The 40493-nt window shown below is 67.1% G+C and carries 14 protein-coding genes and 1 pseudogene; 9 read left to right on the plus strand and 6 right to left on the minus strand.

The genetic code is table 11. The features are described 5' to 3' along the window. Both OQ789_RS24820 and OQ789_RS24825 read left to right on the plus strand, forming a co-directional pair. Positions 1-8496 (plus strand): non-ribosomal peptide synthetase (locus OQ789_RS24820; protein WP_324688942.1); only part of this gene is annotated, 8496 nt, incomplete at its 5' end. Positions 8497-8739: 243 nt separating this feature from the next. Then, a complete protein-coding gene (locus tag OQ789_RS24825; protein ID WP_324688963.1) occupies positions 8740-9645 on the plus strand; it encodes a sulfotransferase family protein in 906 nt (301 codons plus the stop codon). 25 nt (positions 9646-9670) lie between these two features. Here OQ789_RS24825 and OQ789_RS24830 read toward each other — a convergent pair whose 3' ends face one another. Beyond that, entirely contained in the window at positions 9671-11326 is a 1656-nt protein-coding gene (locus OQ789_RS24830; RefSeq protein ID WP_324688944.1) for a GMC family oxidoreductase, read from the minus strand. A 314-nt stretch (positions 11327-11640) separates the two neighbouring features. On the opposite strand from OQ789_RS24830, the gene OQ789_RS24835 reads away from it, so the two are divergent. After that, complete coding sequence (locus OQ789_RS24835; protein WP_420716201.1) at positions 11641-21900, plus strand: amino acid adenylation domain-containing protein; 10260 nt, start codon at positions 11641-11643, stop codon at positions 21898-21900. On the opposite strand, the gene pks2 is transcribed toward OQ789_RS24835, so the two are convergent. After that, the gene (gene pks2 / locus OQ789_RS24840) at positions 21884-28276 is read right to left on the minus strand and encodes a sulfolipid-1 biosynthesis phthioceranic/hydroxyphthioceranic acid synthase (RefSeq protein WP_324688946.1); all 6393 of its coding nucleotides are present in this window, start codon (positions 28274-28276) and stop codon (positions 21884-21886) included. The genes OQ789_RS24835 and pks2 overlap by 17 nt on opposite strands. A gap of 421 nt (positions 28277-28697) precedes the next feature. Here pks2 and OQ789_RS24845 point away from each other — a divergent pair, with 421 nt between their 5' ends. Further along, positions 28698-28928, plus strand: coding sequence for an MbtH family protein (locus OQ789_RS24845; protein ID WP_324688949.1), 231 nt, complete (start codon positions 28698-28700; stop codon positions 28926-28928). Between the two features lie 155 nt (positions 28929-29083). Here OQ789_RS24845 and OQ789_RS24850 read toward each other — a convergent pair whose 3' ends face one another. Continuing rightward, on the minus strand, positions 29084-30493 hold the full coding sequence (locus OQ789_RS24850; RefSeq protein ID WP_324688951.1) for a hypothetical protein: 1410 nt from the start codon (positions 30491-30493) through the stop codon (positions 29084-29086). A 643-nt stretch (positions 30494-31136) separates the two neighbouring features. Between OQ789_RS24850 and OQ789_RS24855 the strand changes: the two genes are divergently transcribed. Further along, positions 31137-32105, plus strand: a complete 969-nt coding sequence (locus OQ789_RS24855) for a sulfotransferase family protein (protein WP_324688953.1) — start codon at positions 31137-31139, stop codon at positions 32103-32105. A gap of 67 nt (positions 32106-32172) precedes the next feature. Here the strand turns inward: OQ789_RS24855 and OQ789_RS24860 are convergent, their stop codons facing one another. Then, positions 32173-32949, minus strand: a complete 777-nt coding sequence (locus OQ789_RS24860) for a GAP family protein (RefSeq protein WP_324688965.1) — start codon at positions 32947-32949, stop codon at positions 32173-32175. Between the two features lie 233 nt (positions 32950-33182). Between OQ789_RS24860 and OQ789_RS24865 the strand changes: the two genes are divergently transcribed. Further along, complete coding sequence (locus OQ789_RS24865) at positions 33183-34451, plus strand: glycosyltransferase (protein ID WP_324688955.1); 1269 nt, start codon at positions 33183-33185, stop codon at positions 34449-34451. Positions 34452-34483: 32 nt separating this feature from the next. Here the strand turns inward: OQ789_RS24865 and OQ789_RS24870 are convergent, their stop codons facing one another. Continuing rightward, positions 34484-35284: a GAP family protein gene (locus tag OQ789_RS24870; RefSeq protein ID WP_324688957.1), complete on the minus strand. Its 801-nt coding sequence runs from the start codon at positions 35282-35284 to the stop codon at positions 34484-34486. Positions 35285-35412: 128 nt separating this feature from the next. Here OQ789_RS24870 and OQ789_RS24875 point away from each other — a divergent pair, with 128 nt between their 5' ends. The 3 genes from OQ789_RS24875 to OQ789_RS24885 all read left to right on the plus strand — a co-directional run bounded on the left by OQ789_RS24875 (position 35413) and on the right by OQ789_RS24885 (position 39768). Beyond that, a complete protein-coding gene (locus OQ789_RS24875) occupies positions 35413-36735 on the plus strand; it encodes a hypothetical protein (RefSeq protein WP_324688958.1) in 1323 nt (440 codons plus the stop codon). Positions 36736-37120: 385 nt separating this feature from the next. Continuing rightward, a complete protein-coding gene (locus tag OQ789_RS24880; RefSeq protein WP_324688959.1) occupies positions 37121-38446 on the plus strand; it encodes a hypothetical protein in 1326 nt (441 codons plus the stop codon). Positions 38447-38499: 53 nt separating this feature from the next. Further along, positions 38500-39768: a glycosyltransferase gene (locus OQ789_RS24885; protein ID WP_324688961.1), complete on the plus strand. Its 1269-nt coding sequence runs from the start codon at positions 38500-38502 to the stop codon at positions 39766-39768. A gap of 575 nt (positions 39769-40343) precedes the next feature. Here OQ789_RS24885 and OQ789_RS24890 read toward each other — a convergent pair. Beyond that, positions 40344-40493, minus strand: a pseudogene (locus tag OQ789_RS24890) (IS110 family transposase); the annotation flags it as partial.

Raw genomic sequence — 40493 nt, forward strand, 5'->3', positions numbered from 1 at the left:
GAGCGTCCGGCGGTGGTGCCGTTGTCGTTTGCGCAGAATCGGTTGTGGTTTATCGACCAGTTGCAGGGGCCCTCGGCGATTTACAACATGGCGGTGGCCTTGCGCTTGCAGGGCCACCTAGACGTCGAGGCGCTGGGCCAAGCATTGGCCGATGTGGTGGGCCGTCATGAGAGCCTGCGGACGCTGTTCCCCGCGATTGACGGAACGCCCCGGCAGTTGGTCGTGGCGGTCGAGCACGCAGAGCTGAATTGGAACGTCATGGATGCCGCAGACTGGGCCGAGCGGCAACTTGCTCAGGCGATCGACGCGGTGGTGCGTGATCCGTTTGACCTCGCGGCCGAGATTCCTTTGCGGGCACGGCTTTTCCGGGTCAGTGCCGATGAGCATGTGTTGGTGGCGGTGGTGCATCATATCGCCGCGGACGGGTGGTCGATCACGCCGTTGGTGCGGGATTTGGGGGTGGCCTATGCCGCCCGGTGTGCCGGGCGGGCTCCGGGGTGGGCGCCGTTGCCGGTGCAGTATGCCGATTACACGTTGTGGCAGCGTGCGCAGTTGGGGGATTTGGCGGATAGCGGCAGTGCGATTGCCGGGCAGGTGGCGTATTGGGAGCAGGCGCTGGCGGGGATGCCCGAGCGGGTGGCGTTGCCCACCGATCGGCCCTACCCGTTGGTGTCGGATCATCGCGGGGCCAAGGTGGCGGTGGACTGGCCGGCCGAGTTGCAGCAGCGGATCGCGCGGGTGGCAAGGGAACACAACGCGACCAGCTTCATGATGGTCCAGGCCGCGCTGGCGCTGTTGTTGGGCAAGATCAGCGCCGGCCGCGATGTGGCGGTGGGATTCTCGATCGCCGGGCGCGGTGACCCCGCACTCGATGACCTGGTGGGCTTTTTCGTGAACACGTTGGTGTTGCGGGTCGACCTGAGCGAAGACCCCAGCGTCGCCGAACTGCTGACCCAGGTGCGGGCCCGCAGCCTGGCCGCCTACGAACACCAGGACGTGCCCTTCGAAGTGCTGGTCGAGCGGCTCAACCCGGTCCGCAGCCTGACCCATCACCCGCTGATCCAAGTGATGCTGGCCTGGCAGAACTTCGCCGGCCAGGACAGTAGCCGGGCCACCGGCTTGGCTTTGGGTGATCTGGAGGTCACGCCGCTGGCGGCCGACACCCAGACGGCCCGCATGGACTTGGTGTTCGACCTCGCGGAGCGGTGGACCGAGGCGGGCGAGCCGGCCGGGATCGGTGGGGTGGTCGAGTTCCGCACCGACGTGTTCGACGCGACCACCATCGAGACCCTGATCGACCGTCTGCAGCGGATATTGCAGGCGATGACGGCGGATCCGGCCCGGGAACTGTCCTCGATCGATGTGCTCGACGATGCCGAGCACGCCCGGCTGGATCGGTGGGGGAACCGGGCGGTGGCGACCCACCCCGTGACCGGGGTGTCGATTCCCGCGGTGTTCGCCGAACAGGTCGCGCGCAATCCCGAGGCGATCGCGATCAGCTGCGATGGCCAGTCGATGACCTACCGGCAGCTCGATGAGACCGCGAACCGGTTGGCGCACCTGCTGATTGAACACGGGGTGCGGGCCGGGCAGCGGGTCGCGTTGGTGTTGCCGCGCTCGGCCGAGGCGATCGTGGCGATGTTGGGGGTGCTCAAGACTGGGGCCGCCTATGTCCCAATCGATCCCACGCAGCCCGATGCGCGGCTCGAGTTCGTGGTGAGCGATGCCGTTCCGGCGGCGGTGCTCACCAGCGCCCGGTTGCGTCCGCGGGTGGACGGGTGCGAGCTGCTGGTGCTCGATGTCGATGACCCGCGCCTGCTCGACTATCCGTGCACCCCGCTGCCGGCGCCCGGCGCCGAGGAGGTCGCATACCTGATTTACACCTCGGGCACGACGGGGGTGCCGAAGGGGGTGGCGGTTGCGCATGGGAATGTGACGCGGTTGTTGCGGGCGTTGGGTGCGCAGGTGCCGGCGGCGGGGGTGTGGGCGCAGTGTCATTCGTTGGCGTTTGATTTTTCGGTGTGGGAGGTGTTTGGGGCGCTGCTGGGTGGGGGCCGGTTGGTGGTGGTTCCCGACGCGGTGGTGCGTTCCCCCGAGGAGTTGCACGCGGTGTTGGTGGCCGAGCGGGTCACTGTGTTGAGTCAGACCCCGTCGGCGTTTGACGCTTTGGCGGCCGCGGACGCGCTGTCTGTCGCGCAGGGCGGGCAACTGCGGTTGGAGACGGTGGTGTTCGGCGGGGAGGCGCTGCAACCCCAGCGTCTGGGGGCGTGGCTGCAGCGGCATCCGGGATCGCCCCGGCTGCTCAATATGTATGGGATTACCGAGACCACGGTGCATGCCTCGGTACGCGAGATCCTCCCCGGCGATATCGACAGCCCGGTGAGCCCGATCGGGGTGCCGTTGGAGCATCTCGGGTTCTTCGTGCTCGATGGGTGGTTGTGCCCGGTGCCGGTCGGGGTGGTCGGCGAGTTGTATGTGGCCGGCAGTGCGTTGGCGTATGGGTATGTGGGCCGGGCCGGGCTGACGGCGTCGCGGTTTGTGGCGTGCCCGTTCGCCGGGACCGGGGCGCGGATGTATCGGACCGGGGACCTGGTGTCCTGGAACGGCGACGGGCAGCTGGTGTATGTGGGCCGCGCCGATGAGCAGGTCAAGATCCGCGGCTATCGCATCGAGTTGGGTGAGGTGCAGGCGGCGCTGGCCGGGCTCGAGGGTGTGCAGCAGGCGGTGGTGGTCGCCCGCGAGGACCGCCCCGGCGATAAGCGTCTGGTCGGCTACATCACCGGGACGGCCGATCCGGCGACGGTGCGCGGCGGACTGGCCGAGCGGTTGCCGGCCTATATGGTGCCCGCCGCGGTGGTGGTGGTGGATGCGCTGCCGTTGACGGTCAACGGCAAACTCGACACCCGCGCGCTGCCGGCCCCGGAGTACGGCGATGCCGGGAAGTATCGGGCCCCGGACGGCCTGATCGAGGAGGTGCTGGCCGGGATCTATGCCCAGGTGTTGGGTGTGGAGCGGGTCGGGGCCGATGACTCGTTCTTCGAACTGGGCGGGGACAGCATCCTGTCGATGCAGGTGGTCGCGCGGGCGCGGGCCGCGGGTTTGACGTGTCGGCCGCGCGACATTTTTGTGGAGCAGACGGTGGCCCGGCTGGCCCGGGTGGTCAAGGTGGCCGACGGCGACGCGGGTCCGGCCGATGACGGGGTCGGGGCGGTGGCGGCGACCCCGATCATGGGGTGGCTGCACGCCTTAGAGGGCCCGACCGATCAGTTCAACCAGACCATGGTGGTCCAGGCCCCGGCCGGGGTGGGCGGGCCCGAGGTGGCGGTGGTGCTGCAGGCGCTGCTGGATCGCCACGCCATGCTGCGGGCCCGCCTCAACGACGGGTCTAAGGGCTGGTCGTTGCACGTGCCCGAGCCGGGATCGGTGGACGCGCGCGAGTGCCTGTACAGCGTGGACGCCATGTCCGATGCGGCGCTGGTCGAAGCACGGGAGCGGCTCAACCCGGCGGCCGGGGTGATGGTCAGCGCGCTGTGGGTGAGCGGCAGCGCCCAGTTGGTGTTGATCATCCACCACCTGGCCGTGGATGGGGTGTCGTGGCGAATCCTGTTGGAAGACCTCAACATCGCCTGGGCCCAGCATCGCCACGGGCAGCCGATCGCGCTGCCGGCGCCGGGGACGTCGTTTGCCCGCTGGTCGGGGCTGCTGGCCGAACACGCGCGCCGCCCCGAGGTGACAGAGCAGGCCGAAACCTGGCGGCAGGTCGCGGCGACCCCACCCGCTGTGCCGGCACCGCAAGCCCGAGTGGATACCGCTGTCAGCGCGGGGCATGTGTCGATGGCGTTGGAGGTCGAGACGACCCGGACGCTGCTCGGTGCGGTGCCCGCGGCGTTTCACGCCGGGATCCACGACATTATGGTGATCGCGTTCGGGATGGCGGTGGCGGAGTTCGTGGCCGCCGGGGACACCCCGGTCGCTATTGATGTGGAGGGCCACGGCCGTGAGGAGGAGCTGGCCGCCGGGCTGGATTTGACCCGCACGGTGGGCTGGTTCACCGCGAAATACCCGGTGGCGCTGGCCCTGAGCGGGCTGGACTGGGCGCAGGTGCGCGCAGGCGCCCCGGCGCTGGGCGCGATTATCAAGGACGCCAAGGAGCAACTGCGGGCCCTGCCCGACCCGTTCACTTATGGGTTGCTGCGCTATCTGAACCCCGATGTCGAGCTGGGCGGGTCGGATCCGGTGCTCGGGTTCAACTACCTGGGCCGGCTGGGCGCGGCGGCCACCGAACTCTCCGAGGATTTGTGGCAGCTCAGCCCGGAGGGGCTGGAGTTGACCGGGGCGACCGCGGCGATCCCGATGCCGTTGGCGCACACCGTGGAACTCAACGCGGCCACCGCCGACACCAATGAGGGCCCGGTGCTGCACGCCAACTGGACGTGGGCACCCTCGGTGCTCGGCCGCGCCGACGTCGAGCGGTTGGGCCGGTTGTGGTTTGAGGCGCTGGCCGGGATCTGCGCGCACGTCAACACAGGTGGGGGCGGATTGACCCCGTCCGACGTTGCCCCGGCCCGGCTCACCCAGGCTCAGCTCGACGACCTGTCCGCGCAGTACGACATCGCCGATGTGTTGCCGCTGACCCCGTTGCAGCAAGGGCTGCTCTTCCACGCCAACACCTCCCAGGGTGTCGGCACCGACGTGTATGCGGTGCAGCTGGACTTCACCATCACCGGGCCCCTCGAGGCGGACCGGCTGCGCGAGGCGGTGCGCACCGTGGTGGCGCGGCATCCGCACCTGGCGGCGCGGTTCAGCGCCCGGTTCGACGAACCGGTCCAGGTCATCCCGGCCGACCCGGTAGCACCCTGGCGCTATGTCGACCTCGCCGACGACACCGACATCGAGGAGCAGATCCAGCGGGTGCGCGCGGCCGAACGCGCCGCGGTCTGCGACCTCGCCCACCAGTCGGCGTTGCGGGCCGCCGTCATCCGCACCGGCGCAGACCGATACCGGTTTGTGCTCACCAACCACCACATCGTGCTCGACGGCTGGTCGACGCCGATCCTGCTGGGTGAGATCTTTGCCGGCTACTACGGCCACCAGCTGCCCGCGCCCGCGCCGTATCGCGGATTCATCGACTGGCTGGCCACGCGAGACCATGCAGCCGCAGCCGCGGCCTGGGGTGAGGTGCTGGCCGGTTTCGACACCCCCACCCTGATCGGCCCCCCGCAACGGTTGGGGCTTGGTCCGCAAGGCGTCGCGTCGCTGGCGGTCTCCGCGCAGACCACCCGGGCGCTGACGGAATTGGCCCGCGCGCACCACACCACGATCAACATCGTGCTGCAGGCCGCCTTCGCCCAGCTGCTGTGCGCGATCACCGGCCATCACGACGTGGCTTTCGGCACCGCGGTCTCCGGGCGGCCCGCTGAGGTCGTCGGCGCCGACTCGATGGTGGGCCTGCTGATCAACACCGTGCCGGTGCGGGCCCGAATCAGCCCGAACGCCACCACCACCGAGCTGCTCGACCAGCTGCAGCGCACCCACAACCACACCCTCGAGCACCACCACCTCGCGCTCAGCGAGATCCACCGCGTCGCCGGTCACGACCAGCTCTTCGACACCCTGTTCGTCTACGAGAACTATCCGGTCGACACCACCGCCCTGGCCGCCGAGCACGACGTGGCCATCACCGAATTCACCGTGCACCAATCGACCCACTACCCGCTCGTGGTGGTGGCCGGGCCCGGCGAGGAGCTGAGCCTGCGGGTGGAATACGACACCGACGTGTTCGGCGCGGGCGACATCGCGGTGTTGATGGCGCGGCTGCAAACGGTGCTGGTGGCCATGACCGCCGGTCCCAACCGGCCGGCGTCGTCCGTCGATGTGCTCGACGCCGCCGAGCACGCCAGCCTGCAACGCTGGGGCAATCGGGCCGTATTGTCAAGGCCCGCAATCATTTCCGCGTCCATCCCGGCGTTGTTCGCCGCGCAGGCCGCCCGAGCGCCGCAGGCGGTGGCACTGAGCTGCGGCCGGCACTCGTGGACCTATCGCGAGCTGAATGAGGCCGCCGATCGGTGGGCGCACCTGCTGGCCGATCACGGGGCGGGCCCGGGCCGGCGGGTGGCGCTGCTGCTGCCCCGGTCGGGCGAGGCGATCGTGGCGATGCTGGCGGTGCTCAAGACCGGGGCGGCCTATGTGCCCGTCGACCCGGCGCAGCCGGTGGCCCGGATGCAGTTCATGCTCACCGACGCCGCGCCGGTCATGGCGATCACCACCGCGGACCTCTGCTCGCGGCTGGATGAGCACGAGTTGCTGATCCTCGATATCGAAGACCCTCGCGTCGAGACCTACCCGTGCACGCCGTTGCCGGCTCCGGCGGCCGACGACATCGCTTACGTCATCTACACCTCGGGCACCACTGGGGCGCCCAAAGGCGTTGCCATCACACACCATAACGTCACTCAGCTGCTGGACTCCCTTGACGCCGAGCTCGGGCCCGGCCAGGTGTGGACCCAGTGCCATTCGCTGGCGTTCGACTTCTCGGTCTGGGAGACCTTCGGGGCGCTGCTCGGCGGCGGACGGCTCGTGGTGGTGCCCGACGCCGTGGTCCGCTCCGCGGAGGACCTGCACGCGTTGCTGGTCGCCGAGCAGGTCAGCGTGTTGAGCCAGACCCCGTCGGCGTTTTATGCGCTGCAAGCCGCCGACGCGATGGCACCCGACGCGGGAGATCAGCTCAAGCTGGAGACCGTGGTGTTCGGCGGGGAAGCGCTGGAGCCCCACCGCCTGGGGATGTGGCTGGAAAAGCATTGGGGCGCACCGCGACTGATCAACATGTATGGCATCACCGAGACCACGGTGCACGCCTCGATCCGCAGGATCACTGACGGCGACGTGGACAGGCCCGTCAGCCCGATCGGGGTGCCGTTGGCCCATCTCGGCTTCTTTGCGCTGGACGGGTGGCTGCGTCCGGTGCCGGCCGGGGTGGTCGGGGAGCTGTATGTGGCCGGCGACGGTCTGGCCGCCGGGTATGTTGGCCGGGCGGGATTGACGGCGTCGCGGTTTGTGGCGTGCCCATTTGGCGGCCTTGGCACACGGATGTATCGCACCGGGGACCTGGTGTCGTGGGGCGCCGACGGGCAGCTGGCCTATGTGGGGCGGGCCGACGAGCAGGTCAAGATCCGCGGGTATCGCATCGAGCTGGGTGAGGTGCAGGCGGCGCTGGCCGGGCTGGACGGGGTCACGCAGGCGGTGGTGGTCGCCCGCGAGGACCGTCCCGGCGACAAACGCCTGGTCGGCTACGTGACCGGGACCGTCGACGCGGCCCAGGCGCGCACCGCGTTGGCCGAGCGGCTGCCGGGCTACATGGTGCCGGCCGCGGTGATGACCGTGGAAGCGCTGCCCTTGACGGTCAACGGCAAACTGGACACGCGCGCCCTGCCGGCGCCGGAATATCGGGATGGGGATCGGTACTGCGCGCCGGCCAACACCGTCGAGGGATTGCTCGCCGACATCTACGCCAACGTCCTCGGGCTGGACCGGGTCGGGGTCGAGGACTCGTTCTTCGAATTGGGTGGGGATTCACTATTGGCGATGCGCCTGGTTGCGGTGATCAATAAGACGTTGGGCACCCAGGTTGCGGTGCGCACGCTATTTCATTCGCCGTCGGTGCGCGGCCTGAGTCAACAATTGGGCAAGCACGATAGCGCGGTGGAATTGGTTCCCGTCGAGATCCTCAAGGAGGGCACGGGCATTCCCCTGTGCTGTATTCATGAAGGAAATGGGCAAAGCTACGCGTATCGGCGTCTGATCGATTATTTGGATGGCCCGATTATCGGTGTCAACCAAATGCCGCAAGAGGGCGAAGCCGAAATCGGATCGATTCGCGACATGGCGAAGATCTACGCGGATCGGCTCCGGGCCGTGTATCCGGACGGGCCCTACAACCTGCTCGGCTGGTCTTTCGGCGGTCCCGTCGCCCACGAGCTGGCCATCGAGCTTCGCCGACGCGGGTGTGCCGTCGATCGACTCGTGCTGCTGGACCCGGTGCTCGATGCCACTGGCGCTGAGGGAAGCCACACCGTCGAAGACGACGATCAAGGCGAGCGCCGGCTGCTGGAACTATTCTTGCGGACTGCGCGTATCGATATCCCGGAACACTTCGGGCCGCTTACCTACCGGACGGCGGAAGAGTTGATTCGGCAACGCAGCGGGGTGGTGGAGTATGTCCTTCCCCCCCGGGCAATCTTTGAATTCGCGGTTCGAAATCACAACGCCAACCGCAAATATCTCCGGGAGCATGTGCCCGATGTGTTCGACGGCGATATGGTCATATTCGCCGCCGCGCGCCGGGAGGACGAAACCCGTTCAACGGATCCGGAGAATTGGCGGCCTTATGTTGCCGGTGAGATAATTGTGCACGCGGTCGATTGCCGGCACGACGACATGATGAACACCGAAGCGCTCGAAATGTACGGTCGACAGCTCAAACTTTCATTGGACGCTTGAGGGGGTTCTAGCAGGGAATTTCCCGGGCTCGACGGTCGACCCGGCAACGAGCAAATCCCTATAATCCGATGCGGTCTTGCGTAAGCTCTGGTGGGTTCTGCGCATGACGATCGGAAGGATTGCCTGGAGATGAACTTCACCGGGGGGACGAGCAAGCAGGCCGAGCGTGCCGGCACCTGTCGCCCGCAAGATTCCGCCGGTTCCCGCACCCCGACAAGGCCGGTCATTCTGTTTGTCCTGGGCATCGGGCGGTCCGGAACGTCGGCGCTCACGCGGGTCATGTCCCTGTGCGGTGCCGCGCTTCCCGCCGGGATGGTCGGCGCCAGCCGGCACAATCCGCGTGGTTTTTGGGAGCCGCGCAACACCCTCCATCTCAACGCGACGATTCTGCGTCGCCACGGCAGCCCGGGATTCGACCCGTCGCTGCGCCTCCTGGAGGAAGGCGCGTTCAGTGCCGGAGACCGGGCCGGCTACATCCGCAAGATCCGCGCATTGCTCGATCGGCTGCCGCACGCGCCGGTCGTGGTGATCAAGGACCCGCAGATCACGGTGCTGTCGGACATGTGGTTCGAGGCGGCGCGTCTGGCCGGGTTGGACGCGACGGCCGTGATCGCGGTGCGTCACCCACACGAGGTCATCGCGTCGCAGGCGGCCACGGGTCCGACCTCGCCGGAGCTCACGAGCGCGCTGTGGCTGAAATACAACCTGTTGGCCGAGAGGCAGACGCGCGATTTGCCGCGAGTGTTCGTCGAGTACACCAATCTGCTCGAAGACTGGCGCCGGGAGATGAGCCGCATTTCCGCAGCGCTCTCGATCGACCTCAACAACCCTGATGAGGGTGCCATCGCGGAGTTTCTCACGCCGGATTTTCGGCGCCAGCGACACTCCGGCGCGGTGACCGACCGCTTCGGCACCGCCTGGATGTCCACGGTGTACGAGGCGCTGGGCCGGGCCGCGCGCGACGAACCGTGGGATCAGGCCAGGCTGGATGGCATTTTCGAGGCGTATCGGGCGTGCGAGCACGATTTCCGGACGGCGTTCGACAACTGCAACGCGTACTCCAACCAGGTGCTTTTCCGTCCGTCTATCAAGAAGCTGGCGATGGAGGCCGCCGCGCTGGCGCACCGGCGCAGCGGGACGTGGGCCTAGCCCGGATTCGACGGCGCCCGCGGCGTCATCCGACGCATTGCCGCGTGGAGAAGTGCGCCTCGTTCAGGTGCGCGGCCACGCGCAGGGCGTTTGCCGCGATCGTCAGGCTGGGATTCAGCCCGGTGCTGGACGGGAAGAAGGACGCGTCGACGACGTAGAGGTTGTCCACGGTATGTGCCCGGTTTTGTGGGTTGAGAACGCTGGTGTCGGGGTCGGTGCCGAAGCGGCACGTGCCGCAGGCGTGGGCGAGGGCCGTGTTGTTGTCGGCGCTGCGCCGGATGACTTTGTGAAACGGCTTCAGAGCCTGAGTCACCTGCTGCGCGAAGACGGCGCGGCGTTCGATCTCGCTGGCGTGCAGACGGTAGTGGATCTGCATCCGCTGGCGGCCGTCCGGGCTTGGCCGGTCGCTGGGTAGGACGCGGTTGTCCAGGTAGGGCAGGTCTTCCATGATCGCCGCCAGCGTCTGTCCGCCGCTGAAGAACCGCTGGTGGATCCGGCGGTGCGCCGGGTGCATCAGGCGCAGCGCTTTCGGCCACCAACCGGGGCGGTTGTTCATCATCTCGATGGGGGGCACCGGCCCGAATGACTGCACGGTGCCGTACTTTTGGCCGTCCATGAAGTAGAAGTCGTTGAGCCCGATTTCCTTGGTGTCGGTCACGACCGTCCGGTCGCGTGGCGGCCAGATCTTGTACGAGGCGGCCAGATGGCGCATCAGGTTGCGTCCTACCAAGTCCGAGTCGTTGGCCAGGCCGTGCGGCCACTCGACCGAACGGGAATTGAGTAACAGCGCCGGGGTCGCCAGCGCACCGGCGGCGAGCACCACCACCTTGGCCCGCAGGGCCAGGGTGGTGGAGTGATGCTCGCAGATCACCCGCCGGACCTGGGTGCGGTTCGCGTCGAGGCGCACCACCCGGCATTCCGACAGCAGGTGGGCGCCGTGCCGGGTGACGGCGGGCAAGACGCAGTTGCGGGCGGCGTCGTTCTTGCACGACCGGGGGCACAGGTAGAGCTGACAGGTCGTGCAACCGTCGGTGTAGTCGCAGGCCATCGGCAGGTGGTACGGATGCAGTCCGCGGGCTGCCAGATAGTCGACCAGCGGCTGGTTTTCCGCTGAAAACGGTGGTGCCGCAGGCAAATTGACCTCGGCGGCCTCGGGCCGCAGGGGATCGGGCTGGCCGCGGACCCCCAGCAGTTTCTCGGCCGAGGCATACCAGGGCCGCATCTGGTCGTAGGTGACCGGCCACGCATCCGGCACGGTGGAGTCGCCGGGGTCGCGGAAGTTTTCCCGGGGAGTGAAATCGCGGGCGAAGAAGCGCTCGCAGACCATGCCGAAGATCGCCGACGACCCGCCCGTCCCGCTGCCGAGGAACGGCACGAACCGTCGCGTGAAACGCCCACTGGCGTCTTCGATTTCGTCGGTGGACCGTCCGGCCCGGGCCAGGGCGTCGTAGTAGGCCTCGGCGGAACGGCCCGCCCGCGGCTCGGCCAGTTCCGGTATCGCGGCGCGGATCGTCCCGGACGCTCCGGGCAGTGTGGAGCGCCCCTTTTCGACGAACAGCACCGTGCGGCCTGCCCGCGCCAGCGAGTAGCCCAGTGCCGCGCCGCCCATGCCGGCGCCCACGACGATCACGTCCCAGACGATGCGCTCTGCCTCGCGCGCCGTCAGCTCGTGGTCAGGCAATCGGGTTCCTCAGCGGATGATGTCCAAAGCTTTCGCGGGTATAGGCGACGCAGAACGTACCACCAGCCGCCGGAGACCGTGGTGGTCAACCGTGGGGCGCCCGTGATGGCCAAATACCGACTCGACTCACTATGGTGTCTTTCCCATACTTATGGTATGCATAGTCTGGGGATTGAATGAGTCAAAGTTTGGGGGTGTCCCGTGTTCACTACCTGCGAGCACAACCATCCCCGCTATTCGATGCAAGCCTTTGAGCGCTGGGATCAGCCGTCATGACCGCCAATCTGTCGCGGCGGGTCTTGTCGATTGATCTGTTGGATGAGGGTGAGCGGGCGCGGCTGGACGGGTGGAGTAATCGGGCGGTATTGAGCCAGCCGGTGGCTGGTCGGGTGTCGATCCCGGTGTTGTTTGACGCCCAGGTGGAGCGCACCCCGGATGCGGTGGCGTTGCGTTGTGGGGCGCGGTCATGGACGTATCGCGAGCTGGACGAGGCCGCGGATCGGTTGGCGAACGTGTTGGCGGGCCGGGGTGCGCGTCCCGGGCAGTGCGTGGGTTTGTTGTTGTCGCGCTCGGGCGAGGCGATCGTGGCGATTTTGGCGGTGTTGAAGACCGGGGCGGCGTATGTGCCGATTGATCCGGCGCTTCCCCAGGCGCGGATCGGGTTCATGCTCGCTGATTCGGCGCCGGTAGCGGTAATCACCTCTGCGGCGCTGGCCGGCCGGCTCGACGAGTATGAGGTGGCGGTTGTCGATATCGACGATGCTGAGGTGGCTACCCGCCCTGTCACGGCGTTGCCGGCGCCGGCGGCTGAGGATCTTGCCTATCTGATCTACACCTCGGGGACCACGGGTGTGCCCAAGGGTGTGGCGATCAGCCACCAGAACGTGGCTCAGTTGTTGGCGTCGGTCGATGCCGAGGTGGGCCGCGCGGGGGTGTGGTCGCAGTGGCATTCGTTGTCTTTTGATGTGTCGGTGTGGGAGATCTTCGGGGCGTTGCTGGGCGGCGGGCGGTTGGTGGTGGTGCCCGAGGCGGTGGCCGCTTCGCCGGATGAGTTGCACGCGTTGCTGATTGCTGAGCGGGTCGGTGTGGTCAGCCATACCCCGTCGGCGGCGGAGTTGTTGTCGCCGGAAGGATTGGAGTCGGCGGCACTGGTCGTGGCGGGGGAGGCGTGTCCGGCCGAGTTGGTGGATCGGTGGGCCGCGCCGGGGCGGGTGATGATCAACGCGTATGGGCCCACCGAGGCCACGATCTACGCGGCGATCAGCGCGCCGCTTGGGGCAGGGTCGGGGGTGGTGCCCATCGGTGCACCCGTGTCGGGGGCGGCCTTGTTCGTGTTGGACAAGGGGTTGCGGCCGGTGTCGATGGGTGTGGTGGGTGAGTTGTATGTGGCCGGTGCCGGGGTCGGATGTGGGTATTGGCGTAGGGCTTCGTTGACGGCGTCGCGGTTTGTGGCGTGCCCGTTCGGTGGTGCGGGGATACGCATGTACCGCACAGGGGATTTGGTGCGTTGGGGTGCGGATGGGCAGTTGCAGTATCTGGGACGCGCCGATGAGCAGGTCAAGATCCGTGGGTATCGAATCGAGCTCGGTGAAGTCCAGGCCGCATTAAGCGGCCTGCATGGGGTGGGGCAGGCGGTGGTGATCGCCCGCGAGGACCGTCCCGGTGATAAGCGTCTGGTGGGGTATGTGACCGGCGCCGCGGAGCCGCGCGAGCTGCGTGCCGCGCTGGCCGAACGGCTGCCGGCCTACATGGTGCCGTCCGCGGTGGTGGTGATCGACGCGATTCCGCTGACACCGAACGGCAAACTCGACAAGCGCGCCTTACCGGCGCCCGGCTACGCCGGTCACGCCTATCGGGCCCCGAGCATTCCCACCGAGGAGATGCTGGCCGGGATTTATGCCCGGGTGTTGGGGTTGGAGCGCGTCGGGGTGGATGACTCGTTTTTCGATTTGGGTGGGGATTCGTTGTTGGCGATGCGGGTGATCGCGGCGGTCAACACCGGCTTGGATGCCCATCTTTCGGTGGGGACGTTGTTCGAGGCGCCCACGGTGGCCCAGTTGGCGACCCGGGTTGGCGCCGAGGGGGGCGGGCTGGCGCCGTTGGTGGCCGCGCCGCGGCCCGCGGTGGTGCCGTTGTCGTTTGCACAGAGTCGGTTGTGGTTCATCGACCAATTACACGGTCCCTCAGCGATTTACAACATGGCGGTGGCCATGCGGTTGCAAGGCAGCCTGGACGTCGAGGCGCTGGGCCAGGCGCTGGCCGATGTGGCGGGCCGTCATGAGAGTTTGCGCACCCTGTTCCCGGCGGTTGAGGGGGTCCCGCGGCAGGTGGTCGTGGAGCGGGCCGATTTCGGGTGGCAGGTCATCGATGCCGGCGACTGGCCGCAAGCCCGGTTGGGTGAGGCCATCGGTGTCGCGGCGCGTGACCCGTTTGATCTTGCCAGTGAAATCCCTTTGCGGGCACGGCTTTTCCGCCTCGACGAGGATGCGCATGTGTTGGTGGCGGTGGTGCACCACATCGCCGCCGACGGGTGGTCGATCAGCCCGTTGGTGCGGGATTTGGGGGTGGCGTACGCCGCCCGGTGTGCCGGGCAGGCCCCAGCCTGGGCGCCGCTGCCGGTGCAGTATGCCGATTACACGTTGTGGCAGCGCGCGCAGCTGGGGGATCTTGCCGATCGCGACAGCCGTATCGCGGGGCAGCTGGCGTATTGGGAGCAGGCGCTGACGGGCATGCCCGAGCGGTTGGGATTGCCGACCGATCGGCCCTATCCGTTGGTGGCTGATTATCGCGGGGCCAAGGTGGTGGTGGACTGGCCGGCCGACGTGCAGCAGCGGGTCGCCCGGGTGGCGAGGGAACACAACGCGACGAGTTTCATGCTGGTGCAGGCCGCTCTGGTGCTGTTGCTCTCCAAGGTCAGCGCCAACAGTGATGTGGCGGTGGCGTTTTCGATCGCCGGGCGTCGCGATCCCGCGCTCGATGAGTTGGTGGGCTTTTTCGTCAACACGTTGGTGATGCGGGTCGACCTGAGCGGAGACCCCAGCATCGCCGAACTGCTGGCGCAGGTCCGCCGGCGCAGCCTGGCCGCCTACGAGCATCAAGACGTCCCGTTTGAGGTGTTGGTGGAGCGGCTCAACCCGGCCCGCAGCCTGACCCATCACCCGCTGGTTCAGGTGATGTTGGCGTGGCAGAACTTCGCCGGGCAGGACAGTGTCCCCGCTGCCGGGTTGGCTTTGGGTGATCTCCAAGTCACGCCGCTGCCGGCCGATACCTGCACCGCGCGAATGGATTTGACGTTGTCGGTGGGGGAGCGCTGGAACGAGGCCGGTGAGCCCGCCGGGATCGGCGGGGTGGTGGAGTTCCGCACCGACGTGTTCGACGCGGCCACCATCGAGACCTTCGTCGACCGCCTGCAACGAATACTGCAGGCGATGACGGCGGATCCGGCCCGGGCACTGTCGTCGATCGATGTGCTCGACGAGGCTGAGCACGCCCGGCTGGATGAGATCGGTCGTCGGGCCGTATTGAGCCAACCCGCGCCGCGGGCGGTGTCGATCCCGGCGGCGTTTGCCGCGCAGGTGGCCCGCACCCCCGAGGCGCCGGCGCTGACCTTCCAGGGTCGCTCGATGACCTACCGGGAACTCGATGAAACCGCCAACCGGTTGGCGCACCTGCTGGCCGGCCATGGGGTGGGTGCGGGGCAGCGGGTGGCGCTGCTGTTGCCGCGGTCGGCTGAGGCGATCACCGCGATCGTGGCGGTGCTCAAGACCGGGGCGGCCTATGTGCCGGTGGACCCCGCCCAGCCCGCGGCGCGGCTGGAATTCATGCTCACCGATGCCGCACCCATGGCCGCGATCACCACCGCGGACCTATCGTCGCGGCTGGACGGGCACGGCCTGCTGGTCATCGATATCGACGACCCGCGCATCGTGGACTACCCGTGCACTGCGCCGCCGGCGCCGGCGCCCGATGACCTCGCTTATTTGATCTACACGTCGGGTACCACCGGGGTCCCCAAGGGCGTGGCCATCACCCACCAGAATGTCACCCGGCTGCTGCAGGCAGTGGGTGACGATGTCGAGCGCGCGGGGGTGTGGTCGCAGTGGCACTCGTATGCTTTCGACGTTTCGGTGTGCGAAATCTGGGGTGCATTGCTGGGTGGCGGCCGGCTGGTGGTGGCGCCGGAAGAGGTGACCCGGTCACCGGAGGACTTCCACGCGTTCTTGGTGGCCGAGCGGGTCAGTGTGTTGAGCCAGACCCCGTCGGCGTTCTATGCCCTGCAAACCGCTGATGCGGCGGCGACGGGTGGTCAACTCGAGTTGCAGACGGTGCTGTTCGCCGGGGAAGCGCTGGAACCTCAGCGGCTGAGCGCCTGGCTGGACAAGCATCCGGGTTCGCCGCGGCTGCTCAATCTGTATGGCACCACAGAGACAACGGTGCACGCCTCGGTGCGCCAGATCGTGGCCGCCGATGTCGACAGCGTCGTCAGCCCGATCGGGGTGCCGTTGGCGCATCTGGGCTTTTTCGTGCTGGACCGGTGGCTGCGGCCGGTGCCGACCGGTGTGGCCGGCGAGTTGTATGTGGCCGGAGCCGGGGTCGGGTGCGGGTATTGGCGGCGGGCCGGATTGACGTCGTCGCGATTTGTGGCTTGTCCGTTCGCCGGGGCCGGAGCACGCATGTATCGCACCGGGGACCTGGTGTGTTGGGGTGCCGACGGGCAGCTGCAATACCTGGGGCGCGCCGATCAGCAGGTGAAGATCCGCGGGTATCGCATCGAGCTGGGTGAAGTCCAGGCCGCCCTGGCCGCCTTGGATGGGGTCGGGCAAGCGGTGGTGATCGCCCGCGAGGACCGCCCCGGCGACAAACGCCTGGTGGGATATGTGACCGGAACCGCCGACCCGGCCAGGGCGCGGACCGCGCTGGCCGAGCGCCTGCCGGCCTATATGGTGCCCGCCGCGGTGGTGGTGCTCGACGCGATGCCGCTGACGGTCAACGGCAAACTGGACCATCGCGCGCTGCCGGCACCGGAATACCGCGACGCCGACCGTTACCGCGCGCCGGCCACCCCCACCGAGGAGATCCTGGCCGGCATCTACGCCCAGGTGCTGGGGCTCGAGCGCGTCGGGGTCGATGAGTCGTTCTTCGCGCTGGGTGGGGACAGCATCCTGTCGATGCAGGTCGTGTCTCGGGTTCGGGCGGCGGGTCTGACGTGTCGGCCGCGGGACATTTTCGTCGAGCAGACCGTGGCGCGGCTGGCCCTGGTCGCCGTGGTGGCCGACGGCGGCGCCGGCCCGGTCGATGAGGGCCTCGGGCCGGTGGTGGTCACGCCGATCATGGGCTGGCTGTACAGCATCGAGGGTCCGGTGGATCGGTTCAACCAGACGATGGTGGTGCAGGCCCCGGCGGGGGTGACCGAGGCCGACGTGATGGTGGTGCTGCAGGCGTTGGTGGATCGCCACGCCATGTTGCGGCTGCGCGTCGAGGACGACGGGGCCGGGTGGTCGTTGACGGTGCCCGAGGCGGGAGCGCTGGACGTGCGCGTTCACCTGCACACCGTGGACATGTTGTCCGAGGCGGCGCTGGTCGACGCGCGGGAGCGGTTGAACCCGGCGGCCGGGGTGATGCTCAGCGCGCTGTGGGTGGCCCGCACCGGCCAGCTGGCGTTGATCATTCACCATCTGGCTGTCGACGGGGTGTCGTGGCGAATCCTGTTGGAAGACTTGAATATTGCGTGGTCCCAACAGCGCAGCGGGCAGCCGATCGCGCTGCCGCCGGGTGGGACGTCGTTTGCCCGGTGGTCGGCGCTGCTGGCCGAACGCGCGCGCCACCCCGACGTGGTGGACCAGGCCGCAACCTGGCGGCGGGTGGCGGCGGCCCCGGCCGCACTGCCCGCGGTGCAGCCGGCGGTGGATACGTTGGCCACCGCGGGGCATACGTCGATGTCGCTCGATGTCGAGACGACGCGGATGCTGCTCGGTGAGGTGCCCGCGGCGTTTCATGCTGGGGTGCAAGACATTCTGTTGATCGCGTTCGGGCTGGCCGTCGCGGAGTACGCAGGCGCCGGGGACGCGCCGGTCGGTATCGATGTGGAGGCTCACGGACGTGATGAGGACCTGGCCGCCGGGGTGGACCTGACCCGCACGGTGGGCTGGTTCACGGCCAAATACCCGGTCGCGCTGTCGGTGGGCGGGCTGGACTGGGCGCAGGTGCTCGCCGGCGACACAGCGTTGGGGGCGATCGTCAAGGACGCCAAAGAGCAGCTGCGCGCCCTGCCCGACCCACTGACTTACGGTCTGCTGCGCTATCTGAACCCCGAGGTGCAGTTGGGCGGGCCGGACCCGGCGATCGTATTCAACTATCTGGGGGGCCTGGGTGCGGCCGCGGCCGAGGTCGCGAGCGACTTGTGGCGGCTCAGCGCCCAGGGCTTGTCGGCCACCGGCGCGACCGGGGCCATCCCAATGCCGTTGGCGCACACCGTCGAACTCAACGCGGCCACCGCCGACACCGGCACCGGCCCGCGGTTGCACGCCAACTGGACGTGGGCGCCCTCGGTGCTCGATCGTGCCCGAGTCGAACGGTTGGGCCGGTTGTGGTTCGAGGCGCTGGCCGGCATCTGCGCGCACGTGAGCAAAGGTGGGGGTGGGTTGACCCCGTCGGATATCGCCCCGGCCCGGCTCACTCAAACCCAGCTGGACGAGCTCTGCCGGCACTGCGACGTCGCCGACGTGTTGCCGCTGACCCCGCTGCAGCAGGGGCTGCTCTTTCACGCCAGCACCGCGCACGGCAACGACGACGTGTATGCGGTGCAGCTGGATTTCACCATCACCGGCCCGCTCGACGCCCATCGTGTGCGCGATGCGGTGCACACCGCGGTGTCCCGGCATCCGAACCTGGCGGCCCGCTTCTGCGCCCAGTTCGACGAGCCGGTGCAGGTCATCCCGGCCGACGCGGCGGCGCCCTGGCGCTACCTCGACCTCAGCGACGGCACCGACACCGAAGAGAACATCCGGCAGGTGTGTGCGGCCGAACGCGCCGCGGTCTGCGACCTGGCCCACCAGCCGGCGTTTCGGGTGGCGTTGATACGCACCGCGGCGGATCGGCACCGGTTCGTGTTGACCAATCACCACATCGTGCTGGACGGCTGGTCGACATCGATCCTGCTGCGGGAAATATTCGCCGGCTACTACGGGCAGCGACTGCCCACGCCCACGTCATACCGCAGCTTTGTGAGCGCCCTGGCCGATCGAGACCTGCACGGCGCCCACGCGGCCTGGCGCGAGGTGTTCGCCGGGTTTGACACCCCCACCCTGCTGGGCCCGCCGGGGCGGTGGCCGGGGGCCCGGGCCGTTGCCTCTTTCCGGGTTTGCGAGCCGACCACGCGGGCCGTTGGCGAGCTGGCGCGCTCGCAGCACACCACCGTCAACGTCGTGCTGCAGGGCGCCTTCGCGCAGCTGCTGTGCGAGCTCACCTGTCGCCATGACGTCGCGTTCGGCACCGCGGTCTCGGGGCGCCCGGACGAGGTCGTCGGCGCCGATTCGATGGTGGGCCTGCTGATCAACACCGTGCCGGTGCGCGGACATCTGACGGCGACAACCTCCACGGCCCAGCTGCTCGAGCAGCTGCACGATGCTCACAACCACACGCTCGAGCACCAGCATCTGGCGCTACCCGAGATCCACCGCGCTACCGGTCATGACCAACTGTTCGACACCCTTTTCGTCTACGAAAACTATCCCGTCGACACCGCGGCGTTGGCCGGTGATCACGAGTTGGCCATCACCGAGGTCACCGTCCACCAATCCACCCACTACCCGCTCGCGGTGGTGGCCGCGCCCGGCGACGAACTGAGCCTGCGCGTGGAATACGACAGCGACGTGTTCGACGCAGCCGAGATCGCCGCCCTGATGACCCGGTTGCAAAGGGTGTTGGCGGCCATGACGGCCGACCCCGACCGGCCGCTGTCGTCGGTCGACGTGCTCGACGCCGACGAGCACGCCCGCCTGGAAAACTGGGGCAACCGATCCGTGTTATCAAGGCCCGCAACCACTTCCGCGTCGATTCCGGAATTGTTCGCCGGTCAGGTGGCCCGCGCTCCCGACGCGGTGGCGATCAGCTGCGGGCAGCGCTCGTGGACCTATCGCGAGCTCGACGAGGCCGCCAACCGGTGGGCGCACCTGCTGGCCGAGCACGGAGCCGGCCCGGGGCAGCGGGTGGCGTTGCTGATGTCGCGCTCGGCCGAGACGGTCGCGGCGATGCTGGCCGTGTTGAAGACCGGGGCAGCGTATGTGCCGATCGACCCGGCACAGCCGGACGCGCGGATGCAGTTCATGCTCGCTGACGCCGCGCCCATCGCCGCGATCACGAGCGCAGACCTACGCTGCCGCCTGGACGGGCATGATCTGCTCGTCCTCGACATCGACGACCCCGCGGTCAACAGCCAACCCGCCACCGGCGTACCCGGCCCCGGCCCGCAGGACATCGCTTACCTGATCTACACCTCGGGCACCACCGGAACACCCAAAGGTGTGGCCATCGCCCACCACAACGTCACCCGGCTACTCGAGGCGGTGGATGCCGCTGTCGAGCGCCCGGGCGTGTGGTCGCAGTGGCATTCCCTGGCGTTCGATGTCTCGGTGTGGGAGATCTTCGGTGCGCTGCTCGGCGGCGGACGGCTGGTCGTGGTGCCCGACGAGGTGGTTCGCTCACCGGCAGACCTGAACGCCTTGCTGGTTGCCGAACGCGTCAGCGTATTGAGCCAAACCCCTTCGGCGGCAACGGTGCTCTCACCTGAGGGGCTGGAATCGACGACGTTGCTGGTGGCGGGTGAAGCCTGCCCGGCCGAGCTGGTGGACCGGTGGGCGCCGGGGCGCGTGATGCTCAACGCGTACGGCCCGACTGAAGCGACGGTGTATGCGGCTATCAGCGCACCCCTGGTGGCGGGTTCCGGCGCGGTGCCGATCGGGTCGCCGGTATCGGGCGCGGCGTTGTTTGTGCTGGACGGGTGGCTGCGCCCGGTGCCGGCCGGGGTGGTCGGTGAGTTGTATGTGGCGGGTTCCGGTGTGGCGGTGGGATATTGGCGCCGGGCCGGGTTGAGCGCGTCGCGGTTTGTGGCGTGTCCCTATGGTGTGCCGGGGGAGCGGATGTATCGGACCGGGGATCTCGTGTGCTGGGCTGCGGATGGGCAGCTGCAATATCTGGGCCGCGCCGATGAGCAGGTCAAGATCCGCGGGTATCGCATCGAACTCGGTGAGGTCCAGGCCGCGCTGGCCGCGCTGGACGGGGTCCGGCAGGCGGTGGTGATCACCCGCGAGGACCGCCCCGGCGACAAGCGGCTGGTCGGCTATGTCACGGGGACCGCCGACCCGGCTGAGATGCGTACCGCGCTGGCCCAGTGGCTGCCGGCCTACATGGTGCCCGCCGCGGTGGTTGTGGTCGACGCGCTGCCGCTGACACTCAACGGCAAACTCGACACCCGCGCCCTGCCGGCTCCCGAGTACCAGCACGACGATGGCTACCGGGCCCCGGCCACGCCCACCGAAGAGGCGATCGCGGGGATTTATGCGCAGGTGCTGGGGCTCGAGCGGGTCGGGGTGGAGGACTCTTTCTTCGATTTGGGTGGGGATTCGCTGTTGGCGATGCGCCTGATCGCGCTGATCAATCAATCGCTGGATGCCCACTTGGCGGTGCGCACCCTGTTTTACGCCCCCACGGTGCGAGCCCTGATTCAGCAGTTCGGCCGGCACGACAGTGCGATGGAACTGCCCCCGGTCGACGTCCTTCAGCAGGGCAGCGGCGTCCCGCTGTGCTGTGTGCACGAAGGCAATGGGCAAAGCTACGCATATCGGGGTCTGGGCGATTATCTGGACTGCCCGATCATCGGAATCAACCAGAGCCCGCAGGCCGGCGAACCCGAGCCGAAATCGATCGGCGACCTGGCGAGAAACTATGCGGATCGCGTGCAAGCCATCTATCCGGACGGGCCGTATAACCTGCTGGGCTGGTCTTTTGGGGGTCCCGTCGCCCACGAGCTCGCCGTCGAGCTGCACCGGCGTGGAGGATCAGTCCAGAGTCTTGTCCTGATCGACCCGGTGCTCAAACGGGCCGGCGCCAACCACGATCTGGACGACGAGAATCCGGGTGAGGGCCGCCTGCTGGATCTGTTCTTGCGGGCCAGCCGGATCGAGGTTCCCGAACAGTCGGAGCCCCTTACCTACCGGCAGGCCGAGGAATTGATCCGCCGACAAGGCCACGCGGTGGAGTTCGTTCTTCCGCCCGTGCCGATCTTTGAGTTCGCGGTGCGAAATCATAATGCGAACCTGCTGTACCTCCGGGACCATGTGCCCGATATCTTCGAGGGCGACATGGTCATCTTCACCGCCGCGCGAAGCGAAAATAATTACGAGGCAATCGATCCCGAAGACTGGCGGCCCTACGTCACCGGCGACATCACGGTCTATCCGGTCGACTGCTCGCACGACGAGATGATGAACCCCGAAGTGCTCGCCACCTACGGCCAACAACTCAAACGCACGTTACAAGCTCAAGGAGGCGTTGCGCCCGCTAAGCCGGCACGCTGACTTCGGCGGGTGTCAGCTTCTCGCACAGCAGTCCCGCCAAACCGCGGATGGTGCCGATGGTGGCGAGATCGCTGGGGTTGATCCGGATTCCGGTTTCGGTCTCGATACGGGTGCGTAGCTCCAGGGCCCCCAGCGAGTCCATGCCGTACTCGGACAGCGGACGGTCGGGGTCGATGTTGCGGCGCAGGATCAGGGTGACTTGGTCGGAGACCATGCGGCGCAGCCGGGTGGGCCATTCTTCCAGCGGCAGCTCGCTGAGCTCGGCGCGCAATTTGCTTGTGACCGCTGAGTTTTGGCCGATGGAGCGGAACGCTTCGGCGAACGGGCTGTGTTGGGCGAAGGCGGTCAGCCACGGGGTGCCCGTGATGGGCGCGTACCCGGTGTAGCCGCGGCTATGGCGCAGCAGCGCGTCGAACGCGTACGCGCCGTCCTCGGGGGCGATGGCGATGTCGGCGCCCTCGGCCAGCGCGGTGGCGCGCCCGATCTGGGCCCAGGCGCCCCACGCGATCGCGGTCGCCGGAAGCCCCTGGGTCCGCCGCCACAGGGTGAAGGCGTCCAGCCAGCTGTTGGCCGCCGCGTAGGCACCCTGTCCGGGCGAGCCCACCAGCGCGGCCGCCGAGGAGAACGAGCAGAACCAGTCCAGCGGCTGGTCGACGGTGGCGGCGTGTAGGTTCCATGCGCCGTAAACCTTTGCCGCCCAGTCACGATCGAGGAGCTCGTCGGTGATGTTGGCCAGTGTGGCGTCCTCGATCACCGCCGCCGCGTGCAGCACACCGCGCAGCGGCAGCCCGGTGGCGGTGGCCGCGGCCACCAGCCGCTCGGCGGTGCCGGCTTGGGCGATGTCGCCGCACTCCACCGCGACGTCGGCACCCGTCGCGCGGATGCGCTCAATCGTCTTCTGTGCCTCGGGTGTTGGCTGCGATCGCGAGGACAGCACGATGCGCCCGCAGCCGGCCCCGGAACCAGGGGAAGCCATCTTCTCGGCCAGAAACAACCCCAGGCCCCCCAGGCCGCCCGTGATGAGGTAGGCGCCGTCCGGGCGGAAAACCTTCGCCTGCGACGGGGGCATGATCACACGGCTGCTGCCGGTGTGCGGGATATCGAGCACGAGTTTGCCGGTGTGCTGGGCGCCGCTCATCACCCGGATCGCGGTCGCGGCGTCGGCGAGTGGGTAGTGCGTGGTTTCGGGCATCGGCAGCGAGCCGTCCGCGGTGAGCCGGTACACCGTGTTCAGCAGGTCCCGCATCCGGTCCGGGTGGCTGAACGACAGCAGCGCCAGGTCCAGGGCGTAGAACGTGAGGTTGCGCCGGAACGGGAACAGGCCCAGCTTGGTGTCGCCGTAGATGTCGCGTTTGCCGATCTCGACGAACCGGCCGCCGAACGCCAGCAGTTCGAACCCGGCCCGCTGGGCGGCGCCGATCACCGAGTTGAGCACGATGTCCACACCGTAGCCGTCGGTGTCGTTGCGGATCTGTTCGGCGAACTCGACGCTGCGTGAGTCGTAGACATGCTCAATGCCCATGTCGCGCAACAACTTGCGACGCTGCTCGCTGCCCGCAGTGGCGTAGATCTCGGCACCGGCGGCCCGGGCGATGGCGATGGCCGCCTGCCCGACGCCGCCGGTCGCGGAGTGGATCAGCACTTTGTCGCCGCTGCCGATGCGGGCCAAATCGTGCAGGCCGTACCAGGCGGTGGCCGTGGCGGTGGTGACCGCGGCGGCCTGGGCGTCGGTCAGGCCGGCGGGCAGCGTGACGGCCAGGTTGGCCTCGCAGGTGATGAACGTGCCCCAGCATCCGTTGGGGGACAGGCCACCGACGTGGTCGCCGACCTTATGGTCGCTGACGTCGGGTCCCACCGCGGTGACCACGCCGGCGAAGTCCGTCCCCGGCTGGGGGAGCCGGCCCTCGAAGGCCGGGTAGCGCCCGAACGCGACCAGCACGTCGGCGAAGTTGATGCTCGATGTGCTGACGGCGACCTCGATCTGTCCGGGTCCCGGTGGAATACGTTCGCTGACAACGAGTTCCATCGACTCGAGGTCTCCGGGCGTGCGGATCTGCAGGCGCATCCCGTCGCCCTCGTGGTCGACGACGGCGGTTCGCCGCTCCTCGGGCAGCAGGGGGGTGGGGGACAGTCGCGCGGCGTACCACTGGCCGTTGCGCCAGGCGGTCTCGTCTTCTTCGGATCCGCTGAGCAGCTGCAGCGCCACCTGACCGACGTCGGTGGCGTCGTCCACGTCGATCTGGGTGGCGCGCAGGTGCGGGTGTTCGGTGCCGATCACCCGCATCAGGCCGCGTAGCCCGGCCTGCGTTAGGTTGGGCCGGTCGCCGGCCAGCACCGTCTGCGCGGTGCGGGTGACGGCGAACAGGCGCGGCGGTTCGCCGGGGATGTCCGGCAATCCGCGGGTGATTCGCACCAGATGCTGCACGTAGTCGCGGCCCAGCAGCGGGGACTGCTCGTCGGTGTCGCCGTTCTGCGGTCCGGTGAGGATCACCACACCGCTGAATCCGCCTGTGCGCACCAGGTTTTCCAGCTGCTCGGCGTTGGCGGCGCCGTCGGCGTTGTGCGGCCAGCACATGGTGGTGCTTTGCGCGCCATGGCTTTTCAGCGCGTCGGTCAAAGCGGTGGAGAGCACATCGCCGGTGGGGGTGGTGCTGACCAGCAGCCAGGATCCGGCGTCGGCGTATTCGGCGCTGGGCAGTTCGCGTTGCCGCCATTCGATGGTCAGCAGCCGCTCGCCCAGGATCCGGTCTTTGTTGGCGTGCTCGGAGATGCTGGTGCCGAGCCGCAGCCCCTGCACGGCGAGCAGGATCCCGCCGTTCTCGTCGAGCACGTCGATGTCGGCCTCGACCCCCGACGTGTCGACTTTCGTCACCCGTGTGTAGCAGTAGGCGGCGTCGCGGGCTGCCGAGTAGGAGCGCAGCCGGCGGACACCCAGCGGCAGCCCCAGCACACCTTCGCCGAGGGCTTGCACGTGCGGGTGGGCCTCAACGGACTGGAAACAGGCATCCAGTAGCGCAGGGTGCACGCTGTAAGCGCCTTGTTGCGAACGGATTTGGCGGGGCAGCGCCACCTCGGCCAGCACGCTGTCGATGGCTTCCACGCCGGTGTGCACGGCCTCGAGGCCGGTGAAGGCCTGGCCGTACTGGACACCGCGCTGGTCCAGGCGGCTGCGCACGTCGGCGCCGTCCTCACGATTGGGGTGCGCCGCGAGCAGCGCGGAAATGTCGTGCGCGGAAGGCTTCTCGTCCTCCGCGGCGTGCAGCATGGCGGAAGCCTGGCGCGCCTGCTCGCCGCCCTGGTTGGTCTGCACTGTGAAGTCGGCGACGCCCTCGGACGACACCGAGGCCGAGGCCCCGACCGTGGTCTGCTCGTCGAGCAGCAGCGCCTGCTCGAACCGGATGTCGCGGACCTCGGACGCGTCACCCAGCACCACGCGGGCGGCGGCCAGCGCCATCTCGCAGTAGGCCGCGCCGGGAAGCACCGCCACGTTGCGCACCTGGTGATCACCGAGCCATGGCTGGGCCGCGGTGCCCACCTCGCCCTGCCAGACGTGACGTTCGGGTTCCTCCTGCAGGTGCACGTGCGAGCCCAGCAGCGGATGCACCGAGATCGTGCGGGCGCCGTGGGTCGGCGAGGCTTCCTGGCCTTCGCGGCTCACCAGCAGATGGCGATGCGTCCAGATCGGCAGGGGCGCGTCCACCAGCCGCCCGGTGGGGTAGAGCGCGGAGAAGTCGACCGCGGCACCCGCACTGTGTAGATCCCGCACGAAACCGCGCAAACCGTAGAGCAATTCGCCGTCGGAAGCCGGTGGCGCCCCCTGCTCGCGCCGTCGCATGGCCGCCACCGCGGCCATCGGGATGTCGAGGTTGCGGGCGTTCTGCTCGAGCGGGTGGGTGAGCAGCGGGTGTGGTGACAGCTCGCCGAAGACCCGGTAGCCATCTTCCAGAGCCGCCTGTACCGCCGCGGCGAAGCGCACCGTGTGCCGCAGGTTGTTCGTCCAGTAGTGGGCATCGCACCACGCCTCTTCGCGCGGGTCGAATTGGGATGACGAGTAGAAGGGGATTTCCGGTGTCTTGGGCGCGAGATCGGCCAGCGCCTCGGTCAGCTCGTCGAGGATGGGGTCGACCTGCGGGGTGTGCGATGCCAGGTCGATGGCCACCTCGCGCGCCATGACGTCCCGTTGTTCCCACATGGCCACCAGTTCGCGCACGGTGTCGGGGTTGCCGCCGATCACGGTCGATTCCGGGGAGGCGACCACCGAGATCACCACGTCGTTGATGCCGCGGGCCATCAGCTCGGAAAGCACTTGCTGAGCGGGCAGTACAACCGACGCCATCGCCCCCGACCCGGCGACGCGGGACATCAGCGACGAGCGGCGGCAGATGACGCGCGCGCCTTCGTCGAGCGACAGCGCACCTGAGACGACGGCCGCGGCGGTCTCGCCCAGCGAGTGGCCGATCACCGCCCCCGGGCGCACGCCGTAGGACTTCATGGTCTCCGCCAGCGCGACCTGCATGGCGAACAGGGTCGGTTGCACCCGTTGGACGCCCGTCACCACCTCGGGCGACGTCATCGCCTCGGTCACCGAGAAACCAGACTCCCGGGCGATCAGCGGCTCGATCTGCGCGACGGTGGCGGCGAACACCGGTTCGTTGGCCAGCAGCTCGGTACCCATTGCCGCCCACTGCGATCCGTGCCCGGAGAACACCCACACCGGGCCGCGGTCGTCCTGGCCCACCGCGGTCTCATACGGGGTGTCGCCGTCGGCGACCTCGCGCAGCGCCGTGGTCAGCTCGTCGCGACTTGAGGCGACCACCGCCGTGCGCACGGGCCGATGCCCACGCCGGCACGCCAGGGTGTAGGCCAGGTCGGGCAGCGCCACGTCGTCGTGTGCCTGCAACCAGTCGGCCAGCCGCGCCGCCGTCTCGCGCAGTTTTTCGGCCGAGGTGGACGACAGCGGAAACAGCAGGGGCGCCGCGGTGGTCGGCTGGGCACCGTTGTGGGCGCCGGTCTCGACGGGCGTGGGGGCCTGCTCCAAGATGGCGTGGGCGTTGGTGCCCGAGAACCCGTAGGCCGACACCGCCGCGCGCCGCGGACCGTGGCCGTTGCCGGGCCACGGCGTATTATCTTGCGCCACAAAGAGGTTGGTTTTGACGCGAGCGAGTTCGTCGGGCAGTCGGGAGAAGTGCAGGTTCTTGGGCACCACGCCGTGCTGCAGCGCCAGGACCGCCTTGATCAACCCCAGCGTGCCCGAGGTGGACTGGTTGTGTCCGAAGTTGGTCTTCGCCGAGCCGAGCGCGCACGGGCCGTCGGTGCCGTAAACATCTGCCAGACTGGCGAATTCGATCGGATCGCCCACCGGGGTACCGGTGCCGTGCGCCTCGACCATGCCGACGGTGCTCGCGTCCACGCCCGCCACGGCCAAGGCGTCCTGATAGGCCGCGACCTGCGCGGTGCGCGACGGGGTGGTGATGTTGACGGTGCGGCCGTCGTTGTTGAGGGCGGTGCCGCGCACCACGGCCAGGATCCGGTCGCCGTCGCGCAGCGCATCGGGGAGCCGCTTGAGCAGGACGATGACGCAGCCCTCGCCGGACGCGAAGCCGTCCGCGTCGACGTCGAACGCGTGGCAGTGCCCGGTCGGCGACAGCATGCCGCCGGCCGATCCCGCGGCGGATTTCCGTGGGTCCAGGATCACCGTCGCGCCGCCCGCCAGCGCGAGGTCGCATTCGCCATCGTGCAGGCTGCGACAGGCCATGTGCACGGTGACCAGGCCGGACGAGCACGCGGTGTCCACCGTGATGGCCGGTGCGTGCAGGTCCATGGCGTAGGCGATCCGCCCGGACGCCATGCTGTAGTTGTTGCCCAGGAACCCGTAGACGCCCTCCAGGGCGTGGGCATCGGCGGCCAGCAGTATGTAGTCGAGATGCGTCAAACCCACGTACACGCCGGTGCGTGAGCCGGCCAGGCTCGCCGGGCTGAGGCCCGCATGTTCGACTGCCTCCCAGGAGGCTTCCAGCAGGAGCCGGGCCTGCGGGTCCATCGCGGTGGCCTCGCGCTCGTTGATGCCGAAGAACTCGGAATCGAAGCCGGCCACGTCGTCGAGGAATGACCCCCACTTCGACACCGACCGGCCCGGCACGCCGGGCTCCGGGTCGTAGTACTCCTCGACGTCCCAGCGGTCGCTCGGGATTTCGGTGATCAGGTCGTCGCCGCGCACCAGCGCTTCCCAGAGAAGCTCGGGGGAATCGATGCCCCCGGGAAGCCGGCACGCCATGCCGATCACGGCAACCGGAGTCACGGGTCTGGCATCCGTGGCCGGTGCGGATCCCGCTGGGGCTGAACCATTTACATCACCGTTCGCGCCGAAAGACACCATCACGCCCCCTCTTGCAGCAATGACCTCGTAGCCTGCCCGCTGCTCAACTCGGGGTGTGCCAGCTCCTTGACTAACCCGGGGTACGCACGCGCCGAATGCTGTTCGGCAGTGTCAGAGTTTGGCGCACGTCAGCGGCCTAGATTGCAGGGTCGACGCTATTGCGCGCGCTAAAGACCTTCGGCGAATCGGTGGGATCGTTACCTAATCGTGATGTTAGCTAGGCTATGACGACAGCGGTGTGCATCGTCTCCCGATGGAGGGTGCGAGGGGGGCGCCGGGCGGGTTTGGCCGGGCGGGCCGGTCCGAGTGCCCGCGCGACGTCCCCGGCGGCTAACTTGGGTAACCCTGTACCGGTGTCGGGTGGCCTGGACTATGGTTTGGGACGGTTTCAATTACCTCGAGTACATGATCTGGAGAACTTGTGAGCGTCAACCCGTTCGACGATGAGAATGGCAGCTTCTTCGTCTTGATCAACGACGAAGAGCAACACAGCCTGTGGCCGACCTTCGCCGACGTTCCGGCCGGCTGGCGGGTGGTGTACGGCGAGGCCGACCGCGCGGCGTGCCTGGAGTACATCGAACAGAACTGGCCCGACATCCGGCCGAAGAGTCTGCGCGACCGGCTCGCGGCGCGCGACGCCTCCGAAGACTGATCCGCCCGGTTGGCGGGTTCGGGGCCGCCCTGAGCGTCGGCCCCACCGGGTAGGTAGCCGGCTCGGCGCCGCGGGTCCGCTGTGCGGGGTTGCCAGACGGCGGTCGACGGTTCCGGGATTTGTTTGCTGTGCCGCGTCCAGGCCAGGGCGCGTCGTCAGTCGACTTCGCCGGTCAGGTGGAACTCGGCGAGCGTGCGCGCGGCCAACTCGCGCAATGCGGGTTTGGTGTTCTCGGCTCCCGGTTGGTAGGCGTTGACGCTGACGACGATGCGACCGGGAAGCCTGAACGACTGCACCGTCATCTGGCCGCCCATCCGCTCCAGCCACTCCCGCGTTTCGTCCTGGGCGGTGACTCGTGCGGTCGCGTACTCGGAGGGGGTGCCGTCAATCCGGTTCACCACGGAGCCGAGGTCGCCCAGATTCGAGTAGAACACCGGGAAGTCCGGGTCACCGACGATTGAGTCGGCAATCCGTTTCATGCCCCACTTCGGCATGAACGGGACCAGGGGAAGAATTTGCGCTGACTCATCGGGCGCCTCGCCCAGGGTGGTCAGCGCCTGCTTGACGGCGGAACGGACCTCACGCAGGTCCGTCGTCACCCGGCTCGGGTCGACGCGGACGGTCGCGAACGCCATCGCGTTGGCTCGTGTATCGCCCTCGGTTCGGGTATTGACCGGGAGTTGCAAGGTGACGGCGCCGTCGGCGGCACGACGGCGCCCCAAGCGGTCGCCCAGTTTCGCAACGAACCCGGCGACCAACGTATTGCTCGTCCCGCCAAGGGCTTTCGCGCGGGCGTCCCATTCGCCGAGGTCAACGTAGATCGAGATGCCGGGCACGACGACGGCGTCATCGCCCTGGTTTGCGTGGGGGGCGAGCGGTGGCGACGCCGGTGATGGGGCCGCATTTGCCGCACTCCGCGCGCTGCGGGCCAGCTTCACCGCCGCGACGACCGCCCGGGCAACCTCAGGCGCGTCCCGCGCCGCTTCCCGCGCGTCCTGCGCCACCGCGCTCAGTCGAGTGCGGGCATGCGGCAGGGGGCAGCCGAGGTCGCGCGTGTTGCCCAGGACCGCATCGACCAGCGCCAGGACGAGCCCGAGGCCGTCGAGCAGGTAATGGGAAAGGGTCAGGCTGACCGCGGTCGAGCCGTCTGCGAGTGGTAGGACGCCCAGACGCCAACCCGGCCCGCTTTCCGGATCGATGGGCAATTGCGAGTGTTCGTCAGCCCAGTCGGTGAGTTCATCACGCGGACGGGCATTTTCGGTGATGTCGAAGTCCGACGGCCCCCGATCCAGGACCCAGCGGAGCCGGCCGAACGGCAGCGGAGAACGCTCGATCCGCCGCCCCAGCAGCCCCTGGCCGAGGGTGCGCTGGAACCGCCTCACCCCATCGAGGTCAATGGGGTGTTGGTAAATCCACACGACTTGGATGACCACCTTGCGGCCGACCGCCTGATGCTGGGAGAAGAAGAAGTGATCCACCAGCGCGAGCCGATTATCTTGTTGTGCACCATCTTTCGATGTGCCGCTGTTAGCGGATGCCCGCAAAGAACGTATCTTGGGTGGCACTGATCAGCTTTCACCGACAGCTGTCGATTCGCCCGGGGCGTCCTGTGCGACACATGCCTGTCGATCACGGGCGACGCAGTGCAAGACGATGTCGCCCGTGATGCGGTCGCAGCGATTCATCACATCAGATTAGCCGACCGGCTACTCACGCTCGGTCAGCATGCAGCCCTAACCGTGGTCGACCGCGGCGCGGCGCAAACCGCTTGGAAAAGTTGCGGTGGTGAGATCGACAGGCGCAGTAGGCATTTGCATAAATGGCACGGATTCCCTGGTAGCGGTATCGTCCGGTCCGGAATTGGCCCGTGAAACTACAGCCGATTAGCGGTTGCTGGACCACCATTCGGTTGGCGCTGCGTATGAGCTGGGTCCGCGCCGGTTCGGCCGAAAGCCACCTGGGAGGTGTCGGCTGCTAACGCCGAAAGATCACGAAGTTAGGACCGAACCGCGGTTCTGTGCTGCGAATTATACTCCGTACGATTTAATATGTCGTCATGGGCCAAAGCGTACGAACTAAAGGGAAACCCGCCGCAGGACCATGTCCCATGCGCTTGGTGCCAGCTCGAATCAATCGCCTCTATGCGGGCACTGGCGCCAAGCGCTGCATTTTTGCGATGGACATGGCCCGCACCGTGGAGTGTTGCTGATGAGCCCCGCCGCGCAGAACAAGACTGAGGGCCGGCGGGTCGCTCTCTTCGTGCTAGGCATGAACCGGTCCGGAACGTCGGCACTCACCCGGGTTCTCTCGCTTTGCGGGGGTGTTCTTCCTACCGGGCTGATGGGTGCCATGCCGGACAATCCGCTCGGCCATTGGGAGCCCCGCGCAGCCAACTATCTCAACGAGGGAATCCTGTCCCGCCGCGGCAGCACCTTATTCGACCCGACATTGCGCATGTGGGAGAAGGGCTCGTTACAGGGGAAAGGGAAAGTCGCGTGTATCGGCCAAATCCGGACGTTCCTTCGAACGCTGCCGGCCGAGCCGCTCGTGGTAATCAAGGACCCGCGGATAACGGTGCTCTCCGATTTGTGGTTCGAGGCGGCGCGACTGGACGGGTTGGACATCGTGACGGTGATTGCGGTGCGCCACCCGCAGGAGGTCATCGGGTCGGTTGCCGCGAGTAGTGGAGCATCGCCTGAGCTTGCAAGCGCCCTATGGCTCAAGTACAACCTGTTGGCCGAGAGAGACACGCGCGGCGTACCACGAGTGTTCGTTGAGTACGCAAATCTCCTCCAAGATTGGCGCCGGGAGGTGGCGCGTATTTCCGCGGCCCTTGCCGTCGATCTCGACAACCGGGATGAGGAAGCAACCGACGAATTCCTCCGTGAGGACCTTCATCGCCAGCGAGTCCGCGGCCCACTGGCAGAGCCCTTCGGCACGGACTGGGTTTCGACGGTGTACGACGCGTTGTGCGCGGCGGCGCAGGACCAACCGGTGGACCGCGCCACGCTGGATCGCGTTTTCGATGCCTATCGGGCCAGCGAATATGGTTTTCGAAAGGTGTTAGAAGATTTCAACCGCTACCACAGGCTCAACCGGCTCTTCCGGCCGTCCATCATGCGGCTGTTCGGGGAGACCCTCGCAGTGGGGCACCGGCGCAGCGGGACATGGGCCTAGGTATTCGACGCAATCTCCTCGGAAAGCCGGTCGGGCGCCAGCGACGCAGCGCGCTGTTGGCGCCGGCTCACATTTTTCCCATCCCGTGAGCTACCAGCGAGATCCCACCCACTGCGAAGACGACAAGCATGATGTGCCGACGGTGGCTCAGCACCCAGTCGTGCAAGAGTCTTAGCACCGCTTGGGTTTTCGCTGGTGTAGCCAGATAGCTGATGAGGGTGATCTCGACCACCGCGAGGACCACGACGACGAAGGCGACGGCGGCGCTGACTTGCGTGCCGATCGCGGCTCCCGAGGTCACGATGAGAGTGAGTACGAATACGAGTACGTCCGGTGCCGGCATATTGAGAAAGCCGATCAACCACGCGACCCACAACGCTCCGCTTTCCCATGCATTGCGGGCGCGGCCCAGCAGCCCCCTAGTCGCAGCACCGCCCTCGGTGGATGCATTCTGTGGCCGGCCCAGCAATTGCGAGATGGTGAGCGGCGCATTCGGATCCAGCACTACCGTTGACGAATTGCCGCTCGGTGTCGTCAGCTGCGAGCGCTGCCGCGCCCGGGCAAGCGAGCGCGCGGTCATGAGCGCCGCGATCGTGAGCGCGAGTGCGCCCATGCCGATTTGAATGTGCCGGACGGTGGGACTGGTGGCCAAGTGATCCGCGAAGGATTTGAACATCGACGTGTGGTGCAGCAGTGCCAGCGGAACCACTACCGCGGGTATGGAGCCTGTCACCCCCCCGATCCAATAGGCGAACAGGTTTTGCACGGCTCGTGGCCGGGATATCAAGAGAAGGGTGATGCCAAGTCGCAAGGGGTTCAACGCTATGAGAAGCCCCAGCACCATCACTGAGCCCCACATTTTCGCGACATTACCCTGTTGGGGTCGTCGACTCGTTCCGGACTGCCCGGCACCCAAGGTGTTCCCAACAAGAGTTCCTGTTGGCGGATCCTTCTCCAAACTCGTGAGGCGATATCGAGGACTTCGGACGATGCTGCGAGCCGCCAACCCCGGGCGCTCGGGCTCGCCCTTTGACTTGGCAAAACGCGCGCGACAAGTGAAACGCTAGGATTTCCGCGATGAAATTTGCGCTGGCAAGCTACGGCACTCGGGGCGATGTCGAGCCTTGCGTCGCTGTCGGCCGTGAACTGCAGCGCCGGGGGCACGATGTGCGCACGGCGGTTCCGCCCGACCTGGTTGGCTTCGCCGAATCGGCTGGGCTCACGGCGGTCGCCTACGGACCGGATGCCCGGCGCTGGCAGGACGTGCATCGCGAGTTGTTGACCTGTGTCTCTCGCAGCTTCTGGAAAGTCCAGGACCTGACCCGGCTGTGGCGCGAAGATTGGCACCTGTTTACCCAGTTCGGGGAGGCGACCGGCACGACCCTGACGTCGCTGGCGGACGGCGCGGACCTGCTGTTCACCGGCGTGATCGGCGAGCAGTCAGCGGCGAACGTCGCGGAGTATTGCGGCATCCCATTGGCCACGCTGCACACTTACCCGATGCGGGCCAACGGCCAGCTTGTTCCGATTTTGCCGGCGCCGCTGGTCCGCTCCGCGGTCACGCTGTTCGAGTGGGCGCAGTCGCCCCTGACCTACAAGCTCGAGGGCGCACAGCGCCGTGAATTGGGCCTACCGAAGGCCAAGGGCCTGTCGTCGCGGCGGATCACCGAACGCGGATCGCTGGAAATTCAGGCTTACGACGAGGTGTGTTTTCCCGGGTTGGCGGCCGAATGGGCGAGGTTCGATGGTCGCCGGCCCTTTGTCGGGGCGCTGACGCTGGAGTCGCCCACGGAGGTCGACGAGGAGGCCGCCTCGTGGATCGCCGCCGGGACACCGCCGATCTTCTTCGGCTTTGGCAGCATGCCCGTCGAGTCTCCGGCCGAGACGCTCGCCATGATCAGCGGAGCCTGCGCGCAGTTGGGGGAGCGGGCGCTGGTTGGCGCGGGCGGCACCGACTTCGGCCTCGTCTCTCATTCCGACCACGTCAAGGTGGTCGGCACCCTGAATTACGCGGCCACGTTTCCCGCGTGCCGGGCGGTGGTGCACCACGGTGGCGCGGGCACCACCGCCGCGGGCCTGCGCGCAGGAGTTCCGACGTTGATCCTTTCCACGTGGCCCGACCAGAAGCTCTGGGGAGCCCGGGTCAAACGACTGAACGTGGGCACCTTCCGGCGTTTTTCGAGCACGAGCCAAGAATCACTGGTCGCGGACCTGCGCGCCATCCTCGCCCCTGAATGCGCTGCCCGGGCCCGCGAGGTCGCCGGCCGGATGACCAAAACCGAAGAAAGTGTCTCGACCACCGCCGATCTCATGGAAGACTTCGCCCGTCTCAGGCGGGTCGGCTGATCAATTGGAGGCGGGGGCAGGCGGACTCGCAATCACCCCATCTGGACTGCGCCCATACCATTGGCGACGAGCGCGATCCCGCCGAGGGTGCATATGGTCAACAGGATCTTGCGGCGATGATCTCGCGCCCACCCATGCACCCGTTCTAAAACTGCGAGGGTTCTGGCCGGTGTGGCCAGGTAGCTTGCCAGCGTGATCTCGACGACCGAAAGCAGCCCGACGACGAAGATGATCGCGGCGCTGACCTGCGTGCCGAATGTGCCTCCGGAGGAAACGATGATAGCCAGCAGGAACAGAACTCCGTCGAGTGGTGGACCCAAGGCGAGACCGATCAGCAAGGCGACCCACCACGATCCGCTTTCCCACGCCTTGTAGGCGCGGCCGAGTAGCCGGTGGGTGGCCGATGTGGGCTCCGTCGATGCATCCTGCGCGCGGACCAACAGCCTGGAGATTGCATGCGGCGTATCCGAGTCAGCCGGTTGGGTCGCCGAACTGCCGCCCGCCGTCACGTGCGCCGGCTGGCGTGCTCGCGTCGTCAGCCAGCGGACGGTCATCACCGCGGCGATCGACAGTGCCAGGACACCCATGCCGACTTGAATGTGCCGGAGTGTGGAGCTCGTGGCCAAACTGTCCGCAAAGCTTTTAAACGATGGGGTGACTTGCACCACCGAAAGCGGCATCACCACGGTGAAACAGCACGCTAAGAGGTTGCCAACGCCGTAGGCGAGCAGGTTTTGCACGGGCCGTGGCCGGGAGATGACGAGGAGAGTGACGCCGATGCGCATTGGTTCGAGACCTGTGATGAGCCCCATCGCCAGCACCGAGCCCCACATACCCGAACACTACCGTGTCGGCATTTTCGGGCCGTCTCCCCCAAGCTTGCCCGGGCTGTCCTGGGCTTGAGCACGCCTTTTGCTTGAGCGGCTCAATGCCCCCGGTGAGCACGACATAAAGTGAGGAAGTGCAGAACGTACTCGACCCCAGCGATCAGAGCATGTTTGACTTCGGCCGAGCGTCAGGAGTTACGACCCTGCTGCAGGGTGTCTGGGTGTACAACCACCCGATTGACGTCAATGGTCTGCGACGGTTCTATGGTCAGCTTCAGCGGGGACGTTTGTCGCGCCGGGTCGAACCGTCACCGCTGCCGTTCGGCCGTCATCGCTGGGTATCGGCCAACGGCTCGGCCGGCCTCGAGATCGTCCCGTCGGCACGGCCGCGTGAAGAATTCGACGTCTGGCTCAACGAGCAGGCGAACATTTCATTGGATCCCGAGAGCGGACCTGTTTGGCACCTTGCGATGGTTCCGTTCACTGACGGCGGCGCCGGGGTGAGCCTGCTCATCCCACATTGCGTCACCGACGCGCTCGGCCTGTTCGAAGGGCTGGCCGATGCCGCGCTTGGCCGCGACGACCCCATCCGCTGGCCCGCCGCGGCGTCGCGCCGCCCGGCACAGGCGTTGCGTCAGGACGCGCGCCAAACCATTCGCGATATTCCCGCCTTCGGCCGCGGCGTCGCTACTGCGGTACGGATGGTCCGGCGGAGCCGCAATAGCGCCGGAGCTGCCACTCCGTCACCTCCCACGCCAACGGAGCCCGCGAACGGGACCCACGAACCCATCGCACTTCCAATCACAACGGTGTTCGTCGACGCCGACGAGTGGGAGGCCCGCGCACAATCGCTCGGCGGGACCAGCAACACGCTGCTTGCGGCATTGGCGGCGCACCTCGCCGAACGGCGAGGACGCGTTACCGCCGACGGCATGGTCGCCTTGAGGATCCCGGTCAACCAGCGCGTCCCCGGCGATACCCGCGGCAACGCAACCAGCCCGGCAGACATCACGGTCGATCCCGCACCATTGACCACGGACTTGCGACACATTCGCGCCACGATCAAGCAAGCGCTGATTAATCACCGGCAGGTGCCCCACGAAGAGCGGGATTTGATGTCGCTGGTTCCGCTGTTGCCCAAGCGGTTCGTCAAGATGATCGGGGGCAACGGGGCCAGCGTCGTCTCAACCCACATGGGTGTGATCAACCCGGCCGCCACTCGAGTGGATGGCACCGACGCCGATTACTTCGCAATGAGGATGTACTACCCGGGCATGACCGAGGCGATGATGCATCAGTTCCGCGGACTGCAAATCGTAGGATCAGGACGAGCGAACGGACAGATCTTCGTCGCGGCTACTGCCTATCGGCCGGGCGGGACCAACTCGAACGACGAACTGCGACATGACCTTTCGAGCGCCTTGAAGGACTTCTCGCTCACCGGCACACCTCTTTGAAAGTAACCGCCATGTCGAAACCTCTGCGACTCGAGCGGCGGACCTAACGCGAGGTCGATCAGCAACGCGACCCACTGTCAGCAAACCGGCGATCGACAGCGCGAGCACACCCATGCCGACTTGAACGTCTCGGAGTGTGCGGCCGACCACTCTCTCTAGTCGGCGACCTCAACGGGATCATCTGTGATCCGGCCCGATCAGCTTTATCCGATGTATCACCAGCCAAATGCGCTTGCTTTGGCGTGGCCAGGGGAAGCCAGTTATTCAGCATACTGCCAGTAAGAGCACAGGCAAATAGACCTACTTTCAGTAGGGTATGAGCTGATATTGTCAGTAGTACTTCGGGCAGATGGGCAAGGATTCGGTACGACCGTAGGGTTAGAAAGTGGAGAACGTACTCGATCCCCGGGACCAGAGCATGTTTGACTTCGGGCTGGCGTCAGGAGTGACCGTCCAGCTGCAAAGCGTCTGGGTGTATGACCGCGCGATTGACATCGACGGTTTGCGGCAGTTCTGTGAGCGTCTTCAGCGGGGGCGGTTGTCGCGCCGCATCGAACGCTCACCATTGCCGTTCGGCCGGCATCGTTGGGTGTCCCCTAACGGCTCATCGGAGTTGGAGATCGTCCCGTCGGCGCGGCCGCGCGGAGAATTCGATTCCTGGCTCAACGAGCAGGCGAACATCTCGTTGGATTGCGAACGCGGACCGGTATGGCATCTTGCGGTGCTTCCGTTCACCGAGGGCGGCGCAGGAGTGAGCCTACTCATCCCACACTGTGTCACCGACGGACTCGGGTTGTTCGAGGGGTTGGCCGATGCCGCGCTCGGGCGGGACGACCCGATCAACTGGCCGGCCGCCGGGTGGCGGCGGCGCTGGCAGGCCCTGGGCGAGGACGCCCGCCAAACCATGCGCGATGTCCCCGCTTTCGGTCGCGGCGTGGCCACCGCGGTACGGATGGTTCGGCGTAGCCGCAGTGCTGCCGGAGCCGGCACTGCGCCGTCGCATCGCACGCCGCCCGCGCTGGCCGCCGCGGCCGACGAACCCATCACAGTTCCCATTGCGACGCTGTTCGTCGATGCCGACGAGTGGGAGGCCCGCGCACAGGCGCTCGGCGGGACGAGCAATTCGTTGCTTGCGGGATTGGCGGCCCACCTTGCTGAACAACGAGGGCGCGTCACCGCCGACGGCTCGGTCGCCTTGCGGCTTCCGGTCAATGAGCGCCTCGCCGGCGATACTCGCGGTAATGCGATTGGCCCGGTAGATATCACCGTCGATCCTGCACCATTGACGACAGATCTGCGGCCCATCCGGGCCACGATCAAGCAGGCGCTGATTCGCCATCAGCAGGAGCCCGACGAGGAGCGGGCAATGGCGTCGCTGGCTCCGCTGTTGCCCAAGCGGTTCATCAAAACGATCCGCGACAATGGGACCAGTGTCGTCTCAACCCACATGGGTGTGATCAACCCCGCGGCCACCTGCGTGGATGGTACCGACGCCGATTACTTCGCCATGAGGATGCACTACCCGGGCATCACCGAGGCGGTAATGCATCGGTTCGGTGGGCTGCAGATCGTCGGATCGGGACGAGCGAACGGACAGGTCTTCGTCTCGGCTGTCGCCTGTCAGCCGGGTGCGCCCAACTCGAACGACGGCCTGCGACATGACCTTTCGAGCGCGTTGAAGGCATTCTCGCTCACCGGCACGCCTCTCTGAGCGCCTCCGAATCACGCACCAAATAGAGTAGTCGCCATGTCGAGGCCTCGGCGATGAAAATTGTGCTCGCGTGCTACGGAAGTCGCGGCGATGTCGAACCGTGCGTCACGGTCGGTCGTGAGTTGCTGCACCGCGGGCACGACGTGCGCATGGTCGTTCCTCCCGACCTCGTCGGCTTCGCCGAGTCGGCGGGACTTTCTGCGGTCGGCTGCGGGGTAGAGCTGCAAGACATTCTGGACGCCCACCGCAATTTCTGGGCCGGTCTGTTCCGTAAACCCTGGCAGATTCGGGAGCTTATCCGCTCGCGGCGCGAGGTCGGAAAGCCCATTATGCGGTGCTGGGAGCAGATGAGCGCGACGCTGATATCGCTGTCGGACGGGGCCGATCTGCTGTTCAGCGGCCTGAACTTTGAGGACGCGGCTGCGAACGTCGCGGAGTATCACGACATTCCGCTGGCCACGTTGCATTATTTTCCCCTGCGGGTTAACGGTGAGCTGCTGCCCTTCCTGCCCGCGCCGGTGGGCCGCTTCGTGATGAGGCTGTTCTGGTGGGTGTCGTGGCGCGGGACGAAGAAGGTCGAGGACACGCAGCGCCGTGAACTCGGCCTGCCGAAAGCCACGGGCCCGTCGCGGCGGCGGATTACCGACCGCGGATCGTTGGAAATTCAGGCTTACGACGAGGTGTGCTTTCCCGGGTTGGCCGCCGAATGGGCGAAATATGGTGGCCAACGGCCCTTTGTCGGCGCCCTCACGCTGGAGTCGCCCACCGAAGCCGACGGCGAGGTCGCGTCGTGGATTGCCGGGGGAACACCACCGATTTTCTTCGGCTTCGGCAGCATTCGGGTCGAGTCTGCCGCCGACACGCTCGCGATGATCAGTGCCGCATGCGAGCAGTTAGGGGAGCGTGCGTTGGTTTGCGCCGCCGGGACCGACTTCGGTTCCGTCCCTCAGCCCGAACACGTTAAGGTCGTCGCCACCGTCAATTACGCGGCCACCCTTCCCGCCTGCCGCGCGGTGGTGCACCACGGCGGCGCGGGCACCACGGCCGCGGGCCTGCGCGCTGGAGTGCCCACATTGATTCTGTCAACCGACCTCGATCAGACTCTCTGGGGCACTCGTGTCAAGCGGTTGAAAGTTGGTACTGCCCGGCGCTTTTCGGCCACTACCCGCGAATCACTGGTCGCGGACCTGCGCATCATCCTGGCTCCGCAGTACGCAGCGCGAGCCCGCGAGAACGCCACCCAAATGACAATACCCGCCGAAAGTGTTTGCCGTGCAGCCGATCTCGTGGAACACTTCGCCCGTCTGCGGCGTATTGGCTGATCGTCGACACTCTCGGGTACGAATCGGGCGATTGCACAGTCAACTTTGTGAAATCTCTGAGATTCATCCCGAATGGGTTTATGGGGCCAAATCGTGGCCGATGCTGTGCGAATGGGGCGCTGCACTATTCGGGCCGTGCAGCAGGCAATCGGTGTTCACCCAGGGGAATGAAGTGTCCGGAAAGTACAACAGAAGCGTCCAGGCTGACGGCCTGTTCTCGATGAATCGGTTGAGTGGGCTCGGCTAACAGGCAATCAACCACACTCACCACGCCCGAGAGCAGCTGCGAGATCGGTACCGCCGAGTCGAAAACACGTTTGCCCGCCAGCTTTCGGACGTCTTCGACCGGTCGTTTTGGATCGCATAGCGCGATCACGTTTTTGCGACCAACGCCGCCTGCTTTAGCTGTCCGATACGGCGGCCGGGCTCCTCTTTCGCAGAGGCTTCACGGCGCTCGGACTCCCGCAGGATTGCGCACTATCGCAGCCTGAGATGGGGCTGCGGGCATAGCGGAGGAATTTTCCGGCAAAGCGACGGCGAAATCTCATCAGCAAGGGGGATTCTCAATGACGTTGTCAAGCGGCCGCGGGTTTGGTCCCGGGTTGGTAGACGGCGTGGTCGCGGAGCATGGCCCACAGGACGTTGAGACGTCGGCGGGCCAGGGCGAGGATGGCTTGGGTGTGGGTTTTGCCTTCGGTTCTCTTGCGGTTGTAGTAGGTCCGGGA

The organism is Mycobacterium sp. 94-17, from assembly GCF_035617725.1.
Taxonomy (GTDB): domain Bacteria; phylum Actinomycetota; class Actinomycetes; order Mycobacteriales; family Mycobacteriaceae; genus Mycobacterium.

Excerpts from the sequence above, each read along its gene's own strand:
- pks2 (WP_324688946.1), bottom strand. The coding sequence starts at position 28,276 with ATGGTGTCTTTCGGCGCGAACGGTGATGTAAATGGTTCAGCCCCAGCG.
- OQ789_RS24855 (WP_324688953.1), top strand. The coding sequence starts at position 31,137 with ATGAGCCCCGCCGCGCAGAACAAGACTGAGGGCCGGCGGGTCGCTCTC.
- OQ789_RS24860 (WP_324688965.1), bottom strand. The coding sequence starts at position 32,949 with ATGGTGCTGGGGCTTCTCATAGCGTTGAACCCCTTGCGACTTGGCATC.
- OQ789_RS24865 (WP_324688955.1), top strand. The coding sequence starts at position 33,183 with ATGAAATTTGCGCTGGCAAGCTACGGCACTCGGGGCGATGTCGAGCCT.
- OQ789_RS24870 (WP_324688957.1), bottom strand. The coding sequence starts at position 35,284 with ATGTGGGGCTCGGTGCTGGCGATGGGGCTCATCACAGGTCTCGAACCA.
- OQ789_RS24885 (WP_324688961.1), top strand. The coding sequence starts at position 38,500 with ATGAAAATTGTGCTCGCGTGCTACGGAAGTCGCGGCGATGTCGAACCG.